Here is a 57,403-nt window from a genome sequence, read left to right as displayed (position 1 = left end):
CGGTGTTCCTGGTGAACGTCCCGGTCGTGGTGGTGGGGCTGATCCTGGCCGCCCGCACGGTGCCGGAGAGCCGCTCGGACCGGCCCGCCCCCGTCGACGTACCGGGCACGCTGCTGCTGGCCCTCTCGCTGGTGACGCTGCTGGCCCCGCTGACGGAGGGCAGGGCGGCGGGCTGGCCGCTGTGGACGTGGGTGTCCCTGGGCGTGTTCCCGTTCGCCGCGGTCGCCTTCTACCGGGTGGAGCGGCGGGCCGACGCGCGGGGGCTGACCCCGCTGGTGCCGCCGAGCCTGCTGCGGCTGGAGTCCCTGCGCCACGGACTCGCGCTGGTGGTGCCGTTCTCCATCGGCTTCGGCGGCTTCATGTTCGTGATCGCCGTGGCGCTCCAGCAGGGCCTGGAGATGGGTCCGGCCGCCGCGGGCCTGTCGCTGGCGCCGATGGCCACCGCCTTCTTCGCGGCGTCCCTGGCCGGCCCCCGGCTGGTACGCCGCTTCGGCAGCCGCGTCGTGACGGCAGGCGGGCTGATCCAGGGCCTGGGCGTCATGGTGCTGGTGCTGACCGTGTGGCGCGGCTGGCCGGATCTCGGAGTGCTGGAGCTGCTGCCCGGCGTCGCGGTCGCGGGGCTGGGGCAGGGGCTGCAGCTGCCCGTCCTGATCCGGATCGTGCTCTCCGACGTACCGGCCGAGCGGGCCGGCGTGGGCAGCGGCGTGATGACGACGACGCAGCAGGCCGCCCTGGCGCTCGGGGTCGCCACGCTCGGGACGCTGTTTCTCTCGCTGGCGTCCGGCGGCGGGATGCGGGACGCCCTGACCGTGACGCTGCTGGTGCAGCTGGCGGCCGTCGTCCTGACGGTGCTGCTGAGCCTGCGGCTGCCCCGCACGGTGCGGTGAGCGCACGGCCGTGGGCCCGGACCGTCGTCGACGGTCCGGGCCCACGGTCGTGACGGGTGGTGCGAGGAGGTCAGCTCTCGGCCGGGGCGTCCTGCGCCGGCGCGGCCTCGGCGGCGGCGGCGCGCTCACGCATCTTGCGCACCAGCTCCTGCTTCTTGTCCTCGGCCGCCTTGCGGTCGTTGATGCCGGCGGGGCCCACGCCCTGCTGTTCGGCGCGGGACAGCTTCTTGCGCTGTCCGCCCACACCGAGGAGGTTGTTGCGGCTCTTGGCCACGGGGTTCTCCCATTCGTGGTGAGTAACGAGGTCCGAGGTGATCGGAGAGCTCAGGGATCGAAACGGTGGGCGACGGGCGATCGTGCCCGTCGCGCGCTCACTCGTAGATCTGGAAGAACGAATACATGCCGGAAAGGTACCCCGGCCAGGCGGCGCCTTCACCCGGTTTTTCCGGCCACCCGAAGGCCCGTCCCCACGGCCGCCCGCCGGGCGCCCCGAAGGCCGCACGCCGGCCGCCCGGTCGGGCCACCCGACGGCCCGTCACACCGCCGGACGCCCGGCCCGCGGCTCAGGCCGTCGGGTCGACGGTGGCCTGGTGAGCCTCGGTCAGATGCTCCTCGGCCTTCAGCCAGGGCAGGAACTGCGCCCCCTTGCGCCAGCCGCAGGTGTCGCAGGTCAGCTGCCGCTGCATCCCCGACTTCCGTACGTGGACGACGTGTTCACGGCCGTGCTGGTCCCATCTGCTGACCTTGCTCGTGGTCATGGACGGCATCCGGGCCTCCCTGTGGACGAGTGGGCCCAGTGTGCACGAGGCCCCCGGTTCCGTGCACCGGAACCGGGGGCTTCGTCATGAACGGAGGTGCGGTCAGCAGCCCAGCAGACGCGAGCCGAGGTAGCTCTGGATCTGGTCCAGGGAGACGCGCTCCTGCTTCATCGTGTCGCGCTCGCGCACGGTCACCGCGTTGTCGTCCAGGGTGTCGAAGTCGACGGTGACGCAGAACGGCGTACCGATCTCGTCCTGGCGGCGGTAGCGGCGGCCGATGGCGCCCGCGTCGTCGAACTCGATGTTCCAGTTCTGCCGCAGGTCGGCCGCGAGGCCCTTGGCCTTCGGCGAGAGCTGGGCGTTGCGGGACAGCGGCAGGACGGCGACCTTGACCGGCGCCAGGCGCGGGTCGAGGCGCATCACGGCGCGCTTCTCCATGACGCCCTTGGCGTTGGGCGCCTCGTCCTCGCTGTAGGCGTCGAGGAGGAACGCCAGCATCGAGCGGCCGACACCGGCCGCGGGCTCGATGACGTACGGCGTGTAGCGCTCGCCCTTCTCCTGGTCGAAGTAGACGAGGTCCGTGCCGGAGGCCTTGGAGTGGGCGGTGAGGTCGTAGTCCGTGCGGTTCGCGACACCCTCCAGCTCGCCCCACTCGCTGCCGCCGAAGCGGAAGCGGTACTCGATGTCAGCGGTGCGCTTGGAGTAGTGGGAGAGCTTCTCCTGCGGGTGCTCGAACCACCGCATGTTCTCCTCGCGCAGGCCGAGACCGGTGTACCAGTTCCAGCGCTGCTCCATCCAGTACTCCTGCCACTGCTCGTCCTCGCCCGGCTTGACGAAGAACTCCATCTCCATCTGCTCGAACTCGCGCGTGCGGAAGATGAAGTTGCCCGGAGTGATCTCGTTCCGGAAGGACTTGCCCATCTGCGCGATGCCGAACGGCGGCTTCTTGCGCGAGGTCTGCAGCACCTGGCCGAAGTTGGTGAAGATGCCCTGGGCGGTCTCGGGGCGCAGGTAGGCGACCGAGCCGGTGTCCTGGGTCGGGCCGAGGTGGGTGGAGAGGAGCCCCGAGAAGGCCTTGGGCTCGGTGAAGGTGCCCTTGTTGCCGCAGTTGGGGCAGTTGAGGTCGGCCAGGCCGTTCACGGGCGGCTTGCCGTGCTTCTCCTCGTACGCCTCCTCCAGGTGGTCGGCGCGGTAGCGCTTGTGACAGGAGGTGCACTCGGTGAGCGGGTCGGAGAACGTGGCGACGTGGCCGGACGCGACCCAGACCTCGGGGGCCAGGATGACCGACGAGTCGATGCCGACCACGTCCTCGCGCGCGGTCACCATGTAACGCCACCACTGGCGCTTGAGGTTCTCCTTCAGCTCGACGCCCAGCGGCCCGTAGTCCCAGGCGGCCCGCTGGCCGCCGTAGATCTCACTGCAGGGATAGACGAAGCCACGGCGCTTGCTCAGGCTGACGATGGTGTCGATCTTGTCGGCGGCCACGGTGCTCTCTTCATTACGACGGCGAAATGGGACAGGGACGGCGCGCGGCGCCTCGGTGGGGGGTGGTGATCAGGAGACGGGCGGGCGAATACCTCAGATTACCGGCGGGCGCACCCTCTGGATCAAATCGGTGGGGCGCATCGCGGTCATGGGGCTCGGTTCCGGGCATCTCATCAGCCTTGTTGACAATCGTTTCCAGTTTTGTTGAAAATGACTGTCATGAACGTACGTCGCCTCATACCCACCGCCGCCGTCGCCGGAGCAGTCGCGCTCGGCCTCACCGCGCTGTCCGCCTGCTCCTCCTCCGACGCGGCCGAGAGCGGGAGCGACGGCAAGCTGGACGTGGTGGCGTCCTTCTACCCGATGCAGTTCCTGGCCGAGGAGATCGGCGGGTCCCACGTCTCCGTGACCTCGCTGACGAAGCCGGGCGTGGAACCGCACGACCTGGAGCTCTCCCCCCGGCAGATCGGCGGTCTGAGCGACGCCGACTACATCCTCTACCTCAAGAACGTCCAGCCCGCCGTCGACGACGCCGTCGCGCAGGCCGGAGTCGAGAACACCGTGGACGCGGCCACGCTCACCACGCTGGAGAGCCACGGCTCCGAGGTCGGCCACGACCACGGTGCCGAGGAGGGCGGGGAGCACGAGGAGCACGAGGGCGAGGAGGCAGGCCTCGACCCGCACATCTGGCTGGACCCGGTGAAGTACGCCGAGGTCGCCGAGGGCGTCGGGAAGTCGCTGGAGAAGGCCGACCCCGACAACGCGGCGGACTACCGCAAGAACACGGAGACCCTCGTCGCCGAGCTGAACAAGCTGGACAAGGCGTACGAGAGCGGGCTGAAGAACACGGCGACGAAGACCTTCATCACCACGCACTCCGCCTTCGGATACCTCGCCGAGCGCTACGGCCTCACCCAGGAGGGCATCGCCGGCCTCGACCCCGAGGCCGAGCCCAGCCCCGCCCGGATCGACGAGATCCACCACGTCGCCGAGGAGTCCAAGGCCACCACGGTGTTCTTCGAGACGCTCGCCAGCGACAAGACCGCCAAGACCCTGGCGAAGGACCTCGGCCTGAAGACCGGCGTCCTGGACCCGCTGGAGGGAATTACCGGCAAGTCCGCGGGCGCTGACTACATCGAGGTCATGGAGTCCAACCTGACCGCGCTGCAGAAGGCCCTCGGCGCGAAGTGACCCGAGCAACACCCGAACCCGTCGCAGCACCGGAGGCGATCGTGCCCGAGCCCAGTACGCCAGAAGCCGTGATCAGCATGCGCGGAGCCACGGCGACGCTCGGTTCGCGCCCGGTGCTGCGCGGTGTCGACCTCACCGTCCACCGCGGCGAGGTCGTGGCCCTGCTCGGGGCCAACGGCTCCGGCAAGTCCACCGCCGTACGCTCCGTGATCGGCCAGGTGCCGCTGACCGGCGGGACCGTCGAGCTGTTCGGCACGCCGCTTCGCCGCTTCCGCTCGTGGGCCCGCGTCGGTTACGTACCGCAGCGCACCACGGCGGCGGGCGGTGTCCCCGCCACGATCCGCGAGGTCGTCGCCTCCGGGCGGCTCTCGCGTACGAAGTTCAGGCTGCCGGGCAGGGCGGACCGGGCGGCCGTGGACCGGGCCATCGAGCTCGTCGGCCTCTCCGACCGCGCCAAGGACTCCGTGAGCGCCCTCTCCGGCGGCCAGCACCAGCGGGTGCTGATCGCCCGCGCGCTCGTCGCCGAGCCCGAGGTGCTGATCATGGACGAGCCCATGGCGGGCGTCGACCTGGCCAGCCAGGAGATCCTCGCCTCGACACTGCGCGAGCAGGTCGCGGGCGGGGCGACGGTACTGCTCGTCCTGCACGAGCTCGGCGCCCTGGAGCCCCTGATCGACCGGGCGATCGTCCTGCGCGACGGCTGCGTCATGCACGACGGACCGCCCCCCGAGGCCGTCGGACAGCACGCGCTGCCCGGCCACGACCACGTACACCCCCACGCGGCCACCGAGCCCCTCCGGACGGGACTGCTGACCTGATCATGCTCGAATTCCTGAACCCCCCCTTCATGCAGCGGGCCCTGATCGCGGCCGTCCTGGTCGGCATCACCGCCCCCGCCATCGGCATCTATCTGGTCCAGCGCCGCCAGGCCCTGATGGGCGACGGCATCGGCCACGTCGCGATGACCGGTGTCGGCCTCGGCTTCCTGCTCTCCACCAACCCGGTCTGGATGGCGACGCTCGTCGCCGTCGCCGGTTCGGTCGTGATGGAGCTCATCCGCTGGTACGGACGCACCCGGGGCGACATCGCGCTGGCCATGCTGTTCTACGGCGGCATGGCGGGCGGGGTGATGCTGATCAACCTCTCGGACACCGGCTCCAACGCCAACCTGACCTCGTACCTCTTCGGCTCCCTCTCGACGGTCTCCGAGGAGGACGTCGTCGCGATCGTCGCGCTGGCCGCCTTCGTGGTGCTGGTGACCGTGGGGCTGCGGCGGCAGCTGTTCGCCGTCAGCCAGGACGAGGAGTTCGCCCGGGTCACCGGGCTGCCGGTGCGCGTGCTCAACCTGCTGGTCGCCGTCACGGCCGCGGTCACCGTCACCGTGGCGATGCGGGTCGTCGGCCTGCTGCTGGTCAGCGCACTGATGGTGGTGCCCGTCGCCGCCGCCCAGCAGATCTCGAAGTCCTTCAAGGTGACGTTCGTCCTGGCCGTCGTCATCGGTACGGCCGTCACCCTGGCCGGCACCGTGACCTCGTACTACCAGGACGTGCCGCCCGGCGCGACGATCGTGCTGCTCGCCATCGCCGCGTTCGTGCTGCTGACGGCGCTCGCCACGCCGCTGGCACGCAGGCGCGCCCGGGAGCACACGGGCGAGGACGACCGGTGCACCCTTGAGGTACCGGCGGCCCGCCCCGCCTCGGACGACGTACGGGTGTGACCGTGCCGCCGGGGAGGGCTGGCACAATGGCCCGACACACGTACGGGCGACACGAGGAGGCAGCTGTGGCGACGGCGCCGATCAGTGGCACGAACGCGGCACCGGTACGCGGCCGGTCCACCCGGCAGCGGGCGGCGGTCGCGGCGGCCCTCGACGAGGTCGACGAGTTCCGCAGCGCCCAGGACCTGCACGACGTGCTCAAGCACCGGGGCGACTCCGTCGGGCTGACCACGGTCTACCGCACGCTCCAGTCCCTCGCCGACGCCGGCGAGGTGGACGTCCTGCGCACGACGGACGGCGAGGCGGTCTACCGGCGCTGCTCGACCGGTGACCACCACCACCATCTGGTGTGCCGCGTCTGCGGCAAGGCCGTCGAGGTGGAGGGCCCCGCCGTGGAGCAGTGGGCCGAGACCATCGCCTCGCAGCACGGCTATGTGAACGTGGCCCACACCGTGGAGATCTTCGGCACCTGCGCCGACTGCGCGGCCGAGCGGAGCTGACGTACGGCGGGGGCCCTCACCGGCCCCCCGCCGCCGCCCGGGCTCAGCCCTTGGTGATCTCCTCGGCACCGCCGAAGCGCCGGTCGCGCCGGGCGAACTCCAGGCAGGCGTTCCAGAGGTCCCGGCGGTCGAAGTCCGGCCACAGGACGTCCTGGAAGACCATCTCGGCGTACGCGCTCTGCCAGATCAGGTAGTTGGACGTGCGCTGCTCACCACTGGGGCGCACGAAGAGGTCCACGTCCGGCATGTCCGGGTAGTAGATGTACTTCGCGAACGTCTTCTCGTTGACCTTCGAGGGGTCGAGCTTCCCCGCCGCGACGTCCTCGGCGATGCGCTGCGCGGCGTCGGCGATCTCGGCCCGGCCGCCGTAGTTGACGCAGAAGTACAGCGTCATCCTGTCGTTGTCCTTGGTCTGCTCCTGGGCGACCTGGAGCTCCTGGACGACGGACTTCCACAGCTTCGGCATGCGGCCGACCCAGCGGATCCGGATGCCGAGCTCGTCCATCTCGTCACGACGGCGGCGGATGACGTCCCGGTTGAAGTTCATCAGGAACTTCACTTCCTCCGGCGAACGCTTCCAGTTCTCCGTGGAGAAGGCGTACAGCGAGAGGTTCTTGACGCCCATCTCGATGCAGCCCTTGAGGACGTCCATGACGACGCCCTCGCCGACCTTGTGGCCCTCGGTGCGCGGGAGGCCCCGCTCCTTCGCCCAGCGGCCGTTGCCGTCCATCACGACGGCGACGTGCTTGGGCACGAGCTCGCCGGGGATCTTCGGCGGGGTGGCGCCGGAGGGGTGCGGCTCGGGGGTCTTGTACTCACGCCGGTTACGGCCGCCGAGCATCCCGCGTACTGCCATGGGCTTCTCTCGTCTCCCTGTGTCACTTCTCTACGTACCGCAGCGAGCGCAGACCGCGCTCCAGATGCCAGTGCAGGTAGGCGGACACGAGCCCGCTCCCCTCCCTGGCATGACGCGCCTCGGACGCGTCCGCCGTCTCCCAGTCACCGGTGAGCAAGGCGCTCAGCAGTTCGACGGCCTCCGCCGAGGGTACGACGCTGCCGGGCACCCGGCAGTCGCCGCATATGACGCCGCCCGCCGCGACGGAGAAGAACCGGTTCGGTCCGGGCATTCCGCACTTGGCGCAGTCGTCGAAGCTCGGGGCGTAGCCGTTGACGGCGAGGGAGCGCAGCAGGAAGGCGTCCAGGATGAGATGCGGCGCGTGCTCGGCGCGCGCCAGGGTCCGCAGCCCGCCGACGAGCAGGAGGTACTGCTGGACCGCGGGCTCGCCCTCGTGGTCGGTGAAGCGCTCGGCGGTCTCCAGCATCGCGGTGCCCGCGGTGTAGCGGGCGTAGTCGGAGACGATCCCGCCGCCGTACGGGGCGATCGTCTCGCTCTGGGTGCACAGCGGGAGGCCCCGGCCGACGAGCTCGCTGCCGCGCGCGAAGAACTGCACGTCCACATGGGAGAAGGGTTCGAGCCGCGCCCCGAACTTGGACTTGGTGCGGCGCACCCCGCGCGCCACGGCACGCACCCGCCCGTGGCCGCGGGTCAGGATCGTGATGATCCGGTCGGCCTCGCCCAGCTTCTGCGTACGCAGCACGACGCCGTCGTCCCGGAACAAGCTCATGCGCCCATTGTCGCGCACCCGGGCCGGCGCCCGGAGGCGGTCCTCACTCCTGGCGCCCCGCGGGCACGACCGCCCCGGACTCGTAGGCGATGATCACCAGTTGCGCGCGGTCCCGGGCGTCCAGCTTGCCCATGATCCGGCTCACATGGGTCTTCGCGGTGAGAGGGCTGAGGCCCAGTGCCCCGGCGATCTCCGTGTTGTTCAGGCCGCGCGCGACGAGAGTGAGCACCTGGCGCTCCCGGTCCGTGAGGCACTCCGGGCCGCCCGGCCTGCCCACGGCGGGCGCTCCGGGCGCGCTGAGGACCCGGGCGATGAGCCGCGCGGTCGGACCGGGCGAGAGCAGCGACTCGCCCGCCGCCACCGTTCTGATGGCGGCGAGGAGTTCGGCGGGCCTCGTGTCCTTGACCAGGAAGCCGGAGGCGCCGGCGCGCAGGGCCTCCACGACGTGGTCGTCGGTGTCGTACGTCGTCAGGACCAACACCTTCACCCCGGCGAGGTCCTCGTCGGCGGCGATGCGGCGGGTGGCCTCGATGCCGTCGAGCTCGGGCATCCGGATGTCCATGACCACGAGGTCGGCCCGTGCCGAGCGGGCCTTCTCGACCGCCTCCAGGCCGGTGCCGGCCTCGGCGACGACGGTCATGTCCGGGTCGGACCCGACGAGCATGGCGAAGGCCGCCCTGACCAGTGTCTGGTCGTCGGCGAGCAGGACCCGGATCACCGGACGGCCCCTTCGGTCCGGACGGCCTCTTCGGTCCGGGCTGCCTCGTCCGGGAGCCCGGGCAGCGGCAGCACGGCGGCGACCTGGAAGCCCCCGCGCGCCAGAGGAGCCGCGTCCAGGGTGCCGCCGGAGCTGCGGGCACGTTCCCGCATGCCCACGATGCCGAATCCGGGCCCGGCGGCGGCTTCCGGGGGACGGGGTCCCGAGGGGGCCCCGTCGTCGGCGACGACGACCCGCAGCGCCGGGTGCCCCGGGTCCGCCTCCACGCTCACGTCGATCCGCACTCCCGGCCCCGCGTGCCGTACGGCGTTCGTCAGCGCCTCCTGCACGATCCGGTAGGCCGCCGCACCGGTCGCCGGCGCCACCGGGCTCTCCGGAGCGCGTACGGACAGCCGTACACGGGCCCCGGCGGTCTCCGCGGCCCGCACGAGGCCCGGGAGCGCGGCGAGGCCGGGCAGTGGCCCGTCGGCACCGTCGGAGCCGTCACGCAGCACCTGGAGGGTGGTCCGCAGTTCGGCACGGGCCTCCCGGCAGGTCTCCGCGATGTCGTCGAGGGCCTGCGCGACGGCCGCGCGGTCCAGCCGGTCCGGGTCGACGGTCAGGATGTGCGAGGCGACCGAGGTCTGCACCCCGATGACGGTGATGCTGTGGGCGAGCAGGTCGTGCAGGTCACGGGCGATCCGCAGCCGCTCCTCGGCGACCCTGCGCCGCGCCTCCTCCTCCCGGGTGCGTTCGGCCCGTTCGGCGCGCTCCACCACGGAGGCGACGTAGCCGCGGTAGAGGCGCACGTCCACCCCGAAGAAGAGCACGGCGGCGATCCAGCCGGAGATCCGCAGCAGTTCGAGCCCGTGATGGGCGTCGATGGCGGTGACGACGGACACCATCACGGCGATCACGGCGCAGCCGCTGATCAGGGTGCGCAGCGGGCGGCCGGTCACCGCCACGGTGTAGAGCACCAGGAAGGTCTGCGGCATCGGTGCCGTGTGGGAGTTGTCCATGCCGTGGTACGCCATGAGCAGCAGGACCATCGCGAGCAGCACCGCCACGGGGTTGCTGCGCCGCCAGGCCAGCGGCAGGGCGCTGCCGAGCAGCAGGAGCCACCCGGTCGTGTCGGGGAACCGCCCGTCGTCGGTCGTGAAGGCGAGCACCGCCGACAGCGCACCGGCGCCCACGGCCAGGAGGGCGTCGGTGCGCAGCCTGTGCGGCGCGTCCATGGGGTCGCGGTTGACGACCGCCAGGACGCGCTCGCCTCGGCGCGTGATACGGGGAGCGGACACGCTGCCATCCTCGGTCGGCCGGGTGGTCGCCGTCAGCGACTTGTGACGAGTTCCGGCTCCTGGGGGAGATTTTCGGCCGGTGCGCGGCCGAGCGGCCCCGGCCACCACATCCGGCGCCCCAGGGCCACGCTCGCCGCGGTCACGAGATAGGTGCGGACCAGGAACGTGTCCAGCAGCACCCCGACGGCGATCACGAATCCCATCTCGGCCAGGGCCGTCATCGGCATGCTGACGAGAACGGCGAAGGTGGCCGCGAGCACGAGTCCGGCCGAGGCGATGACGCCGCCCGTCGTCCGCAGCGCCGTGAGGGCGGCGTCCGTCGGTCCGGCTCCGGCCAGGGACTCCTCGCGCATCCGGTGCATCAGGAAGATGCCGTAGTCGACGCCGAGCGCGACCAGGAAGACGAAGGAGAGCAGGGGCAGTCCCGGGTCGGTGCCCTCCATGCCGAGGAGCGGCTCCAGCACGAGGCCCGCGATGCCGAGCGCGGCCCCCCAGACGGCGACCACGGCCACCACGAGCAGCAGCGGCGCCACGAGGCTGCGCAGGAGCGCCACCAGGATCAGCAGGACGGCGAGGACGACCAGCGGGACGACGATCCTCAGGTCGCGGGCGTTGGTCTCCTCCAGGTCCGCCTGCTGGGCGCTGGGCCCTCCGACGTGGCTGCCGTCGAGCGTGTCGCGCAGGGCGTCGATGACGGCCCGCTCCCCCGGCGACTCCGGAGGGGCCTGGGCGGTGACGGTGAGCTCGGTCCATCCGCCGCCGCTGCGGCCCCGTTCGGCTCCGGCGACACCCTCGGTCGCGCGGGCCCGCGCGAGCGTCCGGTCGGCCTGTTCCGTGGGGGTGATCACGGTGACCGGCTGCGTGGACCGCTCGGGGAAGGCGGCGGCGAGCGTCCCCATGGCGCTGATGGACTCGGGCGTGCTGGTGAACGAGTCCTCCTGCTTCAGGTCGCCGGGCAGGCTGAACACGCCGAGCGACAGGGCCCCGAGCAGTACGCCCCCGGTGACGAGCACGGCCACGGGGCGGCGTCCGGCGGAACCGCCCATGGCGGAGAAGACCGAGCGCCGCTGCCGGGGCGCGGCGCCGTACGCGGGCATCAGCGGCCAGAAGACGCGCCGTCCCAGGATCACGAGCAGGGCGGGGAGCAGGGTCGTCATCGCGAGCAGGGCGCACAGCACGCCGACCGCCGCGATGGGTCCCATGCCCCGGCTGCTGTTGAGATCGGCGGCGAGAAGGCACAGCATGCCCACGGCGACGGTGCCCGAGGACGCGAGGACCGCGGGCCCGCAGCCGCGCAGCGCGGCGGCCATGGCGTCCACGGGCCGTTCCAGGCGCCCCAGTTCCTCGCGGTAGCGGGCGACGAGCAGCAGGGCGTAGTCCGTGCCCGCGCCGAAGACCAGGATGGTCATGACGGCGGAGCTCTGGCCGCTGACGGTGGTGCCGAAGCCCTGGTTCAGCCCGTAGGCCACCGCCATCGACAGGACGTCGGCGAGGCCCGCGACGACCAGGGGGACCAGCCAGAGGAACGGACTCCGGTAGATCAGGATCAGCAGGAGCGCGACGACCCCCACCGTGGTGTAGAGCAGCGGCCCGTCGAGGGACGTGTAGACCTCCTGGGCGTCCGAGGCGAGCGCACCGGGCCCGCCGACCTCGACGCTCAGCCCGCCGCCCCCCTCGGCCCGTTCGCGTACGTCCGTGACGAACGCGGTCCTGGCCTCCTGGTCCTGGCCGGGCGCGGTCGAGGAGACCGGGAACATCAGGGTCGTGCCGTCGTCGGAGGGGACGCCCCCGGGCACCGCGGGGAGGCCGTACTCCCGTGTGACGGCGGCGATCTGCTCGGCCGCCGTGCCCCGGTCCTCGACGGTCAGCCCGCCGGCCCGGTGGTAGACGACGACGAGGTCGGTCGACTCCCCGCCGGGCAGGGTGTCCTGGATCCTCGCGACCTGGGTGGAGTCCGCACCCGCCGGCAGGTAGTCGACCGCACGGTCGCGCTGGACGTCGCCGAGCTTGCCAGCGAAGGGCATCGCGACGGCGATCAGGACGACCCAGAACACCACGATCAGCCACGGCAGCTTCCGCCCCGGTCCTCTGCCGTGCTCCTGCCGCGGCGGTGTGCCGCTCACTTCCGTTTCGGCCCGCATGACGCGGCCCTCCCCTCCTGGACGGTGTCGGACCTGTCCAGACTCCCGTCCGGGGAGGGCCGATTCGTCGCGCGGGAGAAGGACCCGGCCGCTACCGCCGGGGGCGGCCGGGGACGCCTGTTACTCCCTGGGGAGTACGCCGGGGTCTACGAGGGGGTACGCGCCGCCGCGGCGAGCAGTTCCGCGGTGTCGGCGGGACAGAGCTGGAGCGCGCCGCCCACCATGGTCAGCACCTCCCGCTCCGCCTGGCTGTACGGGCCGTCCGCGAGCGCGATCCTGGCGCCCCGCAGCAGGACGCCCTCACGGCCGGCGACGGCGAGGTGCGGCGCGAGGGGCTTGAGTACCTCGTGCAGCTCGATGGCGAGGGCGGCGCCGCAGGCCTCGGCCGCGGGTCCCGCCGTGCCGCCGGGACCGGTGTCGGCGGCGAGCACCTCGACGATGGTGAAGAGCTGCTCCTGGGTGCAGTCGTCGAGTCCGGCGTCGCGGACGATCCCGGCGGCGGTCTCCAGGACCGTGCGGGAGGTGGTGCCGCCCGCGGCGAGCACGGCGAGCGTGACGGTGTGCACGGCCTCCCGCAGCATCGCGGAGAAGCGGGTGGTGGTGGGGCGGTCCAGGGTGTCCGTCGCGAAGTGCGCCCGGCACGCGACGCATTCGACGACGGGTCCCGCACTGCCCCGGTTCAGGAGCGGCAGGCCGAGGACCGTGAGCCGGTGGCGGCCGGTGAGGCGCTGGTAGTTGCGGTCGCCCCCGCAGCCCGGGCAGAAGAACTCGCCGTCGCCGACGGTGTCCCAGACGGTGCGGATGCCGCAGATACGCAGTCCTGTGGCGCGTTGTCCTTTGGCTGTCCGCACGTCGCACACCTCCGTAACTCCACGGCAACATTGCCGCGTTGGACGTGATGTTAGCCACATGCGTGATGTGACGTCAGTATCCCGGACGTCACAACACCGGGATATGGCCGAACCCCGCCCACCCTCGACGGGTGAACGGGGCTCGCGGGCCGGGCAGTTCGGCGGTGTATCGGAAGCTTGTCCGCTATGCCGCCGGTCGGGGTCAGCGGGTCGCGCGGTTGACCGCGGAGACGACCGCCTTCAGCGAGGCACGCGTGGTGTTGGCGTCGATACCGATGCCCCACAGGACCTTGCCGTCGATGGCGCACTCGATGTAGGAGGCCGCCTGGGCGCTCGCGCCCTCGCTCATCGTGTGCTCGGTGTAGTCCAGCAGACGGGCGTCGATGCCGATGGCCTGCAGTGCCTCGAAGAACGCGGAGATCGGGCCGTTGCCCGTGCCGCTCAGCACCGTGTCCGTGCCGTCGACGGTCGCCTCGACGGTGATCGTGTCCTGGCCGTCGGAACCGGTCGTCGTCTGGCCCGAGCGGATCTGTACGCGCCCCCAGGCGTTCTCGGGGCTGGGCAGGTACTCGTCCCGGAAGGTCGACCAGATCTGGGACGGGGTGACCTCGCCGCCCTCGGCGTCGGTCTTGGCCTGAATGATCCGGGAGAACTCGATCTGCATCCGGCGCGGCAGGTCCAGCTTGTGGTCGTTCTTCAGGACGTAGGCGATCCCGCCCTTGCCGGACTGCGAGTTGACCCGGATGACGGCCTCGTAGGAGCGGCCGACGTCCTTCGGGTCGATCGGCAGGTACGGCACAGCCCACTCGATGTCGTCGACGGTCTTGCCCTGGGAGGCCGCGTCGGCCTCCATGGCGTCGAATCCCTTCTTGATGGCGTCCTGGTGGGAGCCGGAGAAGGCGGTGTAGACCAGGTCGCCCGCGTAGGGGTGGCGCGGGTGGACCTCCATCTGGTTGCAGTACTCGCTGGTGCGGCGGATCTCGTCGATCTGCGAGAAGTCGATCTGCGGGTCGACACCCTGCGAGAACAGGTTCATGCCCAGGGTGACCAGGTCGACGTTGCCGGTGCGCTCGCCCTGGCCGAACAGGCAGCCCTCGATGCGGTCGGCGCCGGCCATGATGGCCAGCTCGGCGGCGGCGACGGCCGTGCCGCGGTCGTTGTGCGGGTGGACCGACAGGCAGACGTACTCGCGGCGGGTCAGGTTGCGCGACATCCACTCGAAGCGGTCCGCGTGGGTGGAGGGCGTCGAACGCTCCACGGTGGCGGGCAGGTTCAGGATGATCTCGCGGCCCTCCTCGGGCTGCCAGACGTCGCAGACCGCCTCGCAGACCTCCAGGGCGAAGTCCAGCTCGGTGTCGGTGAAGATCTCCGGGCTGTACTGGTAGCCGAAGATCGTCTCGTCGCCCAGGATCTTGTCCGCGTACTCCATGACCAGGCGCGTGCCGTCCACGGCGATCTGCTTGACCTCCTCCTTGGAGCCGCGGAAGACCACGCGGCGGAAGGTGGGGGCGGTGGCGTTGTACAGGTGGACGGTGGCCCGGTGGGCGCCGCGCAGCGATTCGACGGTGCGCTCGATCAGCTCTTCGCGGGCCTGCGTCAGGACGGAGATCGTCACGTCCTCGGGGATCGCGCCCTCTTCGATGATGGAGCGCACGAACGCGAAGTCGGTCTCACCGGAGGACGGGAAGCCGACCTCGATCTCCTTGTAGCCCATGCGTACGAGCAGGTCGAACATCTCGCGCTTGCGGGCCGGCGACATCGGGTCGATCAGGGCCTGGTTGCCGTCACGCAGGTCGGTGGACAGCCAGCGGGGCGCCACGGTGATGCGGTTGTCCGGCCAGGTGCGGTCTGCGATGTCCACGGCCTCGTAGCCGCGGTACTTGTGGACCGGCATCCCGGAAGGCTTCTGCAGCTGCGTCGCGTTGGTCACCGGGGTGGGCCCGCCCACGGGGGTGGTGGCATCGGTGCGCGCGGAAGAGTTCACTGCGGTCATGGCGTACGGCTCCTCTGAGGTCCAGCAGGGGCGGCCGACTGTGTCGCTGCAACAGCGAACTCCGCGGGGAGGGAGCCGGCCTACGACTACAGGCCCTCGCCGCGGCAGCTAAGAAGGAGCAGCCCGAAACGCATGATGCGGCAACACTAACCGAGGGGCGCCTGTTGCGTCGGTCTGTATCAGTATGCGGGATCGGCCCTCCGTGGAGGCGGAACGGTGACGCATCACTCTATTTCGTCAATTACGATCGCAACAAGTGACAGTGCGGTGACGGAGTGCCACAGTCATTTGCATGCAGCCTCGACCGAACCACGGTTCCCAGCCCGTCTTCTGCACCATCGTGCCGCCGCATCTCCTGGACAAGCTGTCCCAGGCCGACGACCCGGTCCTCGCCGAACCTGCACGCCGCACCCTGGAGGCGGACGGCGCCCGCCGCCACCACCGCCGGGTGACCGCGCTGGCCCGGACGCCGGGGGCCCGCGCCAGCTCCGACCCGGTCCCCGCCAAGCCCCACCGCACCCTGTACGACTGCCGCCACGGCACGGACCTGCCGGGCGTCAAGGCCCGTGACGAGGGCGACGAGCCCACCGGCGACGCCAGCGTCAACCGCGCGTACGCAGGCCTCGGCGCCACCTTCGACCTGCTGCTCACGGAGTACGGCCGCAGCTCGATCGACGGGAAGGGGCTGCCGCTCATCGGCTCCGTGCACTACGACGAGAAGTACAACAACGCGTTCTTCGACGGCGAGCAGATGGTCTTCGGTGACGGGGACGGCGAGATCTTCCTCGACTTCACCGTCGCGATCGACGTGATCGCCCACGAACTGGCGCACGGTCTCACCCAGTACACCGCCAACCTCGCCTACCAGGGCCAGTCCGGCGCGCTCAACGAGTCGGTGTCCGACGTCTTCGGCTCCCTGGTCAAGCAGTACTCCCTGGGCCAGAGCGCGGACCAGGGCGACTGGCTGATCGGCGCGGGGCTGCTCGCCCCCCGGGTGAGCGGTGTGGCGCTGCGCTCGATGAAGGCCCCGGGCACGGCGTACGACGACGATGTGCTCGGCAAGGACCCGCAGCCCGCCTCGATGGACGACTACGTCGAGACGGACGAGGACAACGGCGGGGTCCACATCAACTCCGGCATCCCCAACCGCGCCTTCTATCTGCTGGCCACGGCTCTCGGCGGCAACGCCTGGGAGCGGGCCGGCCGGATCTGGTTCGACGTGCTGACCGGCGGCGAGCTGGCCCAGGACGCGTCCTTCAGGGACTTCGCGATGCTCACCGTCGCGGCGGCCCGGCACCGGTTCGGCGAGGGCGACGAGGCGGAGGCGGTGCTGAAGGCATGGTCCGAGGTGGGCGTGCCGACCCGGTGACCGGGTAGATACGAGCCGGCCCCGTCCGGACGGGGCCAGGCAGGAGCGGGACGCATGCGCATTCAGGTGAGCCGCACCGGCGGGTTCGCCGGCATCGCACGGCGGGGCGAAGTCGAGACCGCCGGGCGGCCCGACGCGGCCGAATGGGAGGCCCTGGCCGAGTCGGCGCTCGCCGCCGGCCACGGCGGCCCGCCCGCGGGGGTGCCGGACGGCTTCCGCTACCGGATCACGGTGGGCGACCGGACGGTCGACTGCGCGGACCCACGGCTCACGCAGGCACAGCGGGCGCTGATCTCCCGGGTCCTGAAGGAGGGCGCCTAGAACACCTGGTCCGCCTCTGCCCGTAGGGCGGGGGCGGACCAGGGGCGGGGCTCAGAAGCCGAGCTTGCGCAGCTGCTTCGGGTCGCGCTGCCAGTCCTTGGCGACCTTCACGTGCAGGTCCAGGAATACGGGCGTGCCGAGCAGCGCCTCGATGTGCTTGCGCGACTTGGTGCCGACGTCCTTGAGCCGCTTGCCCTTCGGGCCGATGATGATGCCCTTCTGGCTGGGCCGCTCGATGTAGACGTTCGCGTGGATGTCCAGCAGCGGCTTGTCCGCCGGACGGTCCTCGCGCGGCAGCATCTCCTCGACGACCACCGCGATGGAGTGCGGCAGCTCGTCCCGTACGCCTTCGAGTGCGGCCTCGCGGATCAGTTCCGCGACCATGACCATCTCGGGCTCGTCGGTGAGGTCGCCCTCCGGGTAGAGCGGGGGGCTCTCGGGCAGGAGCGGGGCGATCAGGTCCGCCAGCAGATCGACCTGCTGGTCCTTGACCGCGGAGACCGGGATGATCTCCGCCCACTCGAAGCCGAGCTCGTCCGCCAGCGCGGAGACGGCGAGCAGCTGCTCGGCGAGCGCCTTGGACTCCACCAGGTCGGTCTTGGTGATGATCGCGATCTTCGGGGTCTTCCTGATCCCGGCGAGTTCCTTGACGATGTACTTGTCGCCGGGGCCGAGCTTCTGATCGGCGGGCAGGCAGAAGCCGATGACGTCGACCTCGGCCCAGGTGGTCCGCACGACGTCGTTGAGCCGCTCCCCGAGCAGGGTGCGCGGCTTGTGGAGGCCGGGCGTGTCCACCAGGATCAGCTGGGCGTCGTCGCGGTGCACGATGCCCCGGACCGTGTGCCGGGTGGTCTGGGGGCGGTTGGAGGTGATCGCCACCTTCTGACCGACCAGAGCGTTCGTGAGGGTGGACTTGCCCGCGTTGGGGCGGCCCACGAAGCAGGCGAAGCCGGCCCGGTGGGGGGCGGTGTTCTCAGCCTGCTGCGCAGCAGCTTCTGTGTTCGGTCGAGCGCTCATGGCGCCCATTCTCCCCGATCCCGGCGGCGGCGTTGCACAGCAGGGCGAGGCCGCCCCCGATTCAGCCCGCGGCGACGGTGGACCGCAGGGTCCCGTCCGGCCCTGCGAGCAGCACGGGCGTGTCGGGACCGCCCAGGTCACGCACGGCGGCGCGGTCGGCGTCCGACGCGGCGGAGGCGTCGGACACGACGGCCGCCGCCTCCAGCGAAGTGGCTCCGCTGGCCACCGCCATGGCCACGGCGGTCTGCAGCGCGCTGAGCTTCAGCGACTCCAGGGCCACGGTGCCCGCGGCATACGTACGTCCGGTCTCGTCGCGTACCGCCGCGCCCTCGGGGACCGCGTTGCGGGCGCGGACGCTGCGGGCCAGCGTGACGATCTTGCGGTCCTCGGGGCCCAGGTCGGTGCTCTCAGTCATGGACCGAGCATACGAGGGGGTCTTCTCAGCCCGGGACGGGGTACATCGAGCCGCGCCGGCCCTCGGGCGAGTCCAGCCACTGGAGCTTGGCCTCAGTGCCGGTGTCCGGCAGCGGGGTGTGCAGGACGATCACCAGATCGGGGCGCGCCGGCACCCTCAGCTGGGTGGACTCCACGCTCAGCGCTCCGACCAGCGGATGGTGCAGCTCCTTGCGGACCTGGCCGCCCGGAACGACGTCACGCCGGTCCCAGAGGGCGGCGAACTCGGGGCTGAGCTCCCGCGCCTCGGCGACGACGGCCCGGAAGCCCTCGTCCTCGGGGGACTCCGAGCAGGCCGCCCGGAACTGCGCGACGACCTGGGGCGCGATCTCCTCCCAGTGGGTCGAGCGGGCCCGGTAGACCGGGTCGGTGAAGAAGGCGATCATGCAGTTCTGCACGATGCCGGGGCGCATGCCGAGCACCGCCGAGGCGGCGTCGTTGTAGAGCACCGTGTTCCAGTAGCGGTCCATGATGTGGGCCGGGAAGGGCATCCAGGCGTCGATCAGCCGGGTCAGCCCCTCGCACATGTCCTGGTGGGCCGGATCGACCTCCAGGGCGGGCGGGTTGAGGCCCGCCAGGACGTAGAGATGGCGGCGCTCCGCGCTGCTGAGGCGCAGCACCCGGGCGACGGAGTCCAGGACCTGCGGTGACACGGTGATGTCGCGGCCCTGTTCCAGCCACTGGTACCAGGAGACGCCGACGCCCGCGAGGACGGCGACCTCCTCGCGGCGCAGTCCGGGCGTGCGCCGCCGTGCGCCGCCGTCCGGGAGGCCGGCCTCGGCCGGGGTGACCCTGGCCCTGCGGCTCCTGAGGAACTCGCGCAGTTCGCCGAGGCGGTGGGCCTTGTCTCCGTTGGTGTCCCGGGCGGTCGTGTCCTCGACCGCGGTGCTGTGCTGGGCCGGTGAGGCCACGTACTCCCCCTGGTGTCCGTGTCCGCGAGTGCCTGCCTGGTGGTGCGGCCAACAGGATAAGTTCCCGCTCCCCACGGATATTCCGGCGCGTCCAGGGTGTGGGACATGGCGATCGAATCCCCGACTCATCCCTCCCCCGGCACCACCGGCCCCGTTGCCGCTGTGCCGCCCTCGCTCTCCGGCCGGGCCCGGCTGGTGCTCTTCGTGCTGTGCGCCGCCCAGTTCATGGTGGCGCTCGACTTCTCCGTACTGAACGTCGCCCTGCCGGTCCTCGGTGAGGACCTGGGGCTCAGCAGGTCCGGGCTCCAGTGGGCCGTCACCGCGTTCGCCCTGCCGTCCGGCGGCTTCCTGCTGCTCTTCGGCCGGATCGCCGACCTCTACGGCCGGCGCAGGCTGTTCCTCACCGGCCTCGCCGTGTTCGGAGCCTCCTCGGTGCTGGCGACGCTGGCCTGGGACCCGGCGTCCTTCCTGGCCGGGCGGGCACTGCAGGGGCTCGGAGCGGCCGTGATCGTGCCGACCGGGATGTCCCTGCTGACCACCACCTTCCCCGAGGGCCCGCTGCGCGACAGGGCGCTGGGCATCAGCGGAACCCTGCTCTCGCTGGGCTTCACCATCGGCATGGTCTCCGGCGGTGTGCTGACCGACACGCTGGGCTGGCGCTCCACGATGGGGCTGCTGGCCGGTGCCGCCGTGATCGTGCTGCTCCTGGCCCCGAAGCTGCTCACCGAGTCGCGTACGCCGGACCGGCCGAAGCTCGACGTGCCCGGAGCCGTCACGGTCACCGGTGGGCTGCTCTCCCTGATCTACTCGCTCTCCACGGCCGCCGAGCACGGCTTCGGCAGGGTGGACGTGCAGGTCACCCTGGTGCTGGGAGTGGTCCTGCTCGGCGCGTTCGCGGTGGTCGAGTCCCGCTCGGCCGCCCCGCTGGTCTCGCTGCCGATGCTGCGCCGCCGGACGGTCGCGTTCGGCAATCTGGGCGGCCTGGCGACCTTCTCGATGATGAGCACCATCGTCTTCGTCCTGACGCTCTACCTCCAGGACCTGCTGCACCTGTCGGCGCTCGGCACCGGGCTCGTCTTCGGGGTGCAGGGGCTCGTGTCGGTCGCGGCCGGGATCTACGCCCCGCGGATCGTGGGCCGGATCGGTGCGCGCCGGACCCTGGTGCTCTCGCTGCTCGGCCAGGGCGTCTTCATCGGGGCGCTGCTCGGCCTGGGCGAGGACTCGGGCGTCCTGCTCGCGACCGTGGCGGTCTCGCTGGCGAGCGCCTGCCATCTGGGCGCGATCATCGCGTACGGGCTGACGGTGACGTCCGGCGTCCCGGACGCCGAACAGGGGCTGGCGACCGGGCTGGTCACCACGACCCAGCAGGTGGGCCTCACGGTCGGCATCCCGCTGCTGGGGGTGCTCTCCACCACGCAGGGCTCGCTGTTCGACGGCGTACGCCTGGTGGTGGCCGCCGCCGCGGTGATCCTGGTCGCGACGGGCCTGGTGGTGGGGGCCGGGCTGCGCAGGGCGGGCTGAGTGGCCTCCCGGGCCCTACGGCCGGTCCAGGCGCAGCCGTTCCGCCTTCGGGAGGCCGGCCACGACCAGGTCGTAACTGTCCTCCACGAGCTCCCGGACCATGCGGTCCGGGAGCTCGGAGACGGTCACCGTGTTCCAGTGCCGCTTGTTGAGGTGGTAGCCGGGAACGATCGCGGGGTGCTCCTCCCGCAGGAGCAGCGCCTCGTCGGGATCGCACTTGAGGCTGACCGTCAGGGGCCTCGCGTCCAAGGCGCTGAGGGCGAACATCTTGCCCAGCACCTTGAAGACCGAGGTCTCGGGCCCGAAGGGGAACTCCTCCGCGCTCGCGTTGAACTCCAGGCACAGGGTGCGCAGTTCCTGCGGCGTCATGCCGACTCCGTTCCCTCCGGTTCCACCAGCACCGTGACGATCTTGTTCCTGCGGCCCGCCGGCGACTCGGCGGTCAGGCGCAGCTTGCGCCCGTCGGGCAGGTCGACGATCGAGGTGGCCCCGGAGATCGGCACCCTCCCGAGCGCCTTGGCCAGCAGGCCGCCGACGGTCTCCACGTCCTCGTCGTCGTAGGCGTCGAGGCCGAACAGCTCCCCGAGGTCGCCGATGTCGAGCCGGGCGGTGACCCGGAAGCAGCCGTTCTCCAGCTCCTGGACCGGCGGGAGTTCGCGGTCGTACTCGTCGGTGATCTCTCCGACGATCTCCTCCAGGATGTCCTCGATGGTGACGATCCCGGCCGTGCCGCCGTACTCGTCGATGACGACGGCGACATGGCTGCGGTCCTGCTGCATCTCGCGCAGCAGGTCCCCGGCGTTCTTCGTGTCGGGGACGAAGGCGGCGGGGCGCATCGCCGTGGAGACGAGGTCGGCCTCCGCGTCCCGGTTGATGTGCGTCTTGCGGACCAGGTCCTTGAGGTAGACGATCCCGACGATGTCGTCCTCGTTCTCCCCGGTGACCGGGATGCGGGAGAAACCGGAGCGCAGCGCGAGGGTGAGCGCCTGGCGGACCGTCTTGTAGCGCTCTATGCAGACCAGGTCGGTGCGGGGCACCATCACCTCGCGCACGAGGGTGTCGCCGAGCTCGAAGACGGAGTGCACCATGCGTCGCTCGTCGTCCTCGATGAGCGACTCCTGCTCGGCGAGGTCGACCATCGCCCGGAGCTCCGCCTCGCTGGCGAACGGCCCCTTGCGGAAGCCCTTGCCGGGGGTCAGCGCGTTGCCGATGAGGATCAGCAGCTGCGGGATCGGCCCCATGATCCTGGCGAGCGGCAGCAGGACGTACGCCGCGGCCGTGGCGGTGTTCAGCGGGTGCTGGCGGCCGATGGTGCGCGGCGAGACGCCGATGGCGACATAGCTGACGAGGACCATGACGCCCATGGCGAGGGCCAGCGCCTGCCAGGTCTCCGGGAGTTCCTTGAGACAGGCGTACGTGACGAGGACTCCCGCCGACATCTCGCAGGCCACCCGGACGAGCAGCGCCACGTTGAGATAGCGGGTGGGGTCGGCCGCGACCTGCTCCAGCTTGGCGCTGCCCCGCCGTCCGGCCCGGACGGCCTCGGCCGCCCGGAAGCTCGACGTGCGCGCGATCCCGGCCTCGGCGCAGGCGGCGAGCCAGCCGACGACGACCAGCAGGACGGCACCCGAGATGAGGGGGACGCTCACGAGACGGTGGGGGCCGGCGACGGCCCGGTCAGCCCGCGCTCACCGCGCCAGCCGTCGACGATCGCCGCCTGGAGCCCGAACATCTCGGCCTTCTCGTCCGGCTCCTCGTGGTCGTAGCCGAGGAGGTGCAGCACTCCGTGGACGGTGAGGAGCTGGAGCTCCTCGTCCATCGAGTGCCGCGTCTCGGCGTCCTCGCCCTGCTTCTTCGCGACCTCGGGGCAGAGCACGATGTCGCCGAGGAGCCCCTGCGGGGGCTCCTCGTCGTCCTTGGCCGGAGGACGGAGCTCGTCCATCGGGAAGGACATGACATCCGTCGGGCCGGGGAGGTCCATCCACTGGATGTGGAGCTGCTCCATCGCGGCGGTGTCCACCACGATCACCGAGAGCTCGGACAGCGGGTGGATCCGCATCCGGGCCAGCGCGTAGCGGGCGATGTCGAGGATCGCCTGCTCGTCGACCTCGGTTCCGGACTCGTTGTTGACGTCGATCGACATGGTGCGCTGCTACTGCTTCCCGTTGCGGCCGGTGCGGCCCTCTGCGTTGTCGTACTTCTCGTACGCGTCGACGATACGGCCGACGAGCTTGTGCCGGACGACATCCTGCGAGGTGAGCCTGGAGAAGTGGACGTCCTCGACATCCTCCAGGATCTCCTGGACCTGCCGCAGACCGCTCTTGGTGCCGGTCGGCAGGTCCACCTGGGTGACGTCACCGGTGACGACGATCTTCGAGTCGAAGCCGAGACGGGTGAGGAACATCTTCATCTGCTCGGCGCTGGTGTTCTGCGCCTCGTCGAGGATGATGAACGCGTCGTTCAAGGTCCTGCCCCGCATGTAGGCCAGGGGCGCGACCTCGATCGTGCCCGCGGCCATCAGCCGGGGGATCGAGTCGGGGTCGAGCATGTCGTGCAGGGCGTCGTAGAGCGGGCGCAGATACGGGTCGATCTTGTCGAAGAGCGTGCCGGGCAGGAAGCCGAGCCGCTCCCCCGCCTCGACGGCGGGCCTGGTCAGGATGATCCGGCTGACCTGCTTGGACTGCAGGGCCTGGACCGCCTTGGCCATGGCCAGATAGGTCTTTCCGGTACCCGCGGGGCCGATGCCGAAGACGATGGTGTGCTTGTCGATGGCGTCGACGTAGCGCTTCTGGTTGAGCGTCTTGGGGCGGATCGTGCGGCCGCGGCTGGAGAGGATGTTCTGGGTGAGCACCTCGGCGGGGGTCTCCGCGCCGTCCCCGTTGCCGTCCCCGCTCGCCCTGAGCATGGCGATCGAGCGTTCCACAGCGTCCTCCGTCATCGGCAGCCCGGTGCGGAGCACCAGCACCATCTCGTCGAAAAGGCGCTGGATCAGGGCGACGTCGGCCGCGCTTCCAGTCGCGCTTATCTCGTTTCCCCGGACATGGATGTCGACGGCCGGGAACGCCGTTTCGATCACGCGCAGGAGCGAATCGCCCGATCCCAGGAGCATCACCATGGGGTGTGCGGCCGGAACGCTGATCCGGGCCCGCGCCTGCGGCTGTGTAGGTGACTGAGTCATGGGCCGGCCCTCGGGCCTGCGCATACCTCCCGTTGCAGGGCCGTCGCTGCTCGACGGCCTCTGGACTACCAGCGTACGACTTGGTACCGACAACACCGAGAGGTTTTACCCGGTGATCATCAGCGCTTCACTGCCGGAAGCCGATGGTCGGGACGGCGCGGCGCAGCGGCCACGCCCGGGACGTGGCGGGCAGCAGCTCCTCCAGGAAGGCGTAGCGCTCCAGAGCGGCCGGGTCCTGGTCGGCGCAGGTGCGTACCTGCTGCCACCAGCCGGCGATCTCCGCCCAGCCGGGCGCGGACAGTGATCCGCCGAACTCCTGGACCGAGAGGGCGGCCGTGAGCCCGGCGAAGGCGAGGCGGTCGGCGAGCGGCCAGCCGGCCAGGGTCCCGGTGACGAACCCCGCCACGAAGACGTCGCCCGCCCCCGTGGGGTCCATGGCCTCCACCTCGATGGCGGGCACCTCGGCGGCGGCGCCGGTCGTCCCGTCCACCGCGTAGGCGCCCTCCGCGCCCAGGGTGACCACGGCCAGCGGGACCCGTTCGGCCAGGGCGTGCGCGGCGGCGCGCGGGCACTGCGTGCGGGTGTAGCGCATGGCCTCCTCGGCGTTGGGCAGGAAGGCGAGGCAGTGGCCGAGGTCGGGCAGCGCGTCCAGGTCCCAGCGGCCCGTCTCGTCCCAGCCGACATCGGCGAAGACCATCGCGCCGTCCCGGGCGGCCCGTGCCACCCAGGGCTCGCTGCGGCCGGGCACCAGCGAGGCGACGGCGGCGCGGGCGCGCGGTGGATGGTGCGGGAGGCTCCGGCCGGGCACCTGGGGCCCGGCGGGGGCGGGTGCCTCGTGGCCGTGGGAGACCATCGTGCGCTCGCCCTCGTACGCCATGGAGACGGTGACGGGCGAGTGCCAGCCGGGGACGGTCCGGGAGAGGGAGAGGTCGATGCCCTCCCCCTGTTCGAGCGCGTCCCAGCAGTACTCGCCGTAGTGGTCGTCGCCGAACGCGGCGGCCAGCGAGGTGTGCAGGCCGAGCCTGGCGAGGGCGGTGGCCATGTTGGCGACGCCGCCGGGGCTGGAGCCCATCCCCCGGGCCCAGGACTCGGTCCCGCGCACCGGCGCGCTGTCCAGGCCGGTGAAGATGATGTCCAGGAAGACCGTGCCGGTCAGGAAGACGTCACAGGCGGGGTCCTGCGGGGCGCGCAGCCCGGACAGCGGGTCGATGCCTGGATTGGGTGTGTTCACCATGCGCTCCCCGGCCGTGGCAGATGAGATCAGTGCGGGATCCGGCCAGTGTGCCCGATTCGCGCCCCGGTTCGGCGGGCCCGCGCCGTACACGCATCCTCACCCTCACCTGCATAAACATGCGCTGTTACCCGGCCCGATAACGCATAAACATAGATGTGACTCAGATCACATCAGCCCGGCTTTCCGCCGCCTGTGCGTGCTTGATACAAATTGGCCCGCGAGCACCGTTCGGGACAGTTGACGACGAGTGCCGCTTCTCCCGCTTTTTCTCGCCTTACCCTCCCCTGCACCACCTCGCTCCACCCTCCCCTGCCTTACCCCTGCTCTGCCCTCCCCTGCCTCACCCCGCTGTACCCTCCCCTGCCTTCTTCTGCCTCCTCTGGCATGTCTTCAGGAACGCCCATGTCCTCGCGCCCTCGCGCCGCGTGGCCCCTGGTCGCCGTGTTCACCGCCGGTTACCTCGCCGCCTATCTCCTCCCCACCATCGTCGGCCGCCTCAGCACCTATCTGGGGCTCAGTTCGGCCCAGGCCGGCCTGGTCGGCAGCGCCCTTCTGCTGAGCTCGGCCTCGGCCGGTTTCACCCTGGCGGGACGCGTCGAGAGATACGGGTCGCGGAAACCCGCGCGCGCCGGACTGGTGCTGGCGGTGCTCGGCTACGGCTGCGCCGCGCTGACCACCTCGGTGCCGCTGGTCGTCGCGGGTGTGGTCGTCGGCGGCTTCGGCTCGGGTACGGCGACCGCCGTCGCGGCGGCCGGGATCGCCGCGCAGCGCGACCCGCACCGGACCTCGTCGCTCGGGCTGCTCAGCGTCTCCGCGACGGCGGGCGCCCTCTATCTGACGGTCCCCCACATGGGCGGCGGCCATCGGCTGCCCTTCGCCTCGATCGCCCTGGTCGCCCTGCTCGTCTGGCCGGCCACCTCCCGGCTGGGCGGCGCGCTCCCCGCGGGTTCGCCGTCCCCGGTGCAGGGACGGCTGCCGCACCGGCGGTCGGGCCTGGTGCTGGCCGGCGGAATGCTCGTCTGGTCCATGGCACAGAACGCGCTGTGGGGCGTGAGCAGCCGCATCGGCGCCGTACAGGTGGGGCTCTCCGAGGTCACCATCGGCGCCGTGTTCGCCGCCGCGCTCGGTGCCGGGCTGCTCGGCGTCATGGGCGCCGGGATGCTGGGTGCCCGTCTCGGACGGGCGGTGCCGATCGGCGTCGGCACGATGATCATCGCGGGGAGCATCGTGCTGAGCTCCTCGGCCGAGGACCTCGGGTCGTTCGCGACCGGCGAGATCGCGTGGAACACCTTCTACCCGGTGGTCCTGTCCTATCTGATCGGCCTGGCCGCCTCGCTCGACGTACGCGGCCGCTGGGCGGTCCTCGCGGGCTCGGCGTCCTCCGTCGGTACGGCCTGCGGCCCCCTGCTCGGCAGTGTGCTCTCCGAGCAGGCGGGCTACGCCGTGATGGGCCTGATCCTGGGGTCAGCCACGCTCCTGGTCGCGGCCCCCGTGACGGCGGTGGCGCTGCACACCGGCGGACGCCCGCTGGTGCCCGGTTCCGTCCGGCGCAGGGGCGGTGCCCCGGCGGCACTGCTCGCCGCCACCACCAACAGCCTGTCCGGCGCGGTGCCCAAGCTGGGCGCGCCGGAACAGGCGGTCACGGAGATCAGCATGCCCGCGCTGCGGCGCAGGCGGCTGGTGCGGAGCGCGTTCCGCACGGCGGGACCGGCCGGCGGTGCCGGTCAGTCGAACGCGTACGCCTCGACCTCGGAGAGGTAGCGCGCCCTGCGCTCCTCGTCGTGGTCGAGGAAGGCCGCCTCGAAGGAGTTGCGGGCAAGCGTCCGCAGGTGCTCCCGGTCGAGGCCGAGCGCCTCGTGGACGGCGTGGAAGGTGTCTCCGACGTATCCGCCGAAGTAGGCGGGGTCGTCGGAGTTCACCGTGCAGAGCAGGCCCGCGTCCATCATGGCCCGGAGCGGGTGCTGCTCCAGTACGTCGATGGCGCGCAGCCGTACGTTGGACAGCGGGCAGAGCGTGAGCGGGATCCGCTCGGAGACCAGCCGGCCCACCAGCTCCGGGTCCTCCATGCAGCGCAGCCCGTGGTCGATCCGCTCGACGCCGAGGACGTCCAGGGCCTCCCTGATGTACTCCGGCGGGCCCTCCTCACCGGCGTGGGCGACCTTGCGCAGCCCGAGGGCCGTGGCGGCGGCGTACACCTCGCGGAACTTGGCGGGCGGGTGGCCGACCTCCGCCGAGTCGAGGCCGACGGCGCTGATGCGGTGGAGGTACGGCTTCGACGCCTCCAGGGTCTCCAGCGCCGACGCCTCGGACTTGTCGCGCAGGAAGCACATGATCAGCTGGGTGGAGATGCCGTGCGTCTCCTCGCTGCGGTCCAGCGCCCTGCCGAGCCCTTCGATGACCGTGCCGATGGGGACGCCCCGGTCGGTGTGGGCCTGCGGGTCGAAGAAGATCTCCGCGTGCCGGACGCCCTGGGCGGCGGCGCGGGCGAGGTAGGCGTCGGCCAGTTCGGCGAAGTCCTCCTCGGTGCGCAGCACGGCCATGAGCGCGTAGTAGAGGTCCAGGAAGCTCTGGAGGTCCTCGAAGAGATAGGCCTTGCGCAGCTCTTCGGTGTCCGCGTAGGGCAGGTCGACGCCGTTGCGTGCGGCGAGCGCGAAGGCCAGCTCGGGTTCGAGGGTCCCTTCGATGTGGAGGTGGAGTTCGGCTTTGGGGAGGTGCACGGGGTTCTCGTTACGTGTGGCGGGTGGGTACGGGGACCCTGATCAGGTCCTGGGCGATGGTCAGTCCGCCTTCGAAGCCGGCCGCCCTGGCCTGGTGCTCGAAGGCTTCGGGGTCGGTGTAGCGCTGGGAGAAGTGCGTCAGCACGAGGTGCCGTACGCCCGACTCCTTCGCCACCCGTGCCGCCTGTCCGGCGGTGAGGTGGCCGTGGTCGGCGGCGAGCCTGCCGTCCTCGTCGAGGAACGTCGACTCGATGACCAGCATGTCGCATCCCTCGGCGAGGGCGAACGCGCCGTCGCAGAGCCGGGTGTCCATGACGAACGCGAAACGCTGTCCGCGGCGGGTCTCGGAGACCTCCTCCAGTGTGACACCGCGCAGGGTGCCGTCCCGCTGGATGCGTCCGACGTCCGGCCCGCCGATGCCGTGCTCGGCCAGCTTCGCGGGCAGCATGCGCTTCCGGTCGGGCTCCGTGAGGCGGTAGCCGTAGGACTCGACGGGATGCGAGAGCCGGTGGCTGTCGAGGGTGTAGGTCTCGGTGGTGGCGAGGATCCCGTCGGCGGAGACCGGGGCCTCGGTCAGCTCGACGGACTCGCGGTAGGCCGTCGAGTACCGCAGCCGGTCGAAGAAGAGCTGTCCGCTCGCCGGGAAGTGGGCGGTGACGGGGTGCGGGACCTGGTCGAGGTTGATCCGCTGGATCACTCCTGCCAGGCCGAGCGCGTGGTCGCCGTGGAAGTGCGTGACGCAGATCCGGTTGATGTCGTGCGCGGCGACGCCCGCGCGCAGCATCTGGCGCTGGGTGCCCTCGCCCGGGTCGAAGAGGATGCCCTCGCCGTCCCAGCGCAGCAGATAGCCGTTGTGGTTGCGGTGGCGGGTCGGGACCTGGCTCGCGGTGCCGAGGACCACGAGTTCTCGTACGGACACGGGCGTTCTTCTTCCGGCCTCTACGGGCTTCTTCGGGCCTCTGCTGGCTTCTTCCGGCCTGTGCCGGCTTCTTCTTCTAGCCGGGGGGCCACTGCATGCCGCGTCCGCCGAGGACGTGGGCGTGCGCGTGGAAGACGGTCTGTCCGGCGCCGGCACCGGTGTTGAGCACGATGCGGTAGCCGGTCTCGGTGATCTTCTCGTCGGCGGCGACCAGACCGGCCTCGCGCAGCACGTCTGCGGCGATCTGCGGTTCGGCGGCGGCGAGCGACGCGGCGTCCGGGTAGTGCGCCTTCGGGATGACCAGGACGTGCGTGGGGGCCTGGGGGTTTATGTCGCGGAAGGCGACGGTGGTCCCGCTCTCCCGGACGATGGTCGCCGGGATGTCTCCCGTGACGATCTTGCAGAACAGGCAGTCGGTCTGCGGCTCTCCCGCCATGGGCCGGCCTCCTCGGTCGTCTGGTTCTCGTGATCAGTACACCGGCATGCTATCCGGCCGGACCGGTGCGGCGGTCCTCGTGCGGGGGCGGGCCGCCGGGGAGGCCCGGACTCCGGCGAGGTCCCGCGTCCTCAGCGGCCCCGGACCGCGGTGGGGCGCGGGCGCCGTGCTCAGCTCCAGCGCCCGGTGCGTCCCATCAGGAGGGCGGCGGCGGCCGTCCCCGCCGTCGAGGTGCGCAGCACGCTGGGGCCGAGCCTGTACGCGGGCGCCCCGGCCTCGGCGAAGGCGGCCAGCTCCTGGGGGGACACCCCGCCCTCCGGGCCCACGACCAGCACGATCGAGCCCCCGGCGGGGAGTTCGGCGGTGGCCAGCGGCTCGCTGCCGCTGTCCCGGTCCTCGTGCAGGACACCCGCGAAGTCCGCCCCGGCCAGCAGGGCCGCGACCTGCTTGGTCGTCATGGCGTCGGCCACCTCGGGGAACCGCACCCGGCGCGACTGCTTGCCGGCCTCGCGCGCCGTACTGCGCCACTTGGCCAGGGACTTGAGCCCCCGGTCGCCCTTCCACTGCGTGATACAGCGGGCGGCCTGCCAGGGCACGATCGCGTCGACGCCCGTCTCGGTCATCGTCTCCACGGCGAGCTCGCCGCGGTCACCCTTGGGCAGCGCCTGGACGACGGTGACGGACGGGGTGGGTGCGGGCTCCTCGTGGACCGTCTCCAGGCCGGTGACGACGAGCCGGTCCTTGCCCTCGGCGGCCCGTACGACGCCCTCGGCGTAGCGGCCCCGTCCGTCGGTCAGGACGACGTCCTCCCCCGGGTTCAGCCGCTTCACGGAGACGGCGTGCCGTCCCTCGGGCCCTTCAAGGACGAACTCCGGCCCGGCGGGCAGCTGTTCGACGACGAAGACCGGTGCCGTCACTGGGCACTCCTCACACTCACTGCCGCACGCGCGGCTTCCATTTCTGCGGCGAGCAGGCCCACGAGCTCCCCGGCCGGCAGCTCCCGCGCCAGCCGGTGCCCCTGTCCCGCCCACAGGGCCAGGCCCTGGGCGTCCCCCGCCTTGGCGGCGGCCTTGCGCAGCCCGGAGGTCAGCTGGTGCACCTGCGGATAGGCGGCGGGGGCGTACGGCCCGTGCTCCCGTACGAAGCGGTTGACCAGCCCGCGCGCGGGGCGTCCGGAGAACGCCCGGGTCAGGGCCGTGGTCACGAACAGCGGGTTGGTCAGCGCCTGCTTGTGCAGCGGGTGCGCGCCCGACTCGGGCGAGGCCAGAAAGGCGGTGCCGAGCTGTGCCGCCACCGCTCCGGCCGCCAGGACGGCCGTGATCTGGGAGCCGCGCATCAGTCCGCCCGTCGCGACGATCGGCAGCCGCACGGACTCGCGGACCTCCGCGATCAGCGCGAGCAGCCCGGTGCCGCCGAGTCCGGCCTGCGGGTCGTCGCGGTGCGTGGACTGGTGGCCGCCCGCCTCGGTTCCCTGGACGCAGAGCGCGTCGGCCCCCGCCCACTGGGCGTTCCGCGCCTCCTGGGCCGAGGTGACGGTGACGACGGTCAAGGTCCCGGCCGCGGCGAACGCTCCGAGGACCTCGCGGGTGGGGCAGCCGAAGGTGAAGGAGACCACGGGCACGGGGTCGTCCAGCAGGATCGCGACCTTGGCCTCGTAGCCGTCGTCGCCGCTGGAGTCCGGGTCGCCGAGCGGGGTCTCGTACCAGGAGGCCTCGCCGGCCAGCTGATGACGGTAGACCTCGACCGCGCTCGGGTCCGCGACCAGCGGCTGCGGCATGAAGAGGTTGACGCCGAAGGGCCGCCCGGTCATCCTGCGGAGCTGCTTGACCTCGTTGTACATCCCGCCGGCCGTCTTGTAGCCGGCGGCGAGGAAGCCGAGCCCTCCGGCCTCGGCGACGGCGGCGACCAGCTCGGGGCGTGACACCCCGCCCGCCATCGGGGCCTGCACGATCGGGTAGCGGCAGAGATCGGTCAGGGCCAAGGACATGACCGCATCGTGCCATGTCCTGCCGACCGTGCCGAATCAGCCGTTTTCCCCGGACCGCCGGCCCGCCCCGGACACACGACCGCCCGCCGGCACGAGGCCGGCGGGCGGTGCGGTGAACGGGTTCAGCGGCCGTTGAAGGCGTCCTTCAGACGGGAGAAGAGGCCCTGCTGTCCCGGCTGGAACTGCCCGGTGGGCCGCTCCTCGCCGCGCAGCTTCGCCAGCTCCCTCAGGAGGCGCTCCTGCTCGGGGTCCATCTTCGTCGGGGTCGTCACCTCGACGTGCACGATGAGGTCGCCGCGTCCGCCGCCGCGCAGGTGCGTGATGCCGCGCCCGTGCAGCGGGACCGACTGGCCGGACTGGGTGCCCGGCCTGATGTCGATCTCCTCCAGGCCGTCCAGCGTCTCCAGTGGCACCTGGGTGCCGAGGGCCGCCGCCGTCATGGGGATGGTGACCGTGCAGTGCAGGTCGTCGCCGCGCCGCTGGAACACGGCGTGCGAGAGCTCGTGGATCTCGACGTACAGATCACCGGCCGGGCCGCCGCCGGGGCCGACCTCTCCCTCGCCGGCGAGCTGGATGCGCGTGCCGTTGTCGACGCCCGCGGGGATCTTCACCGTGAGGGTGCGCCGCGAGCGGATGCGGCCGTCACCGGCGCACTCGGGGCACGGGGTCGGCACGACGGTGCCGAAGCCCTGGCACTGCGGGCAGGGGCGCGAGGTCATGACCTGGCCGAGGAAGGACCTCGTGACCTGGGAGACCTCGCCGCGGCCGCGGCACATGTCACAGGTCTGCGCGGAGGTGCCGGGTGCGGCGCCCTCGCCACTGCAGGTCGTACAGACGACCGCCGTGTCGACCTGGATGTCCTTGGTCGTGCCGAAGGCCGCCTCGGAGAGGTCGATCTCCAGGCGGATCATCGCGTCCTGGCCGCGCCGGGTGCGCGAACGGGGTCCGCGCTGCGACGCCGTACCGAAGAACGCGTCCATGATGTCGCTGAAGTTGCCGAAGCCGCCCTGCCCGAAACCGCCCGCGCCACCGCCGCCCGAGGCGGACAGCGGGTCGCCGCCGAGGTCGTAGACCTGCTTCTTCTGCGGGTCCGACAGCACCTCGTAAGCGGCGTTGATCTCCTTGAACCGCTCCTGGGTCTTCGGGTCCGGGTTGACATCCGGGTGGAGCTCGCGGGCGAGCCTGCGGAATGCCTTCTTGATCTCGTCCTGAGATGCGTCGCGGCGCACGCCGAGTACGGCGTAGTAGTCCGTGGCCACTTACGACTCCGCCAGGATCTGTCCGACGTAACGTGCCACTGCGCGTACCGCTCCCATCGTTCCGGGGTAGTCCATGCGGGTCGGTCCGACCACGCCGAGTTTGGCGACTGCCTCGTCGCCCGAACCGTAGCCGACCGCGACGACGGACGTGGCGTTGAGGCCCTCATGGGCGTTCTCGTGCCCGATCCGTACGGTCATGCCCGAATCCGTTGCCTCACCGAGCAGCTTCAGGAGTACGACCTGCTCCTCCAATGCCTCCAGCACCGGCCGGATCATCACAGGGAAGTCGTGCCCGAAGCGGGTGAGGTTGGAGGTGCCGCCGATGATCAGCCGCTCCTCCGTTTCTTCGACCAGAGTCTCCAAGAGGACGGAGAGCACCGTGGATACGGTTCCCCGGTCCTCGCTCTCGAAGGACTCCGGCAGATCCTGCACCAGCCGCGGGACGTCCGCGAAGCGCCGTCCGACGACCCGGCTGTTGAGCCGGGCCCGCAGATCCGCCAGAGACGTGTCACCGAACGGTGCAGGGCAGTCGATCATACGCTGTTCGACCCGGCCCGTGTCCGTGATCAGCACGAGCATCAGCCGGGCGGGAGCCAGCGAGAGCAGTTCCACGTGCCGCACCGTCGAACGGGTCAGCGAGGGGTACTGCACGACGGCGACCTGTCTGGTCAGCTGCGCGAGCAGCCGGACCGTGCGGCCCACGACGTCGTCGAGGTCGACCGCGCCGTCGAGGAAATTCTGGATGGCCCGGCGCTCCGGCGACGAGAGGGGCTTGACGCCCGCGAGCTTGTCGACGAAGAGACGGTAACCCTTGTCCGTCGGAATGCGCCCGGCGCTGGTGTGGGGCTGGGCGATGAAGCCCTCCTCCTCCAGCACCGCCATGTCGTTGCGGACGGTGGCCGGGGAGACCCCGAGGCTGTGCCGCTCCGTGAGCGCCTTGGAGCCGACGGGCTCCTCGGTGCCGACATAGTCCTGAACAATGGCGCGCAGCACTTCGAGTCTGCGTTCGCTGAGCACCGCGCACACCTCCAGCTGTGGTTCTCCGGCGTCTGCCTGGCACTCTGTGCGTTCGAGTGCCAGCAATCCCCCCGGTCAGTGTACGGGGGCAGGGTGGGCCGGGGGCAAGGGCGACCGGCCACGCTGTCGCGCGACGGTGCAGGTCGTTGCCGATAGCGTCGCCCCATGGACGTCGCTTGGGAAGAGTTCGGCTGGGAGCGGTTGGGCAACGGTACGGGGCGGCGGCGCCTTCCCGTCTGGGACGCGACCGCCGCGCTCGTGGCGGGGCCGGACGCCACATTGCTCTACGACACCGGTTCGTCGCTCAGGGAGGGCGTCGCGCTGCGGACCGGGGCGGAGGGCCTGCTCGGCCGGAGGGTGACGCATATCGCACTGAGCCACCCGCACTTCGACCATGTGCTGGGCACCGCGGCCTTCGCCGGCGCGGAGGTCTACGGCGCGGTGGGCACGGCCGCGCTCCTGGAGCGGGGTGCCGGGGAACTGCGCGCGGACGCCGTGCGGCACGGGATGAGCGAGGCGGACGCCACGGCGGCCACGGACGCCCTGGTGGCTCCCAGGCATCAGGTGAGCGGCGAGTGGACACTCGATCTCGGCGGCGGCCTCCAGGTGCTGCTGGCCAATGTGGGCCCCGGCCACAGCGGGCACGACCTCGCCGTGCTGGTGCCGGGCTCCCCCGTCGTGGTGCTCTGCGGTGATCTGGTCGAGGAGTCCGGCGAGCCGCAGGCGGGGCCGGACGCGGTCCCCTCGCGCTGGCCGGCGGCACTGGACCGGCTGCTCGAACTGGGCGGCGAGGACGCGCTCTACGTGCCGGGGCACGGGGCGGTGGTGGACGCGGCGTTCGTACGGGCACAGCGTGATCAACTGGCGGCCCGCTTCGGCGTGTCGTGAAAGCGGGGCCCGGAAGCGGGCCCGATTATCGTGCTGCCATGCGCAGCTACCAGCCGGATCTGACTCCGCCGTGGAAGAAGTCCGCCCCCGCCCCCGAGGTGCCCGCCGAGCCCGACCTGGTCGTCGAGGAGGCCGTCACCGGCTTCTGCGGGGCGGTGATCCGCTGCGAGAAGACGGCGCAGGGGCCGACGGTCACGCTGGAGGACCGCTTCGGCAAGCACCGGGTGTTCCCCATGGAGCCACGCGGTTTCCTGCTGGAGGGCAAGGTGGTCACCCTCGTACGCCCCTCGGCCGGTGGCCCCGCACGCCCCTCCCGTACGGCGTCCGGTTCGCTGGCGGTGCCCGGGGCGCGGGCGCGGGTGGCCCGGGCGGGGCGGATCTACGTGGAGGGGCGGCACGACGCCGAACTCGTCGAGCGGGTCTGGGGAGACGACCTGCGCATCGAGGGCGTGGTGGTGGAGTACCTGGAGGGCATCGACGACCTCCCCGCGATCGTGCGGGAGTTCGCGCCGGGGCCGGACGCGCGGCTCGGCGTGCTGGTGGACCACCTGGTGCCGGGCTCGAAGGAGTCCCGGATCGCCGCCCAGGTCACCGATGCGGACGTGCTGGTGGTGGGGCATCCGTACATCGACGTCTGGGAGGCCGTGAAGCCCTCGTCCGTGGGCATTCCCGGGTGGCCGGTGGTGCCGCGGGGGCAGGACTGGAAGACGGGCGTCTGCCGTGCCCTGGGCTGGCCGGAGAATACCGGGGCGGCCTGGCAGCACATCCTGTCCAGGGTCGGCTCGTACAAGGACCTCGAGCCCCAACTCCTGGGACGCGTGGAGGAATTGATCGACTTCGTCACACTTCCTGCCTGATGTCCGCCCTCGGCGGGGGAGGATCCGGTACCGATCCCCTCGAACACCTGCGCTGCACCCGTGCCATCCGTTATTGAGGGGTGATCGAAAGGCCGGCCGGAGGGAAGGCACGGGGGCGGATGGCGCGGAACAGATGGCGGGAAAGCGCGGAGAACGAGGCGGCCTCCGCGGTCTTCCACCTCATGCAGCAGCTGATCGACCAGTACCGGGACAACCGGCCGGTGATGCCCCTGGTGGTGGCGCAGGCCGAGGAAGGGGCCGCGGCCCCCGAGATCGACCTCCGGGTCGAGCAGATCGTCCATCAGGTGCACCGGGCCAACCTGGGGCGCCGGGTCCCCGTGAAACTGGTGGCGGGGCACGGCGACAGCCCGTACACGGCCGCCCTCTCCATGGTCCGCACACTGACGGAGAAGCCCTGGGAGACCCGGCGCGCCTCGCAGTACAGGCCCTTCACCTTCCCGCGCTCCCGGCTGCTGGCCGCCATCGAACAGGCCACCGCCACCGTGGTCGCGGATCCGGACGGCCCCTCGGCGGGCGAGCGCGACGAGCGCATCCTCGAGCAGTTGAGCGATCTGCGCTGGCGGGCCAGCCGGTCGGGGCGCGACAACGCGTGGGGCTCCTTGCGCACCGCGGTCCGGCCGGAGACCTTCCTGGGGGCGGTCTTCATCGCCGTGCTCAGCGTGCTGCTGGGTGAGATCGGCTGGCTGCTCACCGTCCTGGTGGCGGCGGCGGCCGTGGCCGGGCTGACGATCGTGCGGCTGCTGACCCGGGCGGCTCCGCCGCTGCTGTGGCTGCGCCCGGCCAGCCGGTGGCTCGCCACCACGTCGTCGCTGGCCGCTTCGAGCACCGGTTACCCGTCCGACGGCTGGTCGCTCCTGTCCCCCGGTCGTTCGTGGCAGGTGATCCGGGCGCGGGCCGCCGCGGTCGCCGAGCGCGTCGCCGACGCGGGGACGGACGACCAGCACGCACGCCAGTTCCATCTGGAGCTACGGGTCCAGGCGCTGCTGGAGGACCTGCTGGACAGCTACCGGCCGCACGCGCTGGACTGGCGGCGCAGCAAGCGGACCGTACCGCCGGTGGTGTTCCTGCCCCGCGCCACCGAGGCCAACGGCGGCATGCTGCTCATCAACGCCATCAACAACGTGCGCTCGCGCCGCAGCGAGGTGGACCCGCTGCTGCTCCTCGCGTCCCTGCCGGCGGGCGCGGCCATGCGGCACACCCCGCCGCTCCGCGAGGACCCGCCGACCGGTGGTGTCGGCCGGTCCGGAGCCCGCGCACGGTACGAGACCTGGGTCGACGCCCTGAGCGTCGGCCAGGCGCCCGCGGCGGCCGTGGCGCTGGCCTGGGTGCTGTGGCTGCCGCTGTCCACCGGTCAGCTGACCCACGAACACGCCCACGCCCAGCTCGTCACGCACCCGGTGCGCCGCACCTGGACGTGGTGGGTGATGTCGGGGAAGACCATCGCCCTGCTGCTGGTCTGCGTCCTGCTGGGGACGTTCCTGTGGAGCGAGCACTGGAAGGAGACGTACTGCTACGGGCCGCTGGCGGGACGCAGCACCGACTCGGTCAGGCTGGCCGGTCCCGACGACGTCATCGAGTGCATAGGGGTGGCGACGGCCCCCGAGGTGCGCTTCGCCGAGGGCAACACCCTCCAGCTCAACGGGGCCGGCCAGGGGATCACCTTCGACCGGATCGAGCAGGCGATACGGGAGCAGAACTCCGGCATCGACCCCGGCGATCCGCATGTCACGATCGTCTACGCGGGCCCGCTGACCGGCACCGACGCGAACCGGGAGGACACCCGCAAGGGCCTGGAGGAGCTGACCGGTGTCTACCTCCACCAGAAGTTCGTCAACGACACGGCGAACCGTTCGGTCAAGCTGAGGGTCCTGACGGCCAACGGCGGCCAGGACATGCTCCGGCAGACGACGGCGGTCAGGAAGATCGTCGAGGTGGCCGAGCGGGACTCCTCCGTCGTCGGCGTGGTGGGTCTCGGGCGCAACACCACGGAGAGCGCGGAGGCGACCCGGATCCTCCAGCGGGCCGGGCTGCCGCTGGTGGACACCACGAACTCGGGCAGCGACCTGGCCCGCGAGTACCCCAACTACTTCGGCCTCGCCGCCACCGACGAGGAACAGGCCGACGCACTCGGGCTGATCGCCGGACGGCTGGCCTCACGCCTCGACGCCCCGCAGGCCGTCGTCCTGTCCAGGAAGGTCGGTAACGAGGACAAGGACCGCTACACCACCGAGCAGCGCAGGGTCGGGCTGGAGATGCTGAGGACGTCCGGCTTCGAGGTGGTCGCCGACATCGGCTACTCCCTGTCGGAGGACGGCGGCTCCGCGAATCTCGACGGTCCGCTGCACACCGTCTGCGGACGGGAGCGCGTCCCCGACGCCCTCTACTTCGCCGGCCGTGTCGAGGACGTCAACACGCTGATGTCCGGGCTCGGGCAGTCCCCGGGATGCTCGGACAAGGCCATCACGGTCTTCACCGGGGACGACCTGACCAAGGCTCGTTTCGACGACTCAACGAAGCTCGCCGACCGGGTCACCCTCTACTACGGGGCTCTCGCGCCCATGAGCCAGGGCGGGGGCCGCGGGTTCTACGAGGACTCACGCAAGTCCCTGGCGGCCCTGCTCCCCGAGGGGACCGGCCTGCCGGCGCTGCCCGAGGACCGGCCCTACGAGGACACGCTGTTCGCCAGCGGGCAGACCGTCATGTCCTACCAGGCGACGGCGGCCCTCTACGCGGCGGCCACCCGGGGCGACACCCAGCAGAGCGCGGCGGAGACCTGGGCGACGCTGTACTCGGTGGCCCTGCACTCCATGCCGACGGGGACCATCACCTTCCGGGGGACGATCCCGTACGCCGACCAGAAGGTCCACGGCCTGAACGTCGTCGAGGTCACCCGCCCCGGACCGGACGCGCGGAGCCGCGTCGTGTGCGGGCGGGCCGCCGGTGACCGCAAGCCGCTGACCGCGGCGGACTGCGCGATTCCGTAGGGGCCGGTGCTGCCGGGCCCTCAGTCCACCAGGTCGCGCACCACGGCGTCGGCGAGCAGCCGGCCCCGCAGGGTGAGGACCGCGCGCCCCTCGTCGTACGGTCCGGGCTCCAGCAGGCCGTCGGCCACCGCGCGTCCGGCCGCCGCGAGGCCCTGCGGGGCGAGCAGCGACAGGGGGCAGCCCTCGACGAGCCGGAGCTCCAGCAGGATGCGCTCGACGCGCCGGTCCTCGTCGGCGAGGATCTCGCGGCCCGCACCGGGCGAGCGGCCCTCGGCGAGGGCCTGCGCGTACGCCCCGGGGTGCTTGACGTTCCACCAGCGCACGCCGCCGACGTGGCTGTGCGCCCCGGGTCCGGCGCCCCACCAGTCGGCCCCGCGCCAGTACAGCTCGTTGTGCAGGCAGCGGCCCTCGGGGGTGCGGGCCCAGTTCGACACCTCGTACCAGGAGAAGCCGGCCGCCGCCATGGCCTCGTCGGCGATCAGATAGCGGTCCGCGTGGACGTCGTCGTCGGTCATCGGGACCTCGCCGCGCCGGATGCGCCGGGCGAGTCCGGTGCCCTCCTCGACGATCAGCGCGTACGCGGAGACGTGGTCCGGACCGGCGCCGATCGCCGCTTCCAGGGAGGCCCGCCAGTCGTCGTCGGACTCGCCGGGTGTGCCGTAGATCAGGTCGAGGTTCACGTGCTCGAAGCCGGCCGCACGGGCCTCGGCGACGCACGCCTCGGGCCGGCCGGGGGTGTGGGTGCGGTCCAGCACCTTCAGCACGTGCTGTCTGGCGCTCTGCATCCCGAAGGAAACCCGGTTGAAGCCGCCCTCCCGGAGTTCGGCGAGGTAGGCCGGATCGACGGACTCGGGGTTGGCCTCCGTGGTGATCTCGGCGTCCTCCGCGAGCCCGAACTCGTCCCGGATCGCCGCCAGCATCCGTACGAGGTCGGCGGCGGGCAGCAGCGTCGGCGTACCGCCCCCGACGAAGACCGTGCGCACCGGGCGGGGGTCGTCGCCGAGCACCTTGCGGGCCTGGCGGACCTCCTCGACCAGATGGGCCGCGTAGTTGTCCCGGGACGCCAGGGCGCCGCCGGAGCCGCGCAGCTCGGTCGCGGTGTAGGTGTTGAAGTCGCAGTAGCCGCAGCGGGTGGCGCAGTAGGGCACATGCAGGTAGAAGCCGAGCGGACGGTCGGCGGCGCCTTCCAGGGCATGGCGGGGCAGCGCCCCGTCGTCGGGCACGGGCTCACCATCGGGCAGTACGGAAGGCATACCGTCCATTGTCACTCGCCGGCGGAGCTCCCCGGGACAGCCGTGTGCCGGTCCTCGTCGACCTGGATCACGAGCAGGGCCAGATCGTCGTCCGGAGGGCGCTCGGCGAAGGCGTGGACGGCGCGCCTGATCCGGTCGGCGATCCCGGCGGCCGGCAGTCCCGCGCAGCCGGCCAGGACCCGTGCGAGGCCGTCGCCGTCGTCGAACATCAGCGGCCCCGAGCGCCGCTCCGTCACCCCGTCGGTGACGCACAGCAGGCTGTCCCCCGGCGCCAGCTCGAAGGTCTGGCTCTCGTACGCCACGTCGTCGACGACCCCGAGCAGCACCTGCGGCTCGGCCGCCGGGCGTACGGAGCCGTCGGGGCGCAGGAGCAGAGGCAGCGGATGGCCGGCGCTGGCGACGGTGCAGCGCACCCCGCCGCCGGGCAGCGGCACGAGATCGCCGTACAGCAGGGAGAGGAAGCGGGACTGGGAGCCGTCCTGGATCTGCTCGCCGTCCGGGATCTGCTGGCCGCCCGCAGCCGCGACCATGAGGGCGGCGGCCTCGGCGGCCTCCATGGCGTCGTCCAAGAGGAGCCTGTTGAGCCGGTCGAGCACCTCGCCGACGCGGAAGCCCTCCCGGGACAGCAGGCGCAGCCAGGGGCGGGCGAGGCCGGTGACGACGGCGGCTTCGGGGCCGCTGCCCTGGACGTCGCCGAGCACGAAGCACCAGCGCCCGCCGGGGCACGGGAAGAGGTCGTAGAAGTCGCCGCCGACGACACCGTCGTCCCCGGGCTCGTAGACCAGCGCGCTGGTGACGCCGGGTATCTCGGCGACCTTGCTGGGCAGCAGTCCCCGCTGGAGGATGCGGCTGATGGTCGCCTGCCGGGTGTAGGCGCGGGCGGCGCCCACGGCGAGGCCGACCCGGCGCACGAAGTCCGCCAGGAGCGCGGTGACCTCGTCGGGCATGTGGTCGGCACCCTCGCGGCCGACCAGGACCGCGCCGAGCGTGCGCCCGCCCGAGATGATGCGGTGGGCCAGCGCCGCGCCCGCGTCCTTCCCTCGCTCCACCGCTTCCGGCCACGGCAGGGACACGGGCCCCGTGCCCACGCTCCCGGGTAAGCGCAGCGGCTCCTTCTCCAGGGCGGGCCGCAGCAGCTCGCTCCGCGTCTCGTCGCGGTGCCAGACCCCGGCGAGCCTGGGGGCGGCGGCGGGGCCGCCGGCCTCGCTCTCCAGCCATATCGCGCACCAGTCGGCGAGCCGGGGCACCAGGAGCCGGCCCGCCGTCGACGCGACCAGGTCCTCGTCGAGCTGGCCCGCGAGCAGACCGGAGGCCTCGGCCAGGAAGGAGAGCCCGCCGCCCCCGGCCCAGCCCGCGTCGTCGCGCTCGGCGGTGGGCGCGGGTGTCCGGCCGGCGGGCAGACCGCGCCTGCGGGCGGCCTCCTCGTCCTGTGCCGCGTCGGGCAGCCCGTAGCTGTCGTCGCCGGGGAGACGGGCCCAGACGGTCTTCAGGCCGGTGCGGTAGGTGATGCCCCAGGACTCGGCGAGGGTGGCGACGAGCTGGAGCCCCCGGCCGTACTCGGCGGGGTCGGGCCGCTCGGCGCGGCTGTCGCGCACCGACCTGGCGGGATGGTGGTCGGTGATCTCCAGCACCAGGGCGGCGGGCTCGGGTCCCGCCGAGTCCTCCAGCCGCAGGAGCAGCTCGACCGTCGTACCGGCGTGCACGACCGCGTTGGTGACGAGCTCGCTGGCCACGGTGAGCGCGTCGTCGGTGAGCCGCTCGCCGAACTCGCCGGCGCTGGGCAGACCGAGCCCGGTCCAGTCGGCGAGCGCGGCCCGGACGAATCTGCGGGCCGCGGACGAGGCCTGCGGGATGCCGGGCAGGCTCGTGCGGGCGACGGGACGCGTCCCGTCACCCTGACCTGCGACGACGGTACCGGGACGGTGGACGATGTCCCGCTGCAAGGGAATGGGCCCCACTGTGCGGCTCCTGATCGGTCTCGCGAAACGCCGCTGACGTATCCCGACAGAGTGACAGACCGGGCGCGCCCATAAGCGCCGAGTGACGTAAGTGGCCGGAGTCTCCGGAGAACGACGGCGGGGCCGGTGGGTGCTCCCCGCACCCACCGGCCCCGCCGTGACGTTCCTCCGGGCTCCGCGTCCCTCCGGGCTCCAGGCATCGCGGGAGCCCGCGCGCATCCCGCCGCCATGCCTCGCGGGAGCCCTCGTACTCGTCGTCGCTATGCCTCGCGGGAGCCCGCGTACATGTCGTCGATCAGGTCCTTGTACTCGCGCTCGACGACCGGCCGCTTCAGCTTGAGGCTGGGGGTCAGCTCGCCGTGCTCGATGTCCAGGTCGCGCGGGAGCAGCCGGAACTTCTTGATGGTCTGCCAGCGCTGCAGGCCCTCGTTGAGCCGCTTCACATAGCCCTCGATGAGCTCCACGGCCTGCGGGGACGCCACGACGTCGGCGTACGGCTTGCCGCCCAGCCCGTTCTCCTCGGCCCAGCCGAGGATGGTCGGCTCGTCGAGCGCGATGAGCGCGGTGCAGAAGTTACGGTCCGCGCCGTGCACCAGGATGTTGGAGACGAACGGGCAGACCGCCTTGAACTGGCCCTCGACCTCGGCCGGGGCGATGTACTTGCCGCCGGACGTCTTGATCAGGTCCTTCTTGCGGTCCGTGATCCGCAGATAGCCGTCCTGGGAGAGCTCGCCGATGTCACCGGTGTGGAACCAGCCGTCGGACTCCAGCACCTCGGCGGTCTTCTCCGGCAGCTGGTGGTAGCCCTCCATGAGGCCGGGGCCGCGCAGCAGGATCTCGCCGTCCTCCGCGATCCGGACCTCGGTGCCGGGGAGCGGCTTGCCGACGGTGCCGGTGCGGTAGGCCTCGCCCGGGTTGACGAAGGAGGCGGCGCTGGACTCGGTGAGGCCGTAGCCCTCGAGGATGTGGATGCCCGCGCCGGAGAAGAAGAGGCCGATGTCGGGGGCGAGCGCGGCGGAGCCGGAGATGCAGGCGCGGAGCCGTCCGCCGAAGGCCTCACGGATCTTGGCGTAGACGAGGGTGTCGGCGACCTTGTGCTTGGCGCCGAGGCCGAAGGGGACGGAGGCCTTGCCGGTGCGGCGGAAGTTGTCCTGCGACACCTTGGCGTGCTCGCGGGCGACCTCGGCCGCCCACTGGAAGATCTTGTACTTGGCCCCGCCGCCCGCCCGCGCCTTGGCCGCGACGCCGTTGTAGACCTTCTCGAAGATGCGCGGCACGGCGGCCATGTAGGTCGGCTGGACCACCGGGAGGTTCTCGATGATCTTGTCGACGCGCCCGTCGACGGCCGTGACGTGGCCGACCTCGATCTGGCCGGACGTGAGCACCTTGCCGAAGACGTGCGCGAGCGGCAGCCAGAGGTACTGGACGTCGTCCGGGTTGATCATCCCGGTGGAGACGGTCGCCTTGGCCATGTACGACCAGTTGTCGTGCGGCAGCCGTACGCCCTTGGGACGGCCCGTGGTGCCCGAGGTGTAGATCAGGGTCGCCAGCTGGTCCGCGGTGATGGCGGAGACCCGCTCGGTGACCGCGTCCGGGTTCTTCGCCAGGTGCTCGGCGCCCCGGGCCTCCAGGTCGGCCAGGGTGAGGAGCCAGCCCTCGGGGTCCTCGTCCGCGGGCTCGACGCCGGACGGATCGATGACGACGACATGCGCCAGGCCGGGCAGCTGGGCCCTGCTCTCCCGGGCCTTCGCCAGCTGGACGGCGTCCTCGGCGATCAGGACACGGCTCTCGGAGTCGGCCAGGATGAAGGCGGACTCCTCGGTGTTCGTCGACGGGTAGACCGTCGTCGTGGCGGCACCCGCGCACATGACGCCCAGGTCGACCAGGATCCACTCGACCCGGGTGGAGGAGGCGAGAGCGACGCGCTGCTCCGGCTGGACACCCAGAGCGATCAGACCGGCCGCGACGGCGTACACCCGCTCGGCGGCCTCCGCCCAGGTCAGCGACTTCCACTCGTCCGGGCCCTGGCCCGAGGCGGCCGGCACCGGGTAGCGGTACGCCTCACCGTCCGGTGTGGCCGCCACGCGGTCGACGAAGAGAGTCGCCACGGAGGGCGGTCGGCTATCGATCAAGGTCTGTGTGTCGCTCACGACGTCCTCCGGGCCTGCGGCATTGCTACGACCGGCTTATGGGTGCTGCTTCTTGTATGTCCTGCTTCTCGTTCCCGCTCGGCCTGCTTGTTTAACTGGCGAGTAACTAACGGGTGGTGATCAGAGTAGAGCGCCCGGGACCGTCGCGTAAGAGGCAACAGGCCGCCGCTTCATAACGAACCGGGCCCCCGCGCCGCGGACATCCGCGACACGGGGGCCCGTTGGGCTGCTTCCGCGTACACCCAGGTCGTACGGCCGGGTACGTCCATGACGGTGCTCCCGGCCACGCCGGGCCGACGAGGGGTCCGGGGCGGGACGGGCCCCCGGGCGGGGAGTGCCCGCGCTCCCGGACCGGGGGTGCGGGCGTTACTTCTTGCCCTTGCCCTCGCCCGCCGACTCGTCGGTCGACAGCACGGAGATGAACGCGTCCTGCGGCACCTCCACGTTGCCGACCATCTTCATCCGCTTCTTGCCTTCCTTCTGCTTCTCCAGCAGCTTCCGCTTACGGGAGATGTCACCGCCGTAGCACTTGGCGAGGACGTCCTTGCGGATGGCGCGGACGGTCTCACGGGCGATGACCCGGGAGCCGATGGCCGCCTGGATCGGCACCTCGAAGTTCTGCCGGGGGATGAGCTTCTGCAGCTTGGCGACGAGCCGGACACCGTAGGCGTACGCCTTGTCCTTGTGCGTGACCGCCGAGAAGGCGTCCACCTTGTCGCCGTGCAGCAGGATGTCGACCTTGACGAGCTGGGCGGACTGCTCGCCGGTGGGCTCGTAGTCGAGGGAGGCGTAACCGCGGGTCTTGGACTTCAGCTGGTCGAAGAAGTCGAAGACGATCTCGGCGAGCGGCAGGGTGTAGCGGATCTCGACCCGGTCCTCGGACAGGTAGTCCATGCCGAGCAGGGTGCCGCGCCGGTTCTGGCAGAGCTCCATGATCGCCCCGATGAACTCGCTGGGCGCCAGGACCGTGGCCCTGACGACCGGCTCGTGCACCTTGTCGATCTTGCCTTCGGGGAACTCGCTCGGATTGGTGACGATGTGCTCCGAGCCGTCCTCCATCTCCACGCGGTAGACCACGTTGGGGGCGGTGGCGATGAGCTCCAGGCCGAACTCGCGCTCCAGGCGCTCACGGATCACGTCGAGGTGCAGCAGGCCGAGGAAGCCGACGCGGAAGCCGAAGCCGAGCGCGGCCGAGGTCTCGGGCTCGTACACCAGGGCGGCGTCGTTGAGCTGGAGCTTGTCCAGGGCCTCGCGCAGGTCCGGGTAGTCGGAGCCGTCCAGGGGGTAGAGCCCCGAGAACACCATCGGCTTGGGGTCCTTGTAGCCGCCCAGCGCCTCGGTCGCCCCCTTGTTCAGGGAGGTGATGGTGTCACCGACCTTGGACTGCCGGACGTCCTTCACACCGGTGATGATGTAGCCGACCTCACCCACGCCGATGCCGTCGGCCGGGGTCATCTCCGGGGAGGAGACACCGATCTCCAGCAGCTCGTGGGTGGCGCCCGTCGACATCATCTTGATGCGCTCGCGCTTGTTGAGCTGGCCGTCGACGACCCTGACGTAGGTGACGACACCGCGGTAGGCGTCGTAGACCGAGTCGAAGATCATCGCCCGGGCCGGGGCGTCCGCCTGGCCGATCGGGGCCGGGACGTCCCGGACGACCCGGTCGAGCAGCGCGTCCACACCGATGCCGGTCTTCGCCGAGACCTTGAGCACGTCCTCGGGCTGGCAGCCGATGAGGTTGGCGAGCTCCTCGGAGAACTTCTCGGGCTGCGCGGCCGGCAGGTCGATCTTGTTGAGCACCGGGACGATGGTGAGGTCGTTCTCCATCGCCAGGTAGAGGTTGGCCAGCGTCTGCGCCTCGATGCCCTGGGCCGCGTCGACCAGGAGGACCGTGCCCTCGCACGCCGCCAGGGAGCGGGAGACCTCGTAGGTGAAGTCCACGTGGCCGGGGGTGTCGATCATGTTGAGGATGTGGGTCGAGCCCTTGTCCTCACCCTCGGTGGGCGCCCACGGCAGACGGACCGCCTGGGACTTGATGGTGATGCCGCGCTCGCGCTCGATGTCCATCCGGTCGAGATACTGGGCGCGCATCTGCCGCTGGTCGACCACTCCCGTCAGCTGGAGCATCCGGTCGGCAAGCGTCGACTTGCCGTGGTCGATGTGCGCGATGATGCAGAAATTGCGGATCAGCGCCGGGTCGGTACGGCTCGGCTCGGGCACGTTGGTAGGAGTCGCGGGCACGCAGGGTCCTGATTCTTGAGACGCCGGACGCCGTGTCTCGGGTCGATGTCGGGTCGGACGGATCGATACGTAGCCTCCATGGTCCCACGCCTGCGGGACCGGGACCGGTTTGGGCCGGTCCGAGGGTGACTGCTACCGTGGGCAGCTGTGCCTCGTGGCCCTCAGAAGCGGCGTGGCGCACATAGAAGATCCAACGAACCTGAAAAGGCTCTTTCGTGGCGAACATCAAGTCCCAGATCAAGCGGAACAAGACGAACGAGAAGGCGCGCCTGCGCAACAAGGCCGTCAAGTCCTCGCTCAAGACCTCGATCCGCAAGGCCCGTGAGGCTGCCGCTGCCGGTGACGTCGAGAAGGCCACTGTGGCCGTCCGTGACGCGTCGCGCCAGCTCGACAAGGCTGTCTCGAAGGGTGTCATCCACAAGAACGCCGCCGCCAACAAGAAGTCGGCGCTGGCGCTCAAGGTTGCCGCCCTCCAGGGCTGAGCTACTGATGTGATCGCCGGAACGGACTCAGCGGGCCCTCTCTCCCGCTCCTGACCGGCACCCCGCGCCGCACACCGAACCTGCGTTCGCCACGCGGGTGCGGCGCACCAAGCGTGAAACGAAGGCCCCGGCCGACGTCCTCCCCAGGACGACGGCCGGGGCCTTCGCGCATGCCGCGTACGGTGCTCGCGCATGCGGCGTGCGGTGCTCACGCCCGCTGCGTGCGGTGCTCACACACGCGGCGTGTGGTGCTCGTGCCCGTTTCATGCGGTGCTCGCGCATGCGGCGTGCGGTGGTGGGTCCCGGCGCGCCGGGGTTTCGAGGCGGATCAGCCGGGTGGGCCTGCGCCGCCCCCGCCCGCGAGGGCTCAGCGGCCTCCGGAGCGGGCTGCGCGAGCGACGGCGACCACGGCCTTCTCCAAGGCGTACGCGGGGTCGTCCCCGCCACCCTTGACCCCCGCGTCGGCCGCCGATACCGCGAGGAGCGCCGCCGCCACCCCGTCCGGCGTCCAGCCGCGCATCTGCTGACGCACCCGGTCGATCTTCCACGGCGGCATGCCGAGCTCCCTGGCGAGATCCGCGGGCCGCCCGCCACGCGCCGACGAGAGCTTGCCGATCGCCCGTACACCCTGCGCGAGGGCGCTGGTGATCAGGACGGGAGCCACTCCGGTGGAGAGCGACCAGCGCAGCGCCTCCAGCGCCTCCGCGGCCCGGCCCTCGACCGCACGGTCGGCCACGGTGAAGGAGGAGGCCTCGGCGCGGCCGGTGTAGTAGCGGCCGACGACCGCTTCGTCGATGGTGCCTTCGACATCCGCCGCGAGCTGGGAGACGGCGCTCGCCAGCTCCCGGAGGTCGCTGCCGATGGAGTCCACGAGGGCCTGGCACGCCTCGGGGGTCGCGGAGCGTCCGAGCGCCCGGAACTCCGACCGTACGAAGGACAGCCGCTCGGCCGGCTTGGTGGTCTTGGGGCACGCCACCTCGCGCGCACCGGCCTTGCGCGCCGCGTCCAGCAGCCCCTTGCCCTTGGCTCCGCCCGCGTGCAGGAGCACGAGGGTGATCTCCTCGGCGGGCGCGCCGATGTACGCCTTGACGTCCTTCACCGTGTCGGCGGAGAGGTCCTGCGCGTTGCGCACGATCACCACCTTGCGCTCGGCGAAGAGCGAGGGGCTGGTGAGCTCGGCGAGCGTCCCGGGCTGCAGCTGGTCCGGGGTGAGGTCGCGGACGTCCGTGTCGGCGTCGGAGGCGCGGGCCGCCGCCACCACCTGCTGCACGGCGCGGTCCAGGAGCAGGTCTTCCTGGCCCACGGCGAGGGTGAGGGGGGCGAGCGGGTCGTCGGTGGAATTGCGTCTGGTGGCCATCGCCGTCCAGCATCCCACGCCCCTGTGACAACGATGCGGGACAGCCGCCCGGGCGCGGGCCGGCCCCGGCCGTACCGGAGAATGACCGGGTGAGCGATGTGAGACATGTGCTGGTGCTGCCCGACCGCGACGCGGCCGAGGAGGTCGCGGGGGAGCTGGCCGACAGGTTCGGCGTCACCGAGGAGCCCCAGCTCGTACGGGACGCCCTGGCCGGTGAGGACGACGCCGAGGACGCCCAGTGGCTGGTCGTGGTGGAGGACCCGGCCGCACGGCTGGACTCCGCGGCGCTCGACGCGTTCGCCGCGGAGTACGAGGGATGGCTGGAGGCGCCGTAGGAGCGGCGCAGGCGGCCGCGCGCCCGCAGAAACGGTGCAGACGGCCACGCGCCGTATGGACGGTACGGGCGGCACGGACGGCCGCGTGCCCGCCGGAGCGGTGCAGGCGGCCACACGCCGCAGGAACGATGCAGGCCGCCTCGCGCACAGGGACGGCGCAGGCGGGCGGCCTTCAGCTCTTGGGGACGATCTGGATGTCCATGTCGATCTTGATACTGGGGCCGACGACCGCGATGCCGCGCGCCAGCATCGTCTGCCACGTGAGCGTGAAGTCCTCGCGGTGCAGCTCGGTCGTCGCCCGGCAGGCGGCCCTGGTCTCGCCCTCCAGCCCGTTGCCCAGACCGAGGTACTGCGTGTCGAGCGTGACGGTCCGGCTCACCCCGTGCAGGGTGAGCGCGCCGGTGACCCCCCAGCGGGTGCCGCCGCGGTGGACGAAGCGTTCGCTGTAGAACTCCAGGGTCGGGTAGCGCCCGACGTCGAGGAAGTCCGTGGAGCGCAGGTGGTCGTCCCGCATCTGCACGTTCGTGTCGATCGACGAGGCGTCGATGACGACATGCATGGCGGAGTCCTCCATGCGGTCGGCGATCCGGACGGCACCGGCGAAGGTGTTGAACCTGCCGTGAATGCGGGCCATGCCGATATGGCGTGCTGTGAAGCCGATCTGGGTGTGCGTCGGCTCGATCTCCCAGTCGCCCGGGTCGGGGAGCTGCGGGGGCTGCGCGACCTGGAGGCTCACGTCACCGAGGCTCGCGTGACCACCCTCGGTCACGGTGGCCGAACCGTGGAAGGGGGTGAAACCCTCGGCCGTGACCCCCACGCGGTAGTCGCCCGCGGGGACCGTGGCGACCACGTTCCCGAAGGGGTCCGTCTCGCCGCCGACGATGGTGCGGCCCGCCTTGTCGGTGACGACGAAGTCCGCCCGCTGCACGGGTTCACTGACGGGGTCCAGCACCCGGCAGCTCAGCATGCCCGCGGTGAGCGGCACCGGGAGACCTGCGAGGGGGCTGCTCTGGGCGGTGCCGGATTTCGCTCTGCTGCCTGACCAACGGCCGAACATGTGCACGTACTCCCCAGGGGCGGTTCTCACCTCGGACCCCTGACAGCTGGACGTCGTTGTCGGAGCAGCGGCCCGCCGACGAATGCACATTCGATCACCGTTGCGAGGTTCGAGGCAAACGCCGCAGCTCAGAAGGGGTTGTGACGACCTGTACGCAGCTGGGCGCCGCTGTACGCAGGTACCACCGAAGGTCGGCATTGCCTGGTTTGCCCCTCTTTCCCTCTCTCTGCGGCCCGGTCCCGTCAGATGGTCGTGACCGGGCGCACGGCGGGCGGACGGGCCGGCTCCAGCCCGAAGTGGTCGCGGTAGGCTGCGAGTACGTCGGCGTCGGTGCTCAGCTCCGTCTCGTACCGCTCGCCGTGTGCGGTCGTGATCAGAGTCCGGCCGCGGATCGTCACCCGGCCGTCCTCGGTGCGCCGGGAGCAGACGACGGAACGGGTGAAGTGGGAGTCCGGCGAGGTGCGGTGGTACCAGGACCCCGCCCGGAAGTCCGCCAGCACGCGCGGCCGCAGGTCCAGACGGAACTGCCGCGAACCCCCGCGCAGCAGATCGAGGTCCCCCCGAGGGGCCTCCCTGAAGCGGAACACACCGCAGGGATCATGCTGCTCCGTGCGGGCGTCCAGCGCGAGAGGGTGCACGGCATGGTCGCCGAAGCCGACGTCGGCGAGCCAGGGTCCCGTACCGTCGTCGGTCTCCACACGCAGGGCGACATGGTCGTACGGGATACCGAGGCGCCCGCCGTCGCCGAAGACCCGCGCCTGGAGCAGGGTGACGCGGAACCCGAGCTCGCGCAGCAGCCCGGCGAAGGCGCCGTTGAGTTCGTAGCAGAAGCCGCCCCGCCGGTCCGTCACGATCTTGTCGACCAGCTTCTCCTCCTCCAGGACGATGTCCTGCCCAAGATGGATCGACAGGTTCTCGAAGGGCACGGTCAGCAGGTGGCGCGTTTGCAGGGCCCGCAGTGCCGACGCGTCGGCACGGGCGGGGCGGGTGGCACCGATGCGCTCCAGGTAGGCGTCCACCCAGGCGGGCGCGGGGCGGGCAGGAGATGCGGGCGCCCGGGTCGGCTGCGGCTGTTCCTCGTCCATACCAGCAGTCTCGCGCGCCCCGCCCCGCACCGCATGAGCCACCGGACCTAGGCCTTTCGTCCGAATCGGACCGGAAGCCCGCGTTCATGAGCGGCCCGCCGCGCGCAGCCCCGCCCCTGCCCCGGTCACCGCGATCGGCCCATGGGTATCGGTGCGCAGGACCTTCGCCCCCGCGGCTTCGAGCGCGTCGACCGTACGGGCCGCCGGATGGCCGTACGGGTTGTCCGCCCCGCAGCTGATCAGGGCGAGCCTCGGCCGGGCACTGCGCAGGAGCGCGGGGTCCTGATGGGCGGAGCCGTGGTGCGCGACCTTGAGCACGTCGACCCTGGGCAGTGCGGGATGACCGCGCAACACCCCTCGCTGTGCCGGTGGTTCGAGATCACCGAGGAGCAGCAGGGTCAGCCCGCCGGACCGCACGAGGAGGGTGACGCTGGAGTCGTTCGGCTCCTCGGTCCCGTACGACGGCCCTGTCCCCCGAGGCTCGGTCCCGTACGGCGATCCCGTCCCCCGGGGCACGCTCCCGTACGACGGCCCCGTCGCCCAGGGCTCGGCGGCCGGCCAGAGCACCTGCCAGTCGAGCGGGCCCACGCGGCGACGCTCCCCCGGTATCGCTCGGATCATCGGGACGTGCGCGGCCTCGGCCGTTCTCCTCACGAACGCCGCCTGCTCGGGCGGTTCGTCCAGGTGCGTCGTCTGGATCGCTCCGACCTCACGGCCCCGCAGCACACCGGGCAGTCCGCGCACATGGTCCGCGTGGAAGTGCGTCAGCAGCAGGAGGGGAACGCGGGTGACACCGAGGTCGCGGAGGCACCGGTCGACGAGCCGGGGCTCGGGACCGGTGTCCACCACCACGGCCGTGCCGTCTCCCGCAGCGAGCACCATGGCGTCTCCCTGCCCCACGTCGCACAGGGCGAAGGCCCAGCCCGGCGGCGGCCATCCCGTCATGAGCCGGGTGAGCGGCACCGGTCTCAGCACCGCGAGCACCAGCAGGAGCGCGGCGGCGGAACAGATCCACGGATGGCGGGCCAGGCGACGGGCGGACAACACCAGGACGGCGGTGAGGACCGTCAGGAGAGCCGCACCGCGCCATCCGCCCGGCCAGTCGACCTCCGCCCCGGGAAGGGCGGCTCCGGTGCGCGCGACGGAGGCGATCCATCCGGCAGGCCAGCCTGCGACCGTCGCCAGACCTTGCGCCACGGGCATGGACACGGGGGCCGTGGCGAGCGCGGCGAAGCCCAGGACCGTCGCGGGGGCCACCGCGAACTCGGCCAGCAGATTGCAGGGGATCGCCACCAGCCCGACCCGGGACGCGAGGACCACGACCACCGGTGCGCAGACCGCCTGCGCGGCTCCCGCCGATGCCAGCACCTCCGCGAGCCGTGCCGGGACACCGCGCCGCTGCAGCGATCCGCTCCACCGTGGCGCGATCGTGAGCAGCGCCCCGGTGGCGAGCACGGACAGCAGGAACCCGTAACTGCGGGCGAGCCACGGGTCGTACAGCACGAGCAGCAGAACGGCGGCGGCCAGTGCGGGGATCAGCGATCTGCGCCGGCCCGTGCCGATGGCGAGCAGTGTGATCAGCCCGCATGCCGCCGCGCGCAGGACGCTCGGCTCGGGACGGCAGACGATCACGAAGGCGAGGGCGATCCCGCCACCGGTCAGCGCGGTCATCCGCAGGGAGATGCCCAGCCTGGGCGCCAGGCCTCGGCGTTCGCTGCGGAGAGCCGTGCCCGGTGGCCCGATGAGGAGGAAGAGCAGGATCGACAGATTGGCACCGGAAACGGCCAGCAAGTGAGTGAGGTCGGTGGTCCTGAAGGCGTCGTGCAGTTCGGGCGGGACCCGGGAGGTGTCGCCGACCACCAGTCCCGGCAGAAGGGCCCGCGCGTCGGGGCCGAGCCCGTCGGTGGCCTCCCGCAGTCCGGAGCGCAGCCGTCCTGCGGCGCGTTGGAGCGTGGACGGTTCCGCCGTGACGAGCGGCGGTTCGCCCGCGTCGGTGCCGAGTACGGCCGCGATCCTTTCTCCTTCATGACGCGGTGGTGCGAGCCGGCCCTTGATGCTCAGCCCCGTGGAAGGCAGCAGCCGCTGCCACCTCGCGGCCGCTTCCCCCGGGGCGACCATGACGAGCACCGGGGTGCTGAGCGTGGTGACCGAGCCGTCGAGGGCTGTCAGCTGGTTGATCTCGGCGTTCAGAAGCAGGGATACGGGTGTGCTGTGGTCGCCCCGGACGCGCGGCCGGGTCTGACGTGGATCGGACGTGACGGTCAACTCCGCTTCGACCCGTGCGTAGTCCAGCGCCAGCGCGGGGACGGGGCCGGTCCGGACATCGGCGCTGTGCAGCCCCGCCACCGCGGCCCCCGCCGCCGCGCAGAGCAGCACCCCGGCAGCGACACCGACCCACGCCCCGGCCCGCCCGAGCAGCCCGGCATCCCCGAGTGGCCCAAGCCGCCCGGTGTCCCCGAGCCGCCCCCTGCGCCCGGCCGGCCCCGCACCCCCGGGCTGCCTCACGGGCCCCGGCACGCGCGTGCCCCCGGCCCCTTCCGGGCGCCCGACCCCTTCCGCGTGCCCGACCGGCCCTGCGCGCTCCGGCGGCGGACCGGACCCCGCAGGCGCCCCGGCCCCTGATGCCCCGCCCGCCCGGCGTGCCATGGCCAGGGAGGCGACGACCAGGGCGAGGCCGGCGCAGGCGCAGAGCGCCACCCCCGCCGTCGTCCACCATCCGGGCGCGCCCAGGGCCAGGCCGGCCGCGGCCCACGCCGCGAGGGCAGGAGGGACGAGCCGCAGATCGGCAGGGGCTTCCTGGCGCGGGTCGGCGGAGCCCTGCCGTTGGCCCGGGTCCGTATCGACGTCGGAGGTGCTCATGGGCCGACCAGGGGCCGGAGGTCCGCGAACCGGCGGTCGCCGATTCCGTCGACCTCGCGCAGCTCGTCGACCGAGCGATAACCCCCGTGCTCGGTGCGGTAGTCGACGATGTGCTGGGCCAGCACCGGCCCGACGCCCGGCAGGGTTTCGAGCTGCTCCACGGTGGCCGTACCGAGGCTCACCAACGCCCCCTGCCCGGCCCCGGGGCCGGAGCCCGCCGCCGGTCCGCCGACGGGCAGCGCCGGGGGTACGCCCACCGCGACCTGCTCCCCGTCCATCAGGACACGCGCGCGGTTGAGTCCGGTGACGTCAGCGCCCTTGCGCACACCCCCGGCCGCGCGCAGGGCGTCCTCGACGCGGGAGCCGGCAGGCAGATATCTGATGCCTGGATGCCTCACCTTGCCGCTCACATCGACGACGATCCGCCCGCCCGGTCCCGCACCGGCCCCCGGAACGGCGGCCGGTCCTGGCGTGGTGCCGGACAACTGGGCCGACGGGGTCCCGGGCCCGGCCGCCTGGGGCGCGGCGGCCTCGGTGACCCGTTCGGGAGCGCGCACGGGCTCTGGGCGGGCCGACCAGAAGTGCGTCGCCGCCAGCACGGCGGCCCCGACCAGGACGACGGCGAGTGCGGCGAGCGTGCGCGGCTCCAGACCGCACCGGAGCTGCACCCACAGCGGTAACCGGTCCCGCAGGGCGGCCCCGGCCTCCCGCCACCATCTCGGACGCCCGGCTGGCGGACCGGGCGCCTCGTCACGCCCCGGGAGGGACAGCCCGCCCGCCGAAGGCTCCGCGGAGCCCACTCCGGACGTGGACGGCGCCTGAGAGGGCTGCCCCTCCCGGGGCTCCGACGCGGCCACCGCCCAGGAGGGCGCCTCCCGGTCACGAGCGGACCGAACGGGCTCCGCCGCGCCGGATGCCGGACCTCCCACCGTTGCGGAAGGCGTACCGGACGGCGTGCTGGACGGCGTGTCGAAAGGGGCGTTGAAAGGGGTGCCGGACGGCATACCGGGATGGGCACGGGAAGCCGTACCTGAAGCCGCCACCGCGGTCGCAGCCGTACCCGTATCCGCGCCCCGGGCCGACCGCTCGCCCGCCATCAGGGCGTCAGCCCGGAGCCGGGAGGCCGCCGCGACCTCGGCATCCGTCCCACGCGTTGTTCTCCGCCTGCGCCCGTGCCGGCGGCCGGAGGTACCGCCCGGTGACGTGCCGGCCGGTCCCCCGGGACGGACACCGGACCTGTGGCGGACCCGCCCCGGCGGGCCGCTCCCGCGCGAGACGCGAGGCACGGCGCGATCTGCGGTGAGGCCGGCCTCGGACAGAGCGGGCGCCGCCGGAGCCAGATGAGGAGCGAGGCCACGCGCGTCGCCGGATACATGAAGCGATCGGAAGGTCATGCCTCACGACGCTAGACACTTCCGCGAAAACTCGCCGAGATACGCTATTTACGGTGGATAACTCGGCAGTTGTGGATAAGTCGGCCACCCGCAGGAGTGAGGTCGGGAGGGAGACCTGGAGCAAGCTCCGGCGCAGTGAGCCGACTTCAGCGCGGAGAGACGACAACTCCCAGCAGGCCGGGCCCGGTGTGCGCGCCGATCACCGCGCCCACCTCGCTGACATGAAGGTCCACGAGCCCGGGGATACGCCCCCGCAGCCGCTCCGCCAGCCGTTCGGCACCGTCCGGAGCCGCCAGGTGGTGGACCGCGATGTCCACCGCCCCGGTGCCCGCCTCAGCCGCGACGATCTCCTCAAGCCGTGCGATCGCCTTGGACGCCGTCCGCACCTTCTCCAGCATCTCGATACGGCCGTCCTCGAGCTTGAGCAGCGGCTTGACGGCCAGGGCGGACCCCAACAGCGCCTGGGCCGCGCCTATCCGCCCGCCCCTGCGCAGATAGTCCAGCGTGTCGACGTAGAAGAACGCGGACGTGCCCTCTGCCCGCTTCTCGGCCGCCGCGACCGCCTCGTCGAGGCCGCCGCCGGCCTCTCCCGCCTCGGCGGCGGCCAGCGCGCAGAACCCGAGCGCCATGGCGACCATGCCGGTGTCGACCACACGTACCGGTACGGATGCGTCCTTCGCGGCGAGCAGCGCCGCGTCGTACGTGCCGGAGAACTCGGCGGACAGATGGAGCGAGACGATGCCGGTGGCCCCCGCCTCCGCCACCGCGCGATAGGTGGCCGCGAAGACCTCGGGGCTGGGCCGTGACGTGGTCACGGAGCGGCGCTTCTGCAGGGCCAGAGCCAGCGACCGGGCCGAGATCTCCGTCCCCTCCTCCAGGGCCTGATCACCCAGGACGACGGTCAGCGGCACTGCGGTGATGCCGTGCCGTTCCATCGTCTGGGGCGGCAGGTAGGCCGTTGAATCGGTGACGATCGCGACATGGCGGGACATGAGCCGGAGGTTACCTTCCGGGGTGGGGACACGGCAGCCCGGGACCACCCTGCTGATCATTTTCGATCGCTCCGGAGGCCGTCTCGACGTGCTTCTGGCTTCTCCGGTACGCATTCCTCATACACGCGGCACGCAATCCGACCGTATGCGACCGGTCGCCGCCGCGGGGTCCGGTCAGTTCGTGGTCTCCGGCCTGGCCGACTTCTGCCACGGGTACTCGGTGTTCAGCCGCCGGTCGGCGGGAGCCAGCGCCTGCGGCGCCTCCTCGTCGGCCGGTCCGCTCCAGCTCCGGCCCGCCGTGTCGCCCTGGGCCGGCGGCTCCTCCGTCTTCCAGTGCCGCAGGGCTCCGGCCTCGACGTCGATCTGTGCGTTCAGCGCGGCCAGGTCGTCGTCGGCGAACTGCCGCGCCCGGTCACGCGCCGCCCAGCGCAGCGATTCGGCCGAGTGCGTGATGCGCTGCGTGCGTTCCTTCAGGCCGGGCAGCAGATCGGCCACCGTCGCCCGGTCCGGCTCGCGCTCCAGCCGCTTGAGGTCGTTGTCGAGCTCGTGCCCGTGGGCGCTCAGGCGGCGGAAGAGCGCGAGCGACTCCGACAGGGAGGCGTCCTCCTCCGCTCCGGCGTTCAGCGCGTCCTGCGTGGCCCGCATCGAGGTACGCAGGGCCAGCCGGAGCTGCGCGAGCTCACCCGGCACACCCGGCTGGCCGTAGCTCTTGGCCCGCAGCGCGGTGTCCTCCACGGAGCGGCGGGCCTGGGTGATCGTCCGGTCCACGCCGCGCTTGGCCGCGCGCACCGCCTTGACCCCCGCGTACACCCCGAGCGCCATGAACGCGACGAACAGCAGCGTCAGGATCAGGATCACGGCTTCCATGAACGCCCCTAGGTTGTCGAATCGGCTGCCCGTGTGCGGCCCGCCCTTCTACCGTAAACGGAACGGGCAGGCCGAGGGTTCCTTCGGAACCCCCAACCTGCCCGTAGGGGAAAGCCCTGGCACACCCGGACGCAGCCCGGAGCACCTCGCCCGCGGCGGCGGAACGCCCGATGCCGGACGGGAGCGATCACCGGCCGCACGGTCCGGTCACGATCGCGCGGCCGGCAGCCGACTACGCGGGAACGATGTTGACCAGCTTCGGCGCCCGCACGATCACCTTGCGCACTCCTGCCCCGCCCAGCGCGGCCACGATGTTCTCGTCGGCCAGGGCCAGCGCCTCCAGTTCCTCGTCCGTGATCGACGGGGAGATCTCCAGCCGGGCCTTGACCTTGCCCTTGATCTGCACCACGCAGGTCACCGTCTCGTCCACGACGTACGCCGGGTCCGCGACGGGGAAGTCCTGGTGCACCACGGACTCGGTGTGGCCCAGTCGGCGCCACAGCTCCTCCGCCACGTGCGGTGCCAGCGGCGCGATCAGCAGCACCAGCCGCTCGGCGACCGACCGCGACAGCGGACCGCCTGCCTTCGTCAGGTGGTTGTTCAGCTCGGTGACCTTGGCGATGGCGGTGTTGAAGCGCATCCCGGCCATGTCCTGGCCGACACCGTCGATGGCCTTGTGCAGCGCCCGCAGCGTGTCGTCGCCGGGCTCCGTGTCGACGACGGTGACCTCACCGGTCTCCTCGTCGACGACGTTGCGCCACAGCCGCTGCAGCAGCCGGTACTGGCCGACCACGGCACGGGTGTCCCACGGACGCGAGACGTCCAGCGGACCCATGGCCATCTCGTACAGCCGCAGGGTGTCCGCGCCGTACTCGCCGCAGATCTCGTCGGGCGTCACGGCGTTCTTCAGGGACTTGCCCATCTTGCCCAGGACGCGGCTGACCTTCTCGTCACCGTGGAAGTAGCCGCCGTCGCGCTCCTCGACCTCGGCGGCCGGGACCGCGATGCCGCGGCTGTCCCGGTAGACGAAGGCCTGGATCATGCCCTGGTTGTACAGCTTGTGGAAGGGCTCGGCCGACGAGATGTGCCCCAGGTCGTGCAGGACCTTGGACCAGAAGCGGGCGTACAGCAGGTGCAGCAC

Annotated in this window: 51 protein-coding genes (2 of these 51 cut by a window edge); 14 read left to right on the top strand and 37 right to left on the bottom strand. The window is 71.7% G+C overall.

The annotated features are described in order from the left end of the window. On the top strand, positions 1-887 hold the 3' portion of the coding sequence (locus AMK10_RS09960) for an MFS transporter (RefSeq protein WP_382566128.1). Its footprint begins 583 nt before the window's first position; only the last 887 of its 1,470 coding nucleotides appear in the window; the start codon falls outside the window, past its left edge; it ends in the stop codon at positions 885-887. Positions 888-957: 70 nt separating this feature from the next. Here the strand turns inward: AMK10_RS09960 and AMK10_RS09955 are convergent, their stop codons facing one another. The 3 genes from AMK10_RS09955 to AMK10_RS09945 all read right to left on the bottom strand — a co-directional run bounded on the left by AMK10_RS09955 (position 958) and on the right by AMK10_RS09945 (position 3,130). After that, positions 958-1,161 carry a DUF6243 family protein gene (locus tag AMK10_RS09955; RefSeq protein WP_073747067.1) on the bottom strand — a complete coding sequence of 68 codons (204 nt, stop codon included), beginning with the start codon at positions 1,159-1,161 and terminating at the stop codon, positions 958-960. A 289-nt stretch (positions 1,162-1,450) separates the two neighbouring features. After that, positions 1,451-1,654 (bottom strand): hypothetical protein, encoded by a 204-nt coding sequence (locus AMK10_RS09950; RefSeq protein ID WP_073747065.1) that lies wholly within the window; start codon positions 1,652-1,654, stop codon positions 1,451-1,453. A gap of 93 nt (positions 1,655-1,747) precedes the next feature. Further along, positions 1,748-3,130 carry a glycine--tRNA ligase gene (locus AMK10_RS09945; RefSeq protein WP_073747063.1) on the bottom strand — a complete coding sequence of 461 codons (1,383 nt, stop codon included), beginning with the start codon at positions 3,128-3,130 and terminating at the stop codon, positions 1,748-1,750. Between the two features lie 219 nt (positions 3,131-3,349). Here AMK10_RS09945 and AMK10_RS09940 point away from each other — a divergent pair, with 219 nt between their 5' ends. The 4 genes from AMK10_RS09940 to AMK10_RS09925 all read left to right on the top strand — a co-directional run bounded on the left by AMK10_RS09940 (position 3,350) and on the right by AMK10_RS09925 (position 6,538). Next, positions 3,350-4,321 (top strand): metal ABC transporter substrate-binding protein, encoded by a 972-nt coding sequence (locus AMK10_RS09940; RefSeq protein ID WP_073747061.1) that lies wholly within the window; start codon positions 3,350-3,352, stop codon positions 4,319-4,321. A gap of 41 nt (positions 4,322-4,362) precedes the next feature. Next, positions 4,363-5,139, top strand: a complete 777-nt coding sequence (locus tag AMK10_RS09935; RefSeq protein ID WP_073747059.1) for a metal ABC transporter ATP-binding protein — start codon at positions 4,363-4,365, stop codon at positions 5,137-5,139. After that, positions 5,139-6,038: a metal ABC transporter permease gene (locus AMK10_RS09930; protein ID WP_198959692.1), complete on the top strand. Its 900-nt coding sequence runs from the start codon at positions 5,139-5,141 to the stop codon at positions 6,036-6,038. The genes AMK10_RS09935 and AMK10_RS09930 overlap by 1 nt, the downstream gene beginning before the upstream one ends. Before the next feature lie 65 nt (positions 6,039-6,103). Continuing rightward, entirely contained in the window at positions 6,104-6,538 is a 435-nt protein-coding gene (locus AMK10_RS09925) for a Fur family transcriptional regulator (RefSeq protein ID WP_073747055.1), read from the top strand. 43 nt (positions 6,539-6,581) lie between these two features. On the opposite strand, the gene AMK10_RS09920 is transcribed toward AMK10_RS09925, so the two are convergent. The 7 genes from AMK10_RS09920 to leuA all read right to left on the bottom strand — a co-directional run bounded on the left by AMK10_RS09920 (position 6,582) and on the right by leuA (position 15,143). Further along, positions 6,582-7,394 (bottom strand): isoprenyl transferase, encoded by an 813-nt coding sequence (locus AMK10_RS09920; RefSeq protein WP_073747053.1) that lies wholly within the window; start codon positions 7,392-7,394, stop codon positions 6,582-6,584. Positions 7,395-7,416: 22 nt separating this feature from the next. Then, positions 7,417-8,163, bottom strand: coding sequence for a DNA repair protein RecO (gene recO / locus AMK10_RS09915; protein WP_073748014.1), 747 nt, complete (start codon positions 8,161-8,163; stop codon positions 7,417-7,419). Between the two features lie 43 nt (positions 8,164-8,206). Continuing rightward, positions 8,207-8,881 (bottom strand): response regulator transcription factor, encoded by a 675-nt coding sequence (locus AMK10_RS09910; protein ID WP_073747051.1) that lies wholly within the window; start codon positions 8,879-8,881, stop codon positions 8,207-8,209. Continuing rightward, positions 8,878-10,095 (bottom strand): sensor histidine kinase, encoded by a 1,218-nt coding sequence (locus AMK10_RS09905; RefSeq protein ID WP_073748013.1) that lies wholly within the window; start codon positions 10,093-10,095, stop codon positions 8,878-8,880. The genes AMK10_RS09910 and AMK10_RS09905 overlap by 4 nt, the downstream gene beginning before the upstream one ends. Before the next feature lie 95 nt (positions 10,096-10,190). Continuing rightward, positions 10,191-12,182 (bottom strand): MMPL family transporter, encoded by a 1,992-nt coding sequence (locus tag AMK10_RS09900; protein WP_241839531.1) that lies wholly within the window; start codon positions 12,180-12,182, stop codon positions 10,191-10,193. 263 nt (positions 12,183-12,445) lie between these two features. Then, on the bottom strand, positions 12,446-13,150 hold the full coding sequence (locus AMK10_RS09895) for a TerB family tellurite resistance protein (protein WP_073748012.1): 705 nt from the start codon (positions 13,148-13,150) through the stop codon (positions 12,446-12,448). Positions 13,151-13,352: 202 nt separating this feature from the next. Then, positions 13,353-15,143, bottom strand: a complete 1,791-nt coding sequence (gene leuA / locus AMK10_RS09890; RefSeq protein ID WP_073747047.1) for a 2-isopropylmalate synthase — start codon at positions 15,141-15,143, stop codon at positions 13,353-13,355. Positions 15,144-15,435: 292 nt separating this feature from the next. Here leuA and AMK10_RS09885 point away from each other — a divergent pair, with 292 nt between their 5' ends. Together AMK10_RS09885 and AMK10_RS09880 are read left to right on the top strand one after the other, a co-directional pair. Continuing rightward, positions 15,436-16,512 carry a M4 family metallopeptidase gene (locus tag AMK10_RS09885; RefSeq protein WP_073747045.1) on the top strand — a complete coding sequence of 359 codons (1,077 nt, stop codon included), beginning with the start codon at positions 15,436-15,438 and terminating at the stop codon, positions 16,510-16,512. Positions 16,513-16,566: 54 nt separating this feature from the next. Next, complete coding sequence (locus AMK10_RS09880) at positions 16,567-16,833, top strand: protealysin inhibitor emfourin (RefSeq protein WP_073747043.1); 267 nt, start codon at positions 16,567-16,569, stop codon at positions 16,831-16,833. 51 nt (positions 16,834-16,884) lie between these two features. Here AMK10_RS09880 and era read toward each other — a convergent pair whose 3' ends face one another. The 3 genes from era to AMK10_RS09865 are packed head-to-tail and all read right to left on the bottom strand — an operon-like array spanning position 16,885 to position 19,214. Next, positions 16,885-17,859, bottom strand: coding sequence for a GTPase Era (gene era / locus AMK10_RS09875; RefSeq protein WP_198959667.1), 975 nt, complete (start codon positions 17,857-17,859; stop codon positions 16,885-16,887). A gap of 52 nt (positions 17,860-17,911) precedes the next feature. Continuing rightward, complete coding sequence (locus tag AMK10_RS09870) at positions 17,912-18,265, bottom strand: cytidine deaminase (protein ID WP_073747040.1); 354 nt, start codon at positions 18,263-18,265, stop codon at positions 17,912-17,914. A 25-nt stretch (positions 18,266-18,290) separates the two neighbouring features. Further along, a complete protein-coding gene (locus AMK10_RS09865) occupies positions 18,291-19,214 on the bottom strand; it encodes a helix-turn-helix transcriptional regulator (RefSeq protein WP_073747038.1) in 924 nt (307 codons plus the stop codon). Between the two features lie 105 nt (positions 19,215-19,319). On the opposite strand from AMK10_RS09865, the gene AMK10_RS09860 reads away from it, so the two are divergent. Further along, positions 19,320-20,735 carry an MFS transporter gene (locus AMK10_RS09860; protein WP_073747036.1) on the top strand — a complete coding sequence of 472 codons (1,416 nt, stop codon included), beginning with the start codon at positions 19,320-19,322 and terminating at the stop codon, positions 20,733-20,735. A 15-nt stretch (positions 20,736-20,750) separates the two neighbouring features. Here the strand turns inward: AMK10_RS09860 and AMK10_RS09855 are convergent, their stop codons facing one another. The 5 genes from AMK10_RS09855 to AMK10_RS09835 form a co-directional block, all read right to left on the bottom strand. Next, positions 20,751-21,104 (bottom strand): MmcQ/YjbR family DNA-binding protein, encoded by a 354-nt coding sequence (locus tag AMK10_RS09855; RefSeq protein WP_073747034.1) that lies wholly within the window; start codon positions 21,102-21,104, stop codon positions 20,751-20,753. Further along, positions 21,101-22,384 carry a hemolysin family protein gene (locus AMK10_RS09850; protein ID WP_073747032.1) on the bottom strand — a complete coding sequence of 428 codons (1,284 nt, stop codon included), beginning with the start codon at positions 22,382-22,384 and terminating at the stop codon, positions 21,101-21,103. Before AMK10_RS09850 ends, AMK10_RS09855 begins: the two co-directional genes overlap by 4 nt. Beyond that, positions 22,381-22,878 carry an rRNA maturation RNase YbeY gene (ybeY, locus tag AMK10_RS09845; RefSeq protein ID WP_073747030.1) on the bottom strand — a complete coding sequence of 166 codons (498 nt, stop codon included), beginning with the start codon at positions 22,876-22,878 and terminating at the stop codon, positions 22,381-22,383. The genes AMK10_RS09850 and ybeY overlap by 4 nt, the downstream gene beginning before the upstream one ends. Before the next feature lie 9 nt (positions 22,879-22,887). After that, positions 22,888-23,913, bottom strand: coding sequence for a PhoH family protein (locus AMK10_RS09840; RefSeq protein ID WP_073747028.1), 1,026 nt, complete (start codon positions 23,911-23,913; stop codon positions 22,888-22,890). A gap of 127 nt (positions 23,914-24,040) precedes the next feature. After that, positions 24,041-25,144 carry a carbohydrate kinase family protein gene (locus AMK10_RS09835; RefSeq protein WP_073748011.1) on the bottom strand — a complete coding sequence of 368 codons (1,104 nt, stop codon included), beginning with the start codon at positions 25,142-25,144 and terminating at the stop codon, positions 24,041-24,043. 405 nt (positions 25,145-25,549) lie between these two features. Between AMK10_RS09835 and AMK10_RS09830 the strand changes: the two genes are divergently transcribed. Continuing rightward, complete coding sequence (locus AMK10_RS09830) at positions 25,550-26,908, top strand: MFS transporter (RefSeq protein ID WP_073747026.1); 1,359 nt, start codon at positions 25,550-25,552, stop codon at positions 26,906-26,908. Here AMK10_RS09830 and AMK10_RS09825 read toward each other — a convergent pair. The 7 genes from AMK10_RS09825 to hrcA all read right to left on the bottom strand — a co-directional run bounded on the left by AMK10_RS09825 (position 26,872) and on the right by hrcA (position 33,482). Continuing rightward, complete coding sequence (locus AMK10_RS09825) at positions 26,872-27,864, bottom strand: adenosine deaminase (protein WP_073747024.1); 993 nt, start codon at positions 27,862-27,864, stop codon at positions 26,872-26,874. The two genes, AMK10_RS09830 and AMK10_RS09825, sit on opposite strands and share 37 nt — an antisense overlap. Positions 27,865-27,874: 10 nt before the next feature. Next, a complete protein-coding gene (locus tag AMK10_RS09820) occupies positions 27,875-28,783 on the bottom strand; it encodes a ribonuclease Z (protein ID WP_073747022.1) in 909 nt (302 codons plus the stop codon). Positions 28,784-28,859: 76 nt separating this feature from the next. After that, positions 28,860-29,219, bottom strand: coding sequence for a histidine triad nucleotide-binding protein (locus tag AMK10_RS09815; protein ID WP_073747020.1), 360 nt, complete (start codon positions 29,217-29,219; stop codon positions 28,860-28,862). A gap of 170 nt (positions 29,220-29,389) precedes the next feature. Continuing rightward, positions 29,390-30,136, bottom strand: coding sequence for a 16S rRNA (uracil(1498)-N(3))-methyltransferase (locus AMK10_RS09810; RefSeq protein WP_073747018.1), 747 nt, complete (start codon positions 30,134-30,136; stop codon positions 29,390-29,392). After that, positions 30,133-31,206 carry a nitronate monooxygenase gene (locus AMK10_RS09805; protein ID WP_073747016.1) on the bottom strand — a complete coding sequence of 358 codons (1,074 nt, stop codon included), beginning with the start codon at positions 31,204-31,206 and terminating at the stop codon, positions 30,133-30,135. The genes AMK10_RS09810 and AMK10_RS09805 overlap by 4 nt, the downstream gene beginning before the upstream one ends. A gap of 122 nt (positions 31,207-31,328) precedes the next feature. After that, entirely contained in the window at positions 31,329-32,465 is a 1,137-nt protein-coding gene (gene dnaJ, locus AMK10_RS09800) for a molecular chaperone DnaJ (protein ID WP_073747014.1), read from the bottom strand. Continuing rightward, positions 32,466-33,482 carry a heat-inducible transcriptional repressor HrcA gene (gene hrcA, locus AMK10_RS09795; RefSeq protein ID WP_073747012.1) on the bottom strand — a complete coding sequence of 339 codons (1,017 nt, stop codon included), beginning with the start codon at positions 33,480-33,482 and terminating at the stop codon, positions 32,466-32,468. A gap of 165 nt (positions 33,483-33,647) precedes the next feature. Here hrcA and AMK10_RS09790 point away from each other — a divergent pair, with 165 nt between their 5' ends. The 3 genes from AMK10_RS09790 to AMK10_RS09780 all read left to right on the top strand — a co-directional run bounded on the left by AMK10_RS09790 (position 33,648) and on the right by AMK10_RS09780 (position 38,232). Further along, positions 33,648-34,370, top strand: a complete 723-nt coding sequence (locus AMK10_RS09790; protein WP_073747010.1) for an MBL fold metallo-hydrolase — start codon at positions 33,648-33,650, stop codon at positions 34,368-34,370. A 38-nt stretch (positions 34,371-34,408) separates the two neighbouring features. Further along, entirely contained in the window at positions 34,409-35,227 is an 819-nt protein-coding gene (locus AMK10_RS09785; RefSeq protein WP_073747008.1) for a DUF3097 domain-containing protein, read from the top strand. A 119-nt stretch (positions 35,228-35,346) separates the two neighbouring features. Beyond that, positions 35,347-38,232 carry a hypothetical protein gene (locus AMK10_RS09780; protein WP_073747006.1) on the top strand — a complete coding sequence of 962 codons (2,886 nt, stop codon included), beginning with the start codon at positions 35,347-35,349 and terminating at the stop codon, positions 38,230-38,232. 20 nt (positions 38,233-38,252) lie between these two features. On the opposite strand, the gene hemW is transcribed toward AMK10_RS09780, so the two are convergent. The 4 genes from hemW to lepA form a co-directional block, all read right to left on the bottom strand. After that, a complete protein-coding gene (gene hemW / locus AMK10_RS09775; protein ID WP_073748010.1) occupies positions 38,253-39,485 on the bottom strand; it encodes a radical SAM family heme chaperone HemW in 1,233 nt (410 codons plus the stop codon). An 11-nt stretch (positions 39,486-39,496) separates the two neighbouring features. Continuing rightward, positions 39,497-41,443, bottom strand: a complete 1,947-nt coding sequence (locus tag AMK10_RS09770) for an ATP-binding SpoIIE family protein phosphatase (RefSeq protein WP_073747004.1) — start codon at positions 41,441-41,443, stop codon at positions 39,497-39,499. Positions 41,444-41,703: 260 nt separating this feature from the next. Further along, complete coding sequence (locus tag AMK10_RS09765; RefSeq protein ID WP_073747002.1) at positions 41,704-43,593, bottom strand: AMP-dependent synthetase/ligase; 1,890 nt, start codon at positions 43,591-43,593, stop codon at positions 41,704-41,706. A 366-nt stretch (positions 43,594-43,959) separates the two neighbouring features. After that, positions 43,960-45,834, bottom strand: a complete 1,875-nt coding sequence (gene lepA, locus AMK10_RS09760) for a translation elongation factor 4 (protein ID WP_073747000.1) — start codon at positions 45,832-45,834, stop codon at positions 43,960-43,962. 215 nt (positions 45,835-46,049) lie between these two features. Between lepA and rpsT the strand changes: the two genes are divergently transcribed. Then, entirely contained in the window at positions 46,050-46,316 is a 267-nt protein-coding gene (rpsT, locus tag AMK10_RS09755) for a 30S ribosomal protein S20 (protein WP_014156344.1), read from the top strand. A 367-nt stretch (positions 46,317-46,683) separates the two neighbouring features. Here rpsT and holA read toward each other — a convergent pair whose 3' ends face one another. Then, positions 46,684-47,673 (bottom strand): DNA polymerase III subunit delta, encoded by a 990-nt coding sequence (gene holA / locus AMK10_RS09750; protein ID WP_073746998.1) that lies wholly within the window; start codon positions 47,671-47,673, stop codon positions 46,684-46,686. 89 nt (positions 47,674-47,762) lie between these two features. On the opposite strand from holA, the gene AMK10_RS09745 reads away from it, so the two are divergent. Continuing rightward, positions 47,763-48,008, top strand: a complete 246-nt coding sequence (locus AMK10_RS09745) for a hypothetical protein (RefSeq protein WP_198959666.1) — start codon at positions 47,763-47,765, stop codon at positions 48,006-48,008. A gap of 172 nt (positions 48,009-48,180) precedes the next feature. Here AMK10_RS09745 and AMK10_RS09740 read toward each other — a convergent pair whose 3' ends face one another. The 7 genes from AMK10_RS09740 to leuS form a co-directional block, all read right to left on the bottom strand. Then, a complete protein-coding gene (locus AMK10_RS09740) occupies positions 48,181-49,065 on the bottom strand; it encodes a YceI family protein (protein WP_073746994.1) in 885 nt (294 codons plus the stop codon). 242 nt (positions 49,066-49,307) lie between these two features. Next, entirely contained in the window at positions 49,308-50,150 is an 843-nt protein-coding gene (locus AMK10_RS09735; protein WP_079180659.1) for an arylamine N-acetyltransferase family protein, read from the bottom strand. Positions 50,151-50,234: 84 nt separating this feature from the next. Further along, positions 50,235-53,009: a ComEC/Rec2 family competence protein gene (locus tag AMK10_RS09730; RefSeq protein ID WP_073746992.1), complete on the bottom strand. Its 2,775-nt coding sequence runs from the start codon at positions 53,007-53,009 to the stop codon at positions 50,235-50,237. Beyond that, the gene (locus AMK10_RS09725; RefSeq protein ID WP_382565937.1) at positions 53,006-53,677 is read right to left on the bottom strand and encodes a helix-hairpin-helix domain-containing protein; all 672 of its coding nucleotides are present in this window, start codon (positions 53,675-53,677) and stop codon (positions 53,006-53,008) included. Before AMK10_RS09725 ends, AMK10_RS09730 begins: the two co-directional genes overlap by 4 nt. 872 nt (positions 53,678-54,549) lie before the next feature. Next, the gene (locus AMK10_RS09720; RefSeq protein ID WP_073748007.1) at positions 54,550-55,395 is read right to left on the bottom strand and encodes a DegV family protein; all 846 of its coding nucleotides are present in this window, start codon (positions 55,393-55,395) and stop codon (positions 54,550-54,552) included. A gap of 174 nt (positions 55,396-55,569) precedes the next feature. Continuing rightward, entirely contained in the window at positions 55,570-56,262 is a 693-nt protein-coding gene (locus AMK10_RS09715; RefSeq protein ID WP_073746990.1) for a hypothetical protein, read from the bottom strand. A gap of 232 nt (positions 56,263-56,494) precedes the next feature. After that, positions 56,495-57,403 carry the 3' portion of a leucine--tRNA ligase gene (gene leuS / locus AMK10_RS09710; protein ID WP_073746988.1) on the bottom strand. 1,959 nt of this gene lie beyond the right edge of the window, so only the last 909 of its 2,868 coding nucleotides appear in the window; its start codon lies off the right edge, out of view; the stop codon is at positions 56,495-56,497.

It is taken from the genome of Streptomyces sp. CB02058, assembly GCF_001905505.1.
Lineage (GTDB): Bacteria > Actinomycetota > Actinomycetes > Streptomycetales > Streptomycetaceae > Streptomyces.
Note: the sequence above shows the minus strand (reverse complement) of the source record. Positions and strands in the feature narration are given on the sequence as shown.

What these genes read in the sequence shown, in the direction of transcription:
- AMK10_RS09950 (WP_073747065.1), bottom strand. Translation starts at nt 1,654, where the DNA reads ATGCCGTCCATGACCACGAGCAAGGTCAGCAGATGGGACCAGCACGGC.
- AMK10_RS09940 (WP_073747061.1), top strand. Translation starts at nt 3,350, where the DNA reads ATGAACGTACGTCGCCTCATACCCACCGCCGCCGTCGCCGGAGCAGTC.
- AMK10_RS09920 (WP_073747053.1), bottom strand. Translation starts at nt 7,394, where the DNA reads ATGGCAGTACGCGGGATGCTCGGCGGCCGTAACCGGCGTGAGTACAAG.
- recO (WP_073748014.1), bottom strand. Translation starts at nt 8,163, where the DNA reads ATGAGCTTGTTCCGGGACGACGGCGTCGTGCTGCGTACGCAGAAGCTG.
- AMK10_RS09905 (WP_073748013.1), bottom strand. Translation starts at nt 10,095, where the DNA reads ATGGACGCGCCGCACAGGCTGCGCACCGACGCCCTCCTGGCCGTGGGC.
- AMK10_RS09900 (WP_241839531.1), bottom strand. Translation starts at nt 12,182, where the DNA reads ATGCCCTTCGCTGGCAAGCTCGGCGACGTCCAGCGCGACCGTGCGGTC.
- leuA (WP_073747047.1), bottom strand. Translation starts at nt 15,143, where the DNA reads ATGACCGCAGTGAACTCTTCCGCGCGCACCGATGCCACCACCCCCGTG.
- AMK10_RS09885 (WP_073747045.1), top strand. Translation starts at nt 15,436, where the DNA reads ATGCAGCCTCGACCGAACCACGGTTCCCAGCCCGTCTTCTGCACCATC.
- AMK10_RS09880 (WP_073747043.1), top strand. Translation starts at nt 16,567, where the DNA reads ATGCGCATTCAGGTGAGCCGCACCGGCGGGTTCGCCGGCATCGCACGG.
- era (WP_198959667.1), bottom strand. Translation starts at nt 17,859, where the DNA reads ATGGGCGCCATGAGCGCTCGACCGAACACAGAAGCTGCTGCGCAGCAG.
- AMK10_RS09870 (WP_073747040.1), bottom strand. Translation starts at nt 18,265, where the DNA reads ATGACTGAGAGCACCGACCTGGGCCCCGAGGACCGCAAGATCGTCACG.
- AMK10_RS09860 (WP_073747036.1), top strand. Translation starts at nt 19,320, where the DNA reads ATGGCGATCGAATCCCCGACTCATCCCTCCCCCGGCACCACCGGCCCC.
- AMK10_RS09855 (WP_073747034.1), bottom strand. Translation starts at nt 21,104, where the DNA reads ATGACGCCGCAGGAACTGCGCACCCTGTGCCTGGAGTTCAACGCGAGC.
- ybeY (WP_073747030.1), bottom strand. Translation starts at nt 22,878, where the DNA reads ATGTCGATCGACGTCAACAACGAGTCCGGAACCGAGGTCGACGAGCAG.
- AMK10_RS09840 (WP_073747028.1), bottom strand. Translation starts at nt 23,913, where the DNA reads ATGACTCAGTCACCTACACAGCCGCAGGCGCGGGCCCGGATCAGCGTT.
- AMK10_RS09830 (WP_073747026.1), top strand. Translation starts at nt 25,550, where the DNA reads ATGTCCTCGCGCCCTCGCGCCGCGTGGCCCCTGGTCGCCGTGTTCACC.
- AMK10_RS09815 (WP_073747020.1), bottom strand. Translation starts at nt 29,219, where the DNA reads ATGGCGGGAGAGCCGCAGACCGACTGCCTGTTCTGCAAGATCGTCACG.
- AMK10_RS09805 (WP_073747016.1), bottom strand. Translation starts at nt 31,206, where the DNA reads ATGTCCTTGGCCCTGACCGATCTCTGCCGCTACCCGATCGTGCAGGCC.
- AMK10_RS09790 (WP_073747010.1), top strand. Translation starts at nt 33,648, where the DNA reads ATGGACGTCGCTTGGGAAGAGTTCGGCTGGGAGCGGTTGGGCAACGGT.
- AMK10_RS09785 (WP_073747008.1), top strand. Translation starts at nt 34,409, where the DNA reads ATGCGCAGCTACCAGCCGGATCTGACTCCGCCGTGGAAGAAGTCCGCC.
- AMK10_RS09780 (WP_073747006.1), top strand. Translation starts at nt 35,347, where the DNA reads ATGGCGCGGAACAGATGGCGGGAAAGCGCGGAGAACGAGGCGGCCTCC.
- hemW (WP_073748010.1), bottom strand. Translation starts at nt 39,485, where the DNA reads ATGCCTTCCGTACTGCCCGATGGTGAGCCCGTGCCCGACGACGGGGCG.
- holA (WP_073746998.1), bottom strand. Translation starts at nt 47,673, where the DNA reads ATGGCCACCAGACGCAATTCCACCGACGACCCGCTCGCCCCCCTCACC.
- AMK10_RS09740 (WP_073746994.1), bottom strand. Translation starts at nt 49,065, where the DNA reads ATGTTCGGCCGTTGGTCAGGCAGCAGAGCGAAATCCGGCACCGCCCAG.
- AMK10_RS09735 (WP_079180659.1), bottom strand. Translation starts at nt 50,150, where the DNA reads ATGGACGAGGAACAGCCGCAGCCGACCCGGGCGCCCGCATCTCCTGCC.
- AMK10_RS09730 (WP_073746992.1), bottom strand. Translation starts at nt 53,009, where the DNA reads ATGAGCACCTCCGACGTCGATACGGACCCGGGCCAACGGCAGGGCTCC.
- AMK10_RS09720 (WP_073748007.1), bottom strand. Translation starts at nt 55,395, where the DNA reads ATGTCCCGCCATGTCGCGATCGTCACCGATTCAACGGCCTACCTGCCG.
- AMK10_RS09715 (WP_073746990.1), bottom strand. Translation starts at nt 56,262, where the DNA reads ATGGAAGCCGTGATCCTGATCCTGACGCTGCTGTTCGTCGCGTTCATG.